At 61.1% G+C, this 54,674-nt stretch carries 57 protein-coding genes (1 of these 57 only partly in view); 21 read left to right on the forward strand and 36 right to left on the reverse strand.

The window, feature by feature from the left end:
• From ACT5M9_RS15490 to purH, 5 genes are all read right to left on the reverse strand, one after another.
• Positions 1-654, reverse strand: partial view of an alpha amylase C-terminal domain-containing protein gene (locus ACT5M9_RS15490; protein WP_457982364.1) — the 5' portion only. Its footprint begins 1,923 nt before the window's first position; the window shows 654 of its 2,577 coding nt (coding positions 1-654); the start codon lies at positions 652-654; its stop codon lies beyond the left edge, outside the window.
• A 271-nt stretch (positions 655-925) separates the two neighbouring features.
• Complete coding sequence (locus tag ACT5M9_RS15495) at positions 926-1,477, reverse strand: cytochrome b/b6 domain-containing protein (protein WP_457982366.1); 552 nt, start codon at positions 1,475-1,477, stop codon at positions 926-928.
• Positions 1,458-1,832 carry a cytochrome b562 gene (locus tag ACT5M9_RS15500; protein WP_438549191.1) on the reverse strand — a complete coding sequence of 125 codons (375 nt, stop codon included), beginning with the start codon at positions 1,830-1,832 and terminating at the stop codon, positions 1,458-1,460. The genes ACT5M9_RS15495 and ACT5M9_RS15500 overlap by 20 nt, the downstream gene beginning before the upstream one ends.
• Before the next feature lie 262 nt (positions 1,833-2,094).
• Positions 2,095-3,384: a phosphoribosylamine--glycine ligase gene (purD, locus tag ACT5M9_RS15505; protein ID WP_457982368.1), complete on the reverse strand. Its 1,290-nt coding sequence runs from the start codon at positions 3,382-3,384 to the stop codon at positions 2,095-2,097.
• Between the two features lie 100 nt (positions 3,385-3,484).
• Positions 3,485-5,077: a bifunctional phosphoribosylaminoimidazolecarboxamide formyltransferase/IMP cyclohydrolase gene (purH, locus tag ACT5M9_RS15510; RefSeq protein ID WP_457982370.1), complete on the reverse strand. Its 1,593-nt coding sequence runs from the start codon at positions 5,075-5,077 to the stop codon at positions 3,485-3,487.
• A gap of 418 nt (positions 5,078-5,495) precedes the next feature.
• Between purH and zntR the strand changes: the two genes are divergently transcribed.
• The 3 genes from zntR to ACT5M9_RS15525 all read left to right on the forward strand — a co-directional run bounded on the left by zntR (position 5,496) and on the right by ACT5M9_RS15525 (position 6,799).
• Positions 5,496-5,933, forward strand: coding sequence for a Zn(2+)-responsive transcriptional regulator (gene zntR, locus ACT5M9_RS15515; protein ID WP_438549446.1), 438 nt, complete (start codon positions 5,496-5,498; stop codon positions 5,931-5,933).
• Complete coding sequence (locus ACT5M9_RS15520) at positions 5,923-6,465, forward strand: dihydrofolate reductase family protein (RefSeq protein ID WP_457982372.1); 543 nt, start codon at positions 5,923-5,925, stop codon at positions 6,463-6,465. The genes zntR and ACT5M9_RS15520 overlap by 11 nt, the downstream gene beginning before the upstream one ends.
• Before the next feature lie 118 nt (positions 6,466-6,583).
• A complete protein-coding gene (locus tag ACT5M9_RS15525) occupies positions 6,584-6,799 on the forward strand; it encodes an alternative ribosome-rescue factor A (protein ID WP_457982373.1) in 216 nt (71 codons plus the stop codon).
• A 121-nt stretch (positions 6,800-6,920) separates the two neighbouring features.
• Here ACT5M9_RS15525 and hemW read toward each other — a convergent pair whose 3' ends face one another.
• Together hemW and rdgB are read right to left on the reverse strand one after the other, a co-directional pair.
• Positions 6,921-8,066 (reverse strand): radical SAM family heme chaperone HemW, encoded by a 1,146-nt coding sequence (gene hemW, locus ACT5M9_RS15530; RefSeq protein ID WP_457982374.1) that lies wholly within the window; start codon positions 8,064-8,066, stop codon positions 6,921-6,923.
• 159 nt (positions 8,067-8,225) lie between these two features.
• Positions 8,226-8,822, reverse strand: a complete 597-nt coding sequence (gene rdgB, locus ACT5M9_RS15535; protein WP_457982375.1) for an RdgB/HAM1 family non-canonical purine NTP pyrophosphatase — start codon at positions 8,820-8,822, stop codon at positions 8,226-8,228.
• A 234-nt stretch (positions 8,823-9,056) separates the two neighbouring features.
• On the opposite strand from rdgB, the gene ACT5M9_RS15540 reads away from it, so the two are divergent.
• The 3 genes from ACT5M9_RS15540 to ACT5M9_RS15550 all read left to right on the forward strand — a co-directional run bounded on the left by ACT5M9_RS15540 (position 9,057) and on the right by ACT5M9_RS15550 (position 11,984).
• Positions 9,057-10,223 (forward strand): multidrug effflux MFS transporter, encoded by a 1,167-nt coding sequence (locus tag ACT5M9_RS15540; RefSeq protein WP_457982376.1) that lies wholly within the window; start codon positions 9,057-9,059, stop codon positions 10,221-10,223.
• A gap of 157 nt (positions 10,224-10,380) precedes the next feature.
• Positions 10,381-11,430: an oxidoreductase gene (locus tag ACT5M9_RS15545; protein WP_457982378.1), complete on the forward strand. Its 1,050-nt coding sequence runs from the start codon at positions 10,381-10,383 to the stop codon at positions 11,428-11,430.
• Between the two features lie 308 nt (positions 11,431-11,738).
• The gene (locus ACT5M9_RS15550; protein ID WP_050719122.1) at positions 11,739-11,984 is read left to right on the forward strand and encodes a hypothetical protein; all 246 of its coding nucleotides are present in this window, start codon (positions 11,739-11,741) and stop codon (positions 11,982-11,984) included.
• A gap of 104 nt (positions 11,985-12,088) precedes the next feature.
• Here the strand turns inward: ACT5M9_RS15550 and ACT5M9_RS15555 are convergent, their stop codons facing one another.
• Together ACT5M9_RS15555 and ACT5M9_RS15560 are read right to left on the reverse strand one after the other, a co-directional pair.
• Positions 12,089-12,544 carry an NfeD family protein gene (locus ACT5M9_RS15555; protein ID WP_457982379.1) on the reverse strand — a complete coding sequence of 152 codons (456 nt, stop codon included), beginning with the start codon at positions 12,542-12,544 and terminating at the stop codon, positions 12,089-12,091.
• Complete coding sequence (locus ACT5M9_RS15560) at positions 12,541-13,461, reverse strand: SPFH domain-containing protein (protein ID WP_457982380.1); 921 nt, start codon at positions 13,459-13,461, stop codon at positions 12,541-12,543. The genes ACT5M9_RS15555 and ACT5M9_RS15560 overlap by 4 nt, the downstream gene beginning before the upstream one ends.
• Before the next feature lie 198 nt (positions 13,462-13,659).
• On the opposite strand from ACT5M9_RS15560, the gene cysG reads away from it, so the two are divergent.
• From cysG to cysC, 5 genes are all read left to right on the forward strand, one after another.
• A complete protein-coding gene (cysG, locus tag ACT5M9_RS15565; RefSeq protein WP_457982381.1) occupies positions 13,660-15,087 on the forward strand; it encodes a siroheme synthase CysG in 1,428 nt (475 codons plus the stop codon).
• A 99-nt stretch (positions 15,088-15,186) separates the two neighbouring features.
• Positions 15,187-16,095, forward strand: coding sequence for a sulfate adenylyltransferase subunit CysD (gene cysD, locus ACT5M9_RS15570; protein ID WP_100859182.1), 909 nt, complete (start codon positions 15,187-15,189; stop codon positions 16,093-16,095).
• A gap of 11 nt (positions 16,096-16,106) precedes the next feature.
• Positions 16,107-17,534 (forward strand): sulfate adenylyltransferase subunit CysN, encoded by a 1,428-nt coding sequence (cysN, locus tag ACT5M9_RS15575; protein WP_457982383.1) that lies wholly within the window; start codon positions 16,107-16,109, stop codon positions 17,532-17,534.
• A 4-nt stretch (positions 17,535-17,538) separates the two neighbouring features.
• Positions 17,539-19,263, forward strand: a complete 1,725-nt coding sequence (locus tag ACT5M9_RS15580; RefSeq protein WP_457982384.1) for an SLC13 family permease — start codon at positions 17,539-17,541, stop codon at positions 19,261-19,263.
• A 145-nt stretch (positions 19,264-19,408) separates the two neighbouring features.
• Positions 19,409-19,999 carry an adenylyl-sulfate kinase gene (gene cysC, locus ACT5M9_RS15585; RefSeq protein WP_457982385.1) on the forward strand — a complete coding sequence of 197 codons (591 nt, stop codon included), beginning with the start codon at positions 19,409-19,411 and terminating at the stop codon, positions 19,997-19,999.
• 347 nt (positions 20,000-20,346) lie between these two features.
• Here the strand turns inward: cysC and ACT5M9_RS15590 are convergent, their stop codons facing one another.
• From ACT5M9_RS15590 to ACT5M9_RS15650, 13 genes are all read right to left on the reverse strand, one after another.
• Positions 20,347-21,687 carry a tetratricopeptide repeat protein gene (locus ACT5M9_RS15590; RefSeq protein WP_457982387.1) on the reverse strand — a complete coding sequence of 447 codons (1,341 nt, stop codon included), beginning with the start codon at positions 21,685-21,687 and terminating at the stop codon, positions 20,347-20,349.
• 138 nt (positions 21,688-21,825) lie between these two features.
• Positions 21,826-22,731: a hypothetical protein gene (locus ACT5M9_RS15595; RefSeq protein ID WP_457982389.1), complete on the reverse strand. Its 906-nt coding sequence runs from the start codon at positions 22,729-22,731 to the stop codon at positions 21,826-21,828.
• Between the two features lie 237 nt (positions 22,732-22,968).
• Positions 22,969-23,328, reverse strand: a complete 360-nt coding sequence (locus ACT5M9_RS15600) for a hypothetical protein (RefSeq protein ID WP_457982390.1) — start codon at positions 23,326-23,328, stop codon at positions 22,969-22,971.
• A 215-nt stretch (positions 23,329-23,543) separates the two neighbouring features.
• Positions 23,544-24,500 (reverse strand): alpha/beta hydrolase family protein, encoded by a 957-nt coding sequence (locus ACT5M9_RS15605; protein ID WP_457982391.1) that lies wholly within the window; start codon positions 24,498-24,500, stop codon positions 23,544-23,546.
• 645 nt (positions 24,501-25,145) lie between these two features.
• Positions 25,146-26,774 (reverse strand): methyl-accepting chemotaxis protein, encoded by a 1,629-nt coding sequence (locus ACT5M9_RS15610; protein WP_457982392.1) that lies wholly within the window; start codon positions 26,772-26,774, stop codon positions 25,146-25,148.
• Between the two features lie 271 nt (positions 26,775-27,045).
• Positions 27,046-27,897 carry a TIGR03899 family protein gene (locus tag ACT5M9_RS15615; protein WP_457982393.1) on the reverse strand — a complete coding sequence of 284 codons (852 nt, stop codon included), beginning with the start codon at positions 27,895-27,897 and terminating at the stop codon, positions 27,046-27,048.
• A gap of 170 nt (positions 27,898-28,067) precedes the next feature.
• Positions 28,068-28,538 carry a DUF3299 domain-containing protein gene (locus tag ACT5M9_RS15620; protein WP_457982448.1) on the reverse strand — a complete coding sequence of 157 codons (471 nt, stop codon included), beginning with the start codon at positions 28,536-28,538 and terminating at the stop codon, positions 28,068-28,070.
• Between the two features lie 23 nt (positions 28,539-28,561).
• Positions 28,562-29,809, reverse strand: coding sequence for an ABC transporter permease (locus ACT5M9_RS15625; protein WP_457982394.1), 1,248 nt, complete (start codon positions 29,807-29,809; stop codon positions 28,562-28,564).
• Positions 29,810-29,888: 79 nt separating this feature from the next.
• A complete protein-coding gene (locus ACT5M9_RS15630) occupies positions 29,889-30,575 on the reverse strand; it encodes an ABC transporter ATP-binding protein (protein ID WP_457982395.1) in 687 nt (228 codons plus the stop codon).
• A gap of 4 nt (positions 30,576-30,579) precedes the next feature.
• A complete protein-coding gene (locus tag ACT5M9_RS15635; RefSeq protein WP_457982396.1) occupies positions 30,580-31,149 on the reverse strand; it encodes a DUF2796 domain-containing protein in 570 nt (189 codons plus the stop codon).
• A gap of 40 nt (positions 31,150-31,189) precedes the next feature.
• The gene (locus tag ACT5M9_RS15640) at positions 31,190-31,480 is read right to left on the reverse strand and encodes a hypothetical protein (RefSeq protein WP_457982397.1); all 291 of its coding nucleotides are present in this window, start codon (positions 31,478-31,480) and stop codon (positions 31,190-31,192) included.
• A gap of 43 nt (positions 31,481-31,523) precedes the next feature.
• Positions 31,524-32,066: a YtfJ family protein gene (locus ACT5M9_RS15645; RefSeq protein ID WP_457982398.1), complete on the reverse strand. Its 543-nt coding sequence runs from the start codon at positions 32,064-32,066 to the stop codon at positions 31,524-31,526.
• Positions 32,067-32,287: 221 nt separating this feature from the next.
• Positions 32,288-33,163, reverse strand: a complete 876-nt coding sequence (locus ACT5M9_RS15650) for a hypothetical protein (RefSeq protein WP_438549165.1) — start codon at positions 33,161-33,163, stop codon at positions 32,288-32,290.
• Positions 33,164-33,303: 140 nt separating this feature from the next.
• On the opposite strand from ACT5M9_RS15650, the gene ACT5M9_RS15655 reads away from it, so the two are divergent.
• Positions 33,304-33,636, forward strand: a complete 333-nt coding sequence (locus ACT5M9_RS15655; RefSeq protein ID WP_438549164.1) for a hypothetical protein — start codon at positions 33,304-33,306, stop codon at positions 33,634-33,636.
• A 26-nt stretch (positions 33,637-33,662) separates the two neighbouring features.
• Here the strand turns inward: ACT5M9_RS15655 and ppa are convergent, their stop codons facing one another.
• Positions 33,663-34,193: an inorganic diphosphatase gene (gene ppa, locus ACT5M9_RS15660; protein ID WP_349921090.1), complete on the reverse strand. Its 531-nt coding sequence runs from the start codon at positions 34,191-34,193 to the stop codon at positions 33,663-33,665.
• A 179-nt stretch (positions 34,194-34,372) separates the two neighbouring features.
• Here ppa and mpl point away from each other — a divergent pair, with 179 nt between their 5' ends.
• Complete coding sequence (gene mpl, locus ACT5M9_RS15665) at positions 34,373-35,740, forward strand: UDP-N-acetylmuramate:L-alanyl-gamma-D-glutamyl-meso-diaminopimelate ligase (RefSeq protein ID WP_457982399.1); 1,368 nt, start codon at positions 34,373-34,375, stop codon at positions 35,738-35,740.
• 1 nt (position 35,741) lies between these two features.
• The gene (locus ACT5M9_RS15670; protein ID WP_457982400.1) at positions 35,742-36,353 is read left to right on the forward strand and encodes a flavin prenyltransferase UbiX; all 612 of its coding nucleotides are present in this window, start codon (positions 35,742-35,744) and stop codon (positions 36,351-36,353) included.
• Between the two features lie 72 nt (positions 36,354-36,425).
• On the opposite strand, the gene ACT5M9_RS15675 is transcribed toward ACT5M9_RS15670, so the two are convergent.
• A complete protein-coding gene (locus tag ACT5M9_RS15675) occupies positions 36,426-37,040 on the reverse strand; it encodes a TetR/AcrR family transcriptional regulator (RefSeq protein WP_457982401.1) in 615 nt (204 codons plus the stop codon).
• Between the two features lie 201 nt (positions 37,041-37,241).
• Between ACT5M9_RS15675 and hpt the strand changes: the two genes are divergently transcribed.
• From hpt to ACT5M9_RS15690, 3 genes are all read left to right on the forward strand, one after another.
• Entirely contained in the window at positions 37,242-37,772 is a 531-nt protein-coding gene (gene hpt / locus ACT5M9_RS15680) for a hypoxanthine phosphoribosyltransferase (RefSeq protein ID WP_457982402.1), read from the forward strand.
• A gap of 108 nt (positions 37,773-37,880) precedes the next feature.
• The gene (locus ACT5M9_RS15685) at positions 37,881-38,798 is read left to right on the forward strand and encodes an ABC transporter ATP-binding protein (protein ID WP_438550774.1); all 918 of its coding nucleotides are present in this window, start codon (positions 37,881-37,883) and stop codon (positions 38,796-38,798) included.
• On the forward strand, positions 38,795-39,568 hold the full coding sequence (locus ACT5M9_RS15690) for an ABC transporter permease (RefSeq protein ID WP_438550775.1): 774 nt from the start codon (positions 38,795-38,797) through the stop codon (positions 39,566-39,568). Before ACT5M9_RS15685 ends, ACT5M9_RS15690 begins: the two co-directional genes overlap by 4 nt.
• 61 nt (positions 39,569-39,629) lie before the next feature.
• On the opposite strand, the gene ACT5M9_RS15695 is transcribed toward ACT5M9_RS15690, so the two are convergent.
• From ACT5M9_RS15695 to thpR, 9 genes are all read right to left on the reverse strand, one after another.
• Positions 39,630-39,977 (reverse strand): putative quinol monooxygenase, encoded by a 348-nt coding sequence (locus tag ACT5M9_RS15695; RefSeq protein WP_457982403.1) that lies wholly within the window; start codon positions 39,975-39,977, stop codon positions 39,630-39,632.
• 15 nt (positions 39,978-39,992) lie between these two features.
• A complete protein-coding gene (gene panC, locus ACT5M9_RS15700) occupies positions 39,993-40,847 on the reverse strand; it encodes a pantoate--beta-alanine ligase (protein WP_457982405.1) in 855 nt (284 codons plus the stop codon).
• Between the two features lie 103 nt (positions 40,848-40,950).
• Positions 40,951-41,745: a 3-methyl-2-oxobutanoate hydroxymethyltransferase gene (panB, locus tag ACT5M9_RS15705; protein ID WP_438550778.1), complete on the reverse strand. Its 795-nt coding sequence runs from the start codon at positions 41,743-41,745 to the stop codon at positions 40,951-40,953.
• Between the two features lie 18 nt (positions 41,746-41,763).
• Positions 41,764-42,261: a 2-amino-4-hydroxy-6-hydroxymethyldihydropteridine diphosphokinase gene (folK, locus tag ACT5M9_RS15710; protein WP_457982407.1), complete on the reverse strand. Its 498-nt coding sequence runs from the start codon at positions 42,259-42,261 to the stop codon at positions 41,764-41,766.
• A gap of 9 nt (positions 42,262-42,270) precedes the next feature.
• The gene (pcnB, locus tag ACT5M9_RS15715; RefSeq protein ID WP_457982409.1) at positions 42,271-43,725 is read right to left on the reverse strand and encodes a polynucleotide adenylyltransferase PcnB; all 1,455 of its coding nucleotides are present in this window, start codon (positions 43,723-43,725) and stop codon (positions 42,271-42,273) included.
• A gap of 103 nt (positions 43,726-43,828) precedes the next feature.
• Positions 43,829-44,767: a tRNA glutamyl-Q(34) synthetase GluQRS gene (gene gluQRS / locus ACT5M9_RS15720; protein WP_457982411.1), complete on the reverse strand. Its 939-nt coding sequence runs from the start codon at positions 44,765-44,767 to the stop codon at positions 43,829-43,831.
• A gap of 113 nt (positions 44,768-44,880) precedes the next feature.
• Positions 44,881-45,330, reverse strand: a complete 450-nt coding sequence (gene dksA / locus ACT5M9_RS15725) for an RNA polymerase-binding protein DksA (protein ID WP_349921104.1) — start codon at positions 45,328-45,330, stop codon at positions 44,881-44,883.
• Between the two features lie 119 nt (positions 45,331-45,449).
• Positions 45,450-46,193, reverse strand: a complete 744-nt coding sequence (sfsA, locus tag ACT5M9_RS15730) for a DNA/RNA nuclease SfsA (protein ID WP_457982413.1) — start codon at positions 46,191-46,193, stop codon at positions 45,450-45,452.
• On the reverse strand, positions 46,190-46,735 hold the full coding sequence (thpR, locus tag ACT5M9_RS15735) for an RNA 2',3'-cyclic phosphodiesterase (protein WP_457982415.1): 546 nt from the start codon (positions 46,733-46,735) through the stop codon (positions 46,190-46,192). The genes sfsA and thpR overlap by 4 nt, the downstream gene beginning before the upstream one ends.
• Positions 46,736-46,937: 202 nt before the next feature.
• Between thpR and hrpB the strand changes: the two genes are divergently transcribed.
• The 3 genes from hrpB (at position 46,938) to gloA2 (ending at position 52,242) form a co-directional block, all read left to right on the forward strand.
• The gene (hrpB, locus tag ACT5M9_RS15740) at positions 46,938-49,385 is read left to right on the forward strand and encodes an ATP-dependent helicase HrpB (protein ID WP_457982416.1); all 2,448 of its coding nucleotides are present in this window, start codon (positions 46,938-46,940) and stop codon (positions 49,383-49,385) included.
• A 73-nt stretch (positions 49,386-49,458) separates the two neighbouring features.
• Entirely contained in the window at positions 49,459-51,786 is a 2,328-nt protein-coding gene (gene mrcB, locus ACT5M9_RS15745; RefSeq protein ID WP_438550785.1) for a penicillin-binding protein 1B, read from the forward strand.
• 54 nt (positions 51,787-51,840) lie between these two features.
• Positions 51,841-52,242, forward strand: coding sequence for an SMU1112c/YaeR family gloxylase I-like metalloprotein (gene gloA2, locus ACT5M9_RS15750; RefSeq protein WP_457982417.1), 402 nt, complete (start codon positions 51,841-51,843; stop codon positions 52,240-52,242).
• 89 nt (positions 52,243-52,331) lie between these two features.
• Here the strand turns inward: gloA2 and ACT5M9_RS15755 are convergent, their stop codons facing one another.
• Positions 52,332-52,652 carry an SMR family transporter gene (locus ACT5M9_RS15755; protein ID WP_457982419.1) on the reverse strand — a complete coding sequence of 107 codons (321 nt, stop codon included), beginning with the start codon at positions 52,650-52,652 and terminating at the stop codon, positions 52,332-52,334.
• Positions 52,640-53,035: an SMR family transporter gene (locus ACT5M9_RS15760; RefSeq protein WP_457982420.1), complete on the reverse strand. Its 396-nt coding sequence runs from the start codon at positions 53,033-53,035 to the stop codon at positions 52,640-52,642. The genes ACT5M9_RS15755 and ACT5M9_RS15760 overlap by 13 nt, the downstream gene beginning before the upstream one ends.
• A gap of 155 nt (positions 53,036-53,190) precedes the next feature.
• Here ACT5M9_RS15760 and ACT5M9_RS15765 point away from each other — a divergent pair, with 155 nt between their 5' ends.
• Positions 53,191-54,072: a LysR family transcriptional regulator gene (locus ACT5M9_RS15765; RefSeq protein WP_457982421.1), complete on the forward strand. Its 882-nt coding sequence runs from the start codon at positions 53,191-53,193 to the stop codon at positions 54,070-54,072.
• A 17-nt stretch (positions 54,073-54,089) separates the two neighbouring features.
• Here the strand turns inward: ACT5M9_RS15765 and ACT5M9_RS15770 are convergent, their stop codons facing one another.
• Positions 54,090-54,599, reverse strand: a complete 510-nt coding sequence (locus ACT5M9_RS15770; RefSeq protein ID WP_457982422.1) for a DUF2937 family protein — start codon at positions 54,597-54,599, stop codon at positions 54,090-54,092.
• Positions 54,600-54,674: the final 75 nt, after the last annotated feature.

The following is a 54,674-nucleotide window of genomic DNA, read 5'->3' on the forward strand; positions in this document are numbered from 1 at the left end:
GGGGCTGCCGGCCTTGTCGAGGATTGCCTTCACCTCGCTCGGGGCCATGTGCTTGGCCGCATCGATGCGAAAACCGGCGACGCCCCAGCCGAGCAGGGTCTTCATGTAGGTGGCTATCTGATCCTGCACATAGGCGGAGCCGGTGTTCAGATCCGGCATGCCGTAGAGGGCGCCGTTCCAGACGTTGTTGCTGTCGCCGTAGTTGGTGATGTCGCCGCTGTGGTGGAAGTCGTTGTAGCCGAACTGGGGATACTGGAACTGGCCCGAGTTGTAGCTGCCACCGCCGGTGGCGCTGCCGGAGCCTGAGGCGAGCTGGTTGAAGACGGCGTCGGCGTAGATCTTGACCCCGGCGGCGTTGCAGCGGGCGATCATGCTCCTGAGCTCCGCCTCGCTACCGCCGAAACTGTTGAAGTTCTTGAAGCTGACCGGTTGGTAGACGGTCCACCAGTACTCGCTCCCCTGCTTGTGCTCGGCTGGCGGGGTGATCTGGACACCCCCGAACCCCTTGGGGCCGAGCACTGTCTCGCACTCGTTGGCGACGTCGTTGAACTTCCATTGGAACAGGTGAACCATGACTCCTTCGGCGCTGGCGCTCTGACTGAATGGGCCGAGTGCCGCGGCGAGCAGGGCGGTTCGAAACAGTGTGCTGTGCATGACGATTTTCCCTTCGATGTTGTTATTGGTTATCACTGCCTGCATATCGAACGGACGACGAACAACCTCGTTCGGCCAGTAGCATTGATGAAATCCAGATGGTTGAAAATCGAGCAGGCGGATTTAATTAAAAATTGTGAATGAAAATGTTTTCATATAAGGCCGTCTAATCAGCCGGCTCGAGGGCGGGTTGCGAGGGAGGTGAGAGACAGGGGCAGAGGGAATGGGCGGGCCATGAAAAGCAAGGCGGGCACCCTGGGTGCCCGTCTGCTCAGAGGTTTGGCTCCTGCCGCACCGGGTTGCCGCCGCGGCGCAGTGGCAACATGCGCGCCACCAGATTGCTGCGCTGGCGCCAGGAGGTGAGGACGATGGCGCACAGGTGCAGGGCTATCATGGCCTGCAGCGCCCAGGTGCACCACTCGTGCCAGTCATCGGCGCCGAGTTCGAACCCCATCTCGGTGTTCTGGAACCAGCCGGTGCCGGCGGTGGCGAGTATGATGAGCCAGAGCGCCCAGACCGCCAGCTTGCCGCTGCCGTGGTGGCCGGGGGCGGCGGGGGCACGCGTCCGCAGGGCCTGGCTCTGCCGGGAGAATTCGTTTCGCGTCGGGATGAGGGCACTCAGGCGGGCATAACCCTTCGCAAAGGAGAGGCCCCAGCCGAGGCGGACGCTGATCAGTATGATGGCCAGGTAACCGAGTCGCTCATGCCAGGTCTCCCCCGCCTCGCTGAACCAGAGGTTGGCGACACAGGCGGCCGCCACACCCCAGTGGGTGAGGCGGACCAGGTTATCCCAGCGAAAGGGTTCAGCCTTTCTGCTTGGCATAGGTGTGATACTCCTTCTTCAGGTCATTGACCTTGGCCAGGTGGGCGCGGGCCTTCTCCTGATCGCCGGCCTGCAGGGCCGCCAGGCTGGCGTCCAGCTCACCTTGCACCTCGTTCATGCCTTCCAGGAACTTCGCCTTCTTGGCTTCCGGCATCTTCTTCTCTTTGGCGACGTCGAGCTGGGCCTTCATCTCCTTGATGTGCTTCTCCATGGTGGCGGCATCGTCAGCCTTGAGGGCCTGCTTGTAGTTGAAGCCGATCTTCTTCATGGGCTGCTCCAGCTCACCGGCCAGGGCGGGCAGAGTCAGCAGGCCGAACATCAGGGGCAACAGCAGGGGGCGCACGGTTTTCAACATGGGATTTCCTTATGAAACGACGACATTGTGGGTTCTTATGGCACTCATTTGAGTGCGTTATCATACAGCATGATGCCACGAAAGCAGGGCAATTGTATGAATAAAGTGCGACCAATTGTGACGAAATGTGCCCATTGTGCTGACGATTTGTAGCCAGCCAGTGAGGATGTGCTGGTGGATGGGGAGCGGGATCCCCGGAGAATGGACAGCAAAAAGGGCCCGCAGGCCCTGATGGTAAAGATGCTGGCGACGAGCCCGGTTTTTAGTGGGCTTGCTCGCGCAGGATGGCACGCCAGCCGATGTCCTTGCGATAGAAGACCCCATCCCACTGGATGCGGGCCGCGAGCTGGTAGGCCCGTTTCTGCGCCTCGGCGACGGTATGACCCAGGGCGGTGGCACAGAGCACCCGGCCACCGGCGGTGACTACGGTATCTCCCACCAGGCGGGAGCCGGCGTGGAACACCTTTTCGCCGCTCGCCTCTTCCACCGGCAGGCCGCTGATGGCCTTGCCCTGCTGGTAGTCACCGGGGTAGCCGCCGGCCGCCAGCACCACGCCGATGGCGACGCGGGGATCGTAGATGGCTTCCACCTGATCCAGCTTGCCGGCGCAGGCGGCGAGGCAGAGCTCCACCAGATCGGAGCGCATGCGCAGCATGATGGGCTGGGTCTCGGGATCGCCGAAGCGGCAGTTGAACTCGATCACCTTGGGGTTGCCCTGCTCGTCGATCATCAGACCGGCGTAGAGGAAACCGGTGTAGACGTTGCCCTCGGCGGCCATGCCGCGCACGGTGGGCATGATCACCTGCTCCATCACCTTTTTGTGCACTTCATCGGTCACCACGGGGGCAGGGGAGTAGGCCCCCATGCCGCCGGTGTTGAGGCCGGTATCGCCGTCGCCGACCCGCTTGTGATCCTGGCTGGTGGCCATGGGCAGCACGTGCTCGCCGTCCACCATGACGATGAAGCTCGCCTCTTCCCCGCCGAGGAACTCCTCGATCACCACCCGGGCGCCGGCATCGCCGAACGCATTGCCGGACAGCATGTCCTGCACCGCTTCCTCGGCTTCTGCCAGGGTCATGGCGACGATGACCCCCTTGCCGGCGGCCAGGCCATCGGCCTTGATGACGATGGGAGCACCCTTCTCACGCAGGTAGGCCAGGGCCGGCGCTACCTCGGTGAAGTTCTGATACTCGGCGGTGGGGATGGCGTGGCGGGCCAGGAAGTCCTTCGCGAACGCCTTGGAGCCTTCCAGTTGGGCGGCCTTGGCGGTCGGGCCGAAGATGGCCAGCCCCTCGGCACGGAACGCATCCACCACCCCTTTCACCAGGGGCGCTTCCGGCCCGACTATGGTGAGGCCGATGCGCTGCTCCTTGGCAAAGGCGAGCAGGGCCTGGATATCGGTGGGCTCGATGGCGACGTTCTCTATGCTGCCTTCGTGAGCCGTGCCCGCATTGCCGGGGGCGACGAACACCCGGGTCACCAGGGGGGATTGCTTGGCCTTCCAGGCCAGGGCGTGTTCACGGCCGCCGTTGCCGATGATCAGTACTTTCATCCTGTTCCTCGCTGCTGTTCGTGCTGACCGGCCGCCTTTGCTGTGCGGCCGGTTGAAAAGAATCCGTCGAAAGAGGGGCCGCCGAGACGGCCCTGACCCATCAGTGACGGAAGTGGCGCATGTTGGTGAACAGCATGCACATGCCGTGCTCGTCGGCGGCGTCGATCACTTCCTGATCCCGCATGGAGCCACCCGGCTGGATGACGCAGGCGATGCCGGCGGCAGCGGCGGCATCGATGCCGTCGCGGAACGGGAAGAAGGCATCGGAGGCCATGACGGAGCCCGCCACCACCAGCCCTTCATCCTCGGCCTTGATGCCGGCTATCTTGGCGGAGTAGACCCGGCTCATCTGGCCGGCGCCGACGCCGATAGTCTGGCCCTCTTTGGCGTAGACGATGGCGTTGGATTTGACGAACTTGGCGACCTTCCAGCAGAACAGCAGGTCTTTCAGTTCCGCCTCGGTGGGCTGGCGCTTGCTGACCACGCGGAGATCCCCGAGGGAAACCATGCCGAGATCACGTTCCTGCACCAGCAGGCCGCCGTTGACGCGTTTGAAATCAAAGCCTTGCGCCGGGACCGTCCACTGACCGCACTCCAGCAGACGCACGTTCTGCTTGGCGGCGACGGCGGCGCGAGCCTCTTCGCTGACGCTCGGGGCGATGATCACCTCCACGAACTGGCGATCGACGATGGCCTTGGCGGTGGCGCCGTCCAGTTCACGGTTGAAGGCGATGATGCCACCGAAGGCAGAGGTAGGATCGGTCTGCCAGGCGCGCTCGTAAGCGGCCAGCAGATCTGCGCCTATGGCCACGCCGCAGGGGTTGGCGTGCTTGACGATGACGCAGGCGGGTTCATCGAACTCCTTCACGCACTCGAGCGCCGCGTCGGTATCGGCGATGTTGTTGTAGGAGAGGGCCTTGCCCTGCAGCTGGGTGGCGCTGGCCACCGAGCCAGGGGCCGCCTGCTCCTCGGCGTAGAAGGCGGCGGCCTGATGGCTGTTCTCGCCGTAGCGCATGTCCTGCTTCTTGATGAACTGGCTGTTGAAGGTACGCGGGAAGCGGGACTCGGCGTCGCCCTCCTTGTTGTCACCGTAAGAGGGGACCAGGGTACCGAAGTAGTTCGCGATCATGCCGTCGTAGGCGGCGGTGTGCTCGAAGGCTGCGATGGCGAGATCGAAGCGGGTAGCGAGGGTCAGGCTGTTGCCGTTGCCATCCATCTCGGCGATCACCCGGCCGTAGTCGGCGGCCTTGACGACGATGGTCACGTCTTTGTGGTTCTTGGCGGCGGAGCGCACCATGGTCGGGCCACCGATGTCGATGTTTTCGACCGCATCGGCCAGGGTGCAGCCCGGCTTGGCGACGGTGGCGGCGAAGGGATAGAGGTTGACGACGACCATGTCGATGGGGGAGATAGCGTGCTGGGCCATGATGGCGTCATCCAGATCGCGACGGCCGAGGATGCCGCCGTGCACCTTGGGATGCAGGGTCTTGACGCGACCATCCATCATCTCGGGGAATCCGGTGTAATCGGAGACCTCGGTCACCGGCAGACCCGCCTCGGCGAGCAGCTTGGCGGTGCCGCCCGTGGAGAGCAGGGCGACGCCACGTTCGTTGAGGGCCTTGGCAAATTCCAGGATGCCAGTCTTGTCAGACACACTCAGCAGTGCACGGCGAATGGGTCGAGCTTGTTCCATCACACTATCGTCCTCAGCATAACGGGGACAGGTCCATGAGAGGCGAGGCTCACCACAGAGAGTCCCCAAATAAATGGAAGTGGGGGATTTCACAAACCACTCTCGCCAGGCCCCGGGCCGGCAACAGCATTTTAGGAAATGCCCGTTTGATGTGACGCTCTCTTGTGGGCGCGTATTCTACACAAAAAATGTGAGCCGTGGTGGATTTTTTAAGATGACAAAGCCTTGTCTGACGCGGTGTTAAACGTTTTCTGGCCAAATATTGTGAAACGTTTGTCTTTTCAGTGTTTTGGCAGGGAAAACCGCTCCGGCCTCCCCTTGTCTGCCCCTTTTCTGCCTTTGGCTGGCAATCGGCGGGCAAAGGGGTGATAGTGGAGGCCGGTTTATTTTGAGTACCAACTCCAGCAGGAGAGTGATGATGTATCGCATCGGAGAACTGGCCAAGGTGTGCGGGGTGAAGGCGGATACCCTGCGTTTTTACGAGAAGAACGGGCTGCTCTCGCCGGGCCTGCGCAATGACTCCGGCTATCGCGTCTACGGCGAGCAGGACAGGCGGCGGTTGGAGTTCATCATCCGTGCCAAGTCGGTGGGTTTCTCCCTGGCCGACATCGGCGAGCTGCTGGATCTCGACACCAACAAGGCCAGGGTCACCTGCCAGGAGGTCAAGGCGGTGGCCGATGCCAAGCTCAGCCAGGTGGAACAGAAGATCCTCGAGCTGACACGCTTTCGCGAGAACCTGAAGGAGCTCTCCAACATCTGTTGCGGCGGCCCGCGCTCGGCGGAGCACTGCGCCATCCTGGAGACCCTGGAGTCCGGCGCCCCCTCCCGTCATGAGCACCACGACCATGAGCACTGAGCTGCGCCGGCCCCGGGTATCCGTCTTTCTGGCCCTCTCCCTCGACGGCTTTATCGCTGGGGAGGGCGGCGATCTTGGGTGGCTCGAGCCCTATGGCGGCGATTCTCAGGAGGAGACGGGGTACAGCGCCCTGATGGCGAGCGCGGATGCGCTGCTGATGGGTCGCAACAGCTATGAGACGGTACGCGCCTTCCCGGACTGGCCCTACGGCGACAAGCCTGTGGTGGTGTTGACCCATAGATCGGCCGAGCCGGATGCCAGGGTCTCCTTCCGGCAGGGGGAACTGGGGCAGGTGCTAGAGGCGCTGTGGCAGGAGGGGGCACGGCATATCTATCTGGACGGTGGCATCATGGTGCGTCAGGGGCTGCAGGCCGGGCTGGTGGATGAGCTGATCCTGTTCTGGGTGCCCGTGGTGCTGGGCAAGGGGGTCTCGCTGTTTGGTGGCGAGCCCCTGCCCGGGCGGCTTGTCCCGGTTTCCAGTGCCGTGCTGGCGAGCGGCCTGGTGCGGGTGATCTACCGGCCCGTCCCCTGAGTCTGGGTAACCCACTGCCGGCCTCTTGCACTCGGGGGACGGGAGGCGCACAATCGGCGCGTTTTTAATTATCCTGGCGTATTTTTAGCCAGCCATGACAACACAGACAGGAGCCAATATGGCCAAGAAGAAGTCGGTCGACATCGTCGACCAGGCCCACGATCATGGTCGGGGCATCATTCAGGACAATCATCTGAAGGCGCTGGTCACCTCCACCCTGTTCCAGGCCAGGGTCGAGCCGAGCAAGAAGGGCAAGGGCAGCTATCAGCGCAAGGCCAAGCATGGCAAGCGGTGGGAACCCGGCCAACAGTGGATGCAAGGCGTCTGCTGCTGAGCGGGTTTCTACCCCTTTGCACGAAAACAATCAGGGCGCCCATGGGCGCCCTGATTGTTTGATGGAGAATGTGGCTGAGCCGACTTGCTCACGGCTTCGCAGCAAGATCGTGAACAAGTTCTCACTCGTCCATAAAGAGTTCGAGCAGGACGTTGAGGTAACGATGGCCGAGGGAGGTGAGCTGCCAGCTGTCACCGAGATCCTCGATCAGCTCCTTGGTCTCGGCGATGGCCAGCATGGTCTCCACCCGCTCAAGGGGCAGGCCGGTATAGGCCTCGAACTCCGCCTTGGGGGCCGGCTCGAACAGCCGGAACCGGTTCATGAAGTATTCGAGCGGCAGATCGTCCTCTGTCACCGTCCACTGGCTGTCCAGATAGGGGCGGGCGGGATCCAGGTAGCCTTTCGGGTGCTTCACCTTGGCGGTGCGCAGGATCTGCTGCCGGGCAAGGTCCGTCACCTTGCCGTGGGCCCCGCAGCCGATGCCGAGGTAGTCACCGAAGCGCCAGTAGTTGAGGTTGTGGCGGCACTGATAGCCCGGCTTGGCGTAGGCGGAGATCTCGTACTGCTGGTAACCCCGGGCGGTGAGCATGGCGTGGCCCTGCTCGTAGATGTCCCACAGGGTGTCATCCTCTGGCAGCTTGGGGGGCTTGGAGGCGAACGCCGTGTTCGGCTCTATGGTGAGCTGATACCAGGAGAGATGCGGCGGCGCGCAGTCGATGGCCTGCTGCAGGTCGTAGAGCGCATCCTCCAGGCTCTGATCCGGCAGGCCGTGCATCAGATCCAGGTTGAAGGTGGGCAGCGCTATGGCGTGAGCGAGCTCGGCGGCCTTGCGTGCCTCCTCCGGTCCGTGGATGCGGCCGAGGCGGGTCAATTTTTCCTGCTGGAAGCTCTGCACCCCGATGGAGATGCGGTTGATGCCCGCCCGTTGGAAACCGGCGAACTTGTCCGCCTCCACCGTGCCCGGGTTCGCCTCCATGGTGATCTCGCAATCCGGGGTCAGGGGGATGCGTGCGCGCACCCCGTCCAGCAGCGCTTGCATGGCTGCCACGCTCAGCAGGCTGGGGGTACCACCGCCGATAAAGATGGAGGAGAGGGGGCGCCCCTGGGCCCAGTGCAGATCCTGCTCCAGATCCTCCAGCAGGGCCGCCACATACTCGAGGTGCGGCAGCTCCCCCTTCTGGGCGTGGGAGTTGAAGTCGCAGTAGGGGCACTTCTGGACGCACCAGGGCACATGGATATAGAGGGAGAGAGGCGGCAGTTGCAGCATGGGGCTTCCAGTAATCAAAGCGGGGGCGATGGGGCTGACCCCGTTATAAATGACAATGCGTATCTGTTGGCCAACGGTGCATTAAGCACAATGGGGGCCGACGGCCCCCATTGTAAATGAAATACGCGCCGGCGTATGCCGGCGATCAGCGCTGCAGACTCAGTGGGCTGCGGCCAGGGCGGCCTTCAGCTTGGCCAGGGCCTGACCCCGGTGGCTGAGCTGGTTCTTCAGCTCCGCTGGCATCTGGGCCGAGGTGCAGTCCTGATCCGGTACGAAGAACACGGGATCGTAGCCAAAGCCGTGCTGACCGCGGGGCTCGTCCAGGATCATCCCCTCCCAGCTCGCCTGGCAGATGATGGGGGTGGGATCGTCGGCGTGACGCATGTAGACCAGCACGCACCAGAAGCGGGCGCTCTTGAGGTAGTCGGGGGCGCCCTTGAGCTCCGCCAGCAGCTTGTCGATGTTGTCCTTGTCGCTGGCACCGATCCCGGCGAAACGGGCGGAGTAGACGCCGGGGCGGCCGTGCAGCAGGTCCACTTCCAGGCCGGAGTCGTCGGCGACGGCGGGCAGGCCGGTGATGCGGGCGGCGTGGCGGGCCTTGATGATGGCATTCTCGACGAAGGTGGTGCCGGTCTCCTCGGCATCGGTGACGGCGAACTCGCTCTGGGGGATCACCTGGATCTTCATATCGGCCAGCATGGCGGCCAATTCCTTCACCTTCTTCTGGTTACCTGTTGCCAGGACAAGCTTGCTCATCACGCACCTCCGCAAAATTAATCTGCGCATTCTATGCGGGGCAGGCGTTTAGGCAAAGCGCTGATTACCCCTCGTCGGGGCTGGCGCGGCGAGAGGGCGGGCTGCTCGGAGCTGTGGGAAAGATACATCTTTCCTCACAGGAATAACCAAAGTGATTAAATGCCATTTCAATTCATTACTCTGAGTCAGTAGACTCGCGCACCAATCAAATTCCCCCTGGCCTTGAGGTGACTGATGCCATTGATCCTTCTGCTCGTACTCCTGGTGTTGTTCAGCCCGCTGGCCATCGACATCTATCTGCCCGCCATCCCGCAGATGGCCGAACAACTCGGTGCCGAGGTGACCCTGATGCAGGGTACCATCACCTGGTTCCTGTTCAGCATGGGGCTGGGTCAGCTGCTGGTGGGGCCGCTGGCCGATCGCTACGGCCGCAAGCCCATCGCGCTTGGCGGCGTGCTGCTCTACGGCCTGAGCGCTTTGGCCGCGGGCTTTGCCGCCAGCCTGGGCGAGCTGATGCTGGCGCGGGTGCTGCAGGGCTTTGGCGCCTGCGCCACCTCGGTGGCCGCCTTCTCCGTGGTGCGTGACAGCTATGGCCCCAAGAAGAGCGGCCAGATGATCTCCTACCTGAACGGTGCCATCTGTTTCATCCCCGCCCTGGCACCTCTGCTCGGTGGCTGGCTCACCGCCAAGGCGGGCTGGTCGGCGAACTTCTGGTTTATGGCGGGTTACGCCCTGATCGTCGGTAGCTGGTTGCTGTGGCGTATGCCGGAGACCCGCCCTGAGGAGACCAGCAGCGCCGGTCCGCTCATCAGCTGGTCCCGTTACAGCCCTGTGCTGCGCTCCCCGAGCTTCCTGTTCAACGCCAGCCTCTGCATGCTGTCGATGGCGGTGATCCTGGCCTATGTCACCGCAGCACCCGTGCAGCTGATGGTCAAGCTGGGTCTGGACATGAGCGGCTTCAGCTACTGGTTCACCGCCAACGCGGCCCTGAATATCCTGGCCTGCTTCCTGGCGCCGCGCTTCATCGCCAGAGTGGGTCCGAGACGCACCCTGCGCATCGGCCTGCTGGTGATCTCGCTGTCGGCCATCGCCCTGACTCTGGTGCAACACATCGAACATCCGCTCGCCATGATGGGCCCCGTGTTCTTCTCCAGCATCGGCTTCGCCATGGTGCTGGGGGCGGCGGCCGGCATGGCGCTGGCGCCGTTCGGCCACTGCGCCGGCACCGCGGCGGCCCTGCTCGGCCTGTTCCAGATGAGCGGCGCCGGAGCCCTGGTAGGGCTTACCGGGGCCCTGGTCTCGGATCCCCTCAACCAGCTGGCGCTGCACATGTGGCTGCTGCTGCCACCCCTGCTGCTGTTGCTGACCCGTCACGGCCGCCGGCTCTGCCTGCAACCTTGATGCCTAGGGGCGTTATCCTTGATGGATAACGCCCCTTGTACTGACAATAAATCCTGTGCTCTGATGAGCACAATCAGGGGGCCTTGAGCCCCCTTTCTTCTTGGGGCAACACTCGCCTGTGCCCCTCTCTACGGACTATCTCAGCGGAGAACAGCGGATGAGCCACACAATCAACGCCGCCCTGGTGGGCTATGGCTTTGCGGGCCAAACCTTTCATGCCCCCTTCCTGGCAACGACCCCGGGATTGACCCTGCGCTGGGTGGTGAGTCGGGATGCCGCCAAGGTACAAGCCGAGCTGCCCGGTTGCCTGGTCGGCTCGCTGGAGCAGGTGCTGGCGGACGAGAGCGTGGATCTGGTGGTCATCGCCACCCCGAACGATACCCATGCCCCCATCGCCCGTCAGGCCCTGCTGGCCGGCAAGCACGTGGTGATCGACAAGCCGTTTGCGCTGGACCTGGCAGAAGCCAAGGCCCTGGTGGAGCTGGCCGAGAAGCAGCAACGGCTGCTCAGCATCTTCCACAACCGGCGCTGGGACGGGGACTTCCTCACGGTGCGCCGGCTGCTGGCCGAGGGTGCCCTTGGGGAAGTGGCACAGTTCGAGTCTCATTTTGACCGTTATCGTCCCGAGGTGCGCCAGCGCTGGCGGGAGGCGGGGGGCCCGGGTTCCGGCCTCTGGTTCGATCTCGGCCCTCACATTCTCGACCAGTCGCTGCAGCTGTTCGGCCAGCCGGACTGGATCCAGGCCGATCTCGCCCAGCAGCGCCACGGCGCCCTGAGCGATGACTATTTCCACGTGGTGCTGGGCTATGGGCCGCTTAGGGTGATACTGCACGGCAGCTGCCTCGTGTCCGCCACCATGCCTCGCTTCGTCATCCACGGCAGCACTGGCTCCTTCATCAAGTTCGGCATGGATGTGCAGGAAGAGCAGCTCAAGGCCGGTCTGCGGCCGCCGGTGGCGGGTTGGGGTCGGGATCCGGATCTGGGTCAGCTCAGCCGTGTGGTGGATTGCCAGTCGCAATCCCAGCCGGTGAACGGCGAGGCGGGAGATTATGGCGCCTACTATCGCGGGGTCTGCGCCGCCATCAAGGGGGAGGGGGCCAATCCGGTGCCGGCCCAGGAGGCGCTGGCGGTGATGGCGCTGCTGGATCTCGCCCGCGAGAGCCACAGCCAGGGTAAACGGCTGAGCTGTCAGAAGCTGTCTGACTGATCCCGAACTTTCAGGCAGAGTCAGGCGGTATTCAATAGCAACCAATGACTGATAATTATCGCTTTTATGGATGATTATTGTGCCATTGTGCGCACCGAGTTGGGTTTTGTATTATTTTTTGTCGCTATAGCAGTTATTTTTATCCAGCCAACGAGAAAATATCATTGTGATACGCGTTTTCATTGGCTGGGTATGGCGTTATATTTCGCGCGTCTCTTGGCTCCCGCTCTGATGGATTTTCCACGGGAACAAGATGCTCAGTGATGGCCCTGACGGCCGTCTCTCCATCTTTATTTGAGGATATGTACATGAACAAAGTACTGGTAGCCGGTATCCTGGGTCTGATGTTGACCGCTTGTGGTCAGAAAGAAGAAGCCGCCGCTCCGGCCGCTACTCCGGCCGCCGACGTTGCTGCAACCGTTGAGAAGGCTGCTTCCGACGCTTCCGCAACCGTAGAGAAGGCTGCTTCCGAAGCGTCTGCTACCGTTGAGAAAGCTGCCGAAGATGTGGCCACCAAGGTCGACGCTGCAGTGAGCGATGCCAAGGCCAACTAAGCCTGCACCTCATCTGAAAACGGGCCCGGCATTGATGCCGGGCCCGTTTTTTTATGGCCATTCTTGAGGGCCCTGAGTGGCCCTGAACCGTTGTATGAGTCAGCTCAGGCCAGCGGCTCCACCAGCAGGATATGGGAGTCGGCGCCGACCACTTTCACCTTGCTGCCCGCCGGCAGGGCGACCTCACAGCGTACCGTCCAGACGGAGTCGTCGAGACGCACCCGGCTCATGCCCTGGTTCACCTCGTCCAGCAGGGTCAGCTCCCGCCCCAGATAGCTCTGCATCCGCTCGTTGATGGGGGCTGCGGCGTCCTGCTGCGAGCGATCCCGCCTGTGCTGCCAGCGCCACCAGGCCCAGGTGGTGAGCAGGGACTGCACCGCAAACAGCAGCAGTTGCACCTGCCAGCCGAAGGGCCAGAGCAGCAGCAAGATCCCGACTTCCAGGGCGGCGATGCCGGTCCAGAGCAGGAAGCCCACCGACCCCAGCACCTCGATGGCCAGCAGGGCGAAGCCCAGCCCCAGCCAGTGCCAGTGGGTCAGCCCCTCCAGCAGCTCTGTCATGATTTGCCGCCCTTGCCATCCTTGAACAGCTCGGCCACACCGGCGACAGACCCGATCAGGCTGCCCGCTTCCAGCGGCATCATGATGATCTTGCTGTTCGGGCCTTCCCCGATGCGGGCCAGCGCTTCGGTGTATTTCTGTGCCACGAAGTAGTTGATGGCCTGCATATCCCCGGCGGCGATGGCCTGGGAGACCATATGGGTTGCCTTGGCTTCCGCCTCGGCGGCCCGCTCCCGCGCCTCGGCGGCGAGGAAGGCGGCCTGACGCTCACCCTCGGCCTTGAGGATCTGGGACTGCTTCTCCCCCTCGGCTTTCAGGATCTTGGACTGGCGTACCCCTTCGGCCTCCAGCACCTCGGCCCGTTTCTGGCGCTCGGCCTTCATCTGGGCATTCATGGCGTCGATCAGCGCCATGGGCGGGCGCACATCCTTGATCTCGATCCGGGTCACCTTGATGCCCCAGGGGGCGGTGGCGGCGTCCATGGTGCGCAGCAGCTTCTCGTTGATGGTGTCGCGCTGGGAGAGCATCTCGTCCAGCTCCATGGCGCCGAGCACGGTCCGCATATTGGTCATGGTCAGGTTGCGGATGGCGCTGGTGAGATCGTTGACCTCGTAGCCTGCCTTGCGCGCGTCCACCACCTGCACGAAGCTGATGGCGTCTATGGTGACGTTGGCGTTGTCCCGGGAGATCACTTCCTGGGCGGGGATGTCCAGTACCTGCTCCATCATGATGATCTTGTGGCCGACCCTGTCCACGTAGGGAATGAGCAGGTTGAGGCCGGGGGAGAGGGTGCGGGTATAGCGGCCGAAGCGCTCCACCGTCCAGTTGTAGCCCTGGGGCACTATCTTGATGCCGGCACTCAGGGTGGCGAGCACCAGGAACACGAAGATCCCCAATACAATCAATGACTCATTCATTATTAAGCTCCTTATGAAACACCTTCACTAGCCTAGAGTCTGGGCTGGGACACCACAAGCACATTCACTCCCCTTTGCCATTGTGCAGGTTTACTAATTACCAAAACGCATTAAAGAGCATTTTTTATTATTTTGAAGGAATAAGCAGCCTGCCTATAGTCGCCCCAGATGTCGTCGTATGCCGAGGAATGGGCCGAAATGGATTATTTACCTATGTTTGCCAAGTTGGAAGGCCGCCCGGTACTGCTGGTAGGCGGGGGCGAGGTGGCCCTGCGCAAGGCACGCCTGCTGCTGGCCGCCGGTGCCCGCCTGACCCTGGTTTCCCCGACCATCGACGCCGCCTTCAACGAATTTCATGGCCGCTTCACCCATCTGGCGGAGCGTTTCACCCCCGATCATCTGGTCGGTCATATCCTGGTGGTCGCCGCCACCGACGATCTCGAGGCCAACGCCCTGGTCTATCAGAGCGCCAACCAGTGTGGACTCTTCGTCAACGTGGTGGACGATCCGGTGCGCTCCAGCTTTATCTTCCCCTCCATCATAGATCGCAGCCCTGTCATGGTGGCCGTCTCCAGCGGCGGCAAGGCGCCCGTGCTGGTGCGCCTGTTGCGTGAGCGGCTGGAAAGCCTGCTGCCCCGCCACCTCGGCGGCCTGGCCGAACTCTCCGGCCGGGTGCGCGGCAAGGCCAAGCAGGTGCTGGTGTCGCTGTCCGATCGTCGCCGCTTCTGGGAACGAGCCTTCGCCTCCAACACCCTCGGTAGCCTGGTCGAGAAGCAGGATTGGCAGGGAGCCGAGCATTGGCTGAACGAGGGGCTGGACAAGGCCCAGACCGAAGTGGGCGAGGTGGTGCTGGTCGGCGCCGGCCCCGGCGATCCTGGCCTATTGACCCTCAAGGCGCTGCAACAGATCCAGCAGGCGGAAGTGGTGCTCTACGATCAGCTGGTCTCCCCCGAGATCCTGGGCCTGGTGCGCCGTGATGCAACCCTGGTATCGGTCGGCAAGAAGGCCGGCGCCCACAGCGTGCCGCAGGACGAGACCAACCGCCTGCTGGTGGAATACGCCAGGGCGGGCAATCGGGTGGTGCGCCTCAAGGGGGGTGATCCCTTCATGTTCGGCCGCGGTGGCGAGGAGCTGGAAGTGCTGGCCGCCGAGGGCATTCCCTTCTCCGTGGTGCCGGGCATCACGGCCGCCGCGGGTGCCACCGCCTACGCCGGCATCCCGCTCACTCACCGTGACTATGCGCAAAGTGCGGTCTTTATCACGGGTCACTGCCAGAGCGATGGCAAGGAGCCGGACTGGCAGCAGCTCGCCGCCACTGATCAGACCCTGGTCATCTACATGGGGCTGATGCGCTCCGAGCATATACAGCAGCAGCTGGTGAGCCATGGCCGCAGCAGTTCAACCCCTCTCGCCATCATAGAGAGAGGCACTCAGGCCAGTCAGCGAGTGCTGACCGGCACCTTGAATGAGCTGGCCACCCTGGCGGCGCAAGCGCAGAGCCCGTCCCTCATCGTCATCGGCGAGGTGGTTTCCTTGCGCGAGCGGCTCGCCTGGTTTGGTGAGCAGGGGAGTGCGCTGAGCGATGAGTTCGTCAGCACGGATCTGAAACTGGTCAGCCTGGCCTGAGCCCGTTCACCACGAATCGATTTTTTGGCGCTGCCAAGGCGGCGCCGCACTGAACCCAAGGCGCGCCGAGGCGTGCTGGTAATGACCGAGGACCAAGACATGGATCGTGAAAGATTGACCCACCTGCAGCAGTTGGAAGCCGAGAGCATCCACATCATCCGCGAGGTGGCTGCCGAATTTGAAAACCCGGTGATGATGTACTCCATCGGCAAGGACTCCTCCGTCATGCTGCACCTGGCCCGCAAGGCCTTCTACCCGGGCAAGATCCCCTTCCCCTTGCTGCATGTGGACACCAACTGGAAGTTCAAGGAGATGATCAAGTTCCGCGACGAGACCGCCGCCAAGTACGGGCTGGATCTCATCGTTCACAAGAACCCGGACGGCCTGGCCATGAACATCAACCCCTTCGTGCACGGCAGTGGCAAGCACACCGACATCATGAAGACCGAGGGGCTCAAGCAGGCGCTGAACAAGTACGGCTTCGACGCCGCCTTCGGTGGCGCCCGTCGGGACGAGGAGAAGTCCCGGGCCAAGGAGCGGGTCTACTCCTTCCGTGACAAGTCCCACCGCTGGGATCCGAAGAACCAGAGACCCGAGCTGTGGCGGGTCTACAACGGTCAGGTCAACAAGGGGGAGAGCATACGGGTGTTCCCGCTCTCCAACTGGACCGAACTCGACATCTGGCAATACATCTACCTGGAAAACATCGACATCGTGCCGCTCTACTTCGCGGCCATGCGCCCAGTAGTGGAGCGGGGCGGCATCAAGATCATGGTGGATGACGAGCGCATGCCCATTGGCCCGGAAGATGAAGTGAAGCAGGAGCTGGTGCGCTTCCGTACCCTCGGCTGCTACCCGCTGACCGGTGCCATCGAATCCAATGCCACCACCCTGACCGAGATCATCGAGGAGATGCTGGTGACCACCTCCAGCGAGCGGCAAGGGCGATTGATCGACCACGATCAGGCGGGCTCCATGGAGCAGAAGAAGCGTCAGGGATATTTCTAAGGAATCGACACATGAACAACCATATTCAAACCGCCATCACGGAACAGGGCATCGAAGCCTACCTGCACGCCCAGCAGCACAAGAGCCTGCTGCGTTTTCTCACTTGCGGCAGCGTGGATGACGGCAAGAGCACCCTGATCGGCCGCCTGCTGCACGACTCCCAGCAGATCTATGAAGATCAGCTCAAGGCCCTGGAGTCCGATAGCCAGAAGCTCGGTACTGCGGGTGAGAAGCTGGATCTGGCGCTCTTGGTAGACGGCCTGCAGGCCGAGCGCGAGCAAGGCATCACCATAGACGTGGCCTACCGTTATTTCTCCACGGCCAAGCGCAAATTTATCATCTCGGACACCCCGGGCCACGAGCAGTACACCCGCAACATGGCCACCGGTGCCTCCACCTGCGATCTCGCCATCATCCTCATCGATGCCCGCAAGGGGGTGCTGGATCAGACCCGTCGCCACAGCTTTATCGCCAGTTTGCTGGGGATAAAACAGTTTGTGGTGGCGGTCAACAAGATGGATCTGGTGGAGTTCAGCCAGGCCGTGTTCGAGCGCATCAGCGCCGAATATCGCGAATTCGCCAAGAAGCTCAGCGTCGACACCATCCACATCGTGCCTGTCTCGGCGCTGGATGGGGACAACGTGGTCAACCAGAGCGACAAGCTGGCCTGGTACCAGGGGGAGACCCTGCTCTCCCTGCTGGAAACCGCCGAGGTGGAGCGTGAGCTGGAGCGCCATCCGGTGCGCCTGCCGGTGCAGTATGTGAACCGCCCGAACCTGGATTTTCGCGGCTTCGCGGGCACCCTGGCCTCCGGTGTGCTGCGGGTGGGTGACAGCCTGGCGGTGCTGCCGTCCGGCAAGCAGAGCAAGGTGACGCGCATCGTCACCTTCGACGGGGATCTGGAGTACGCCCTGCCGGGTCAGGCCATCACCGTGACCTTCGCGGACGAGATCGATATCAGCCGAGGCGATCTGCTGGTGGATGCCGCTCGCCAGCCCCAGGTGACCCAGAACGTGCTGGCTCACATCGTCTGGATGGGGGAAGAATCCCTGCAGCCGGGTCGGGTCTATGACGTCAAGCTGGCCACCAAGAAGACTCGCGGCCAGGTGGAAGCCATCCGCCACCGCGTCGAGATCAACAAGCTGGACGAGCTTGCGGCCGCCGAGCTCAAGCTCAACGAGATCGGCCTGTGCGAGCTGAGCCTGACCGACCCCGTGGCCTTCGACCCCTATCAGGAGATCCGCGACACCGGCAGCTTCATCCTGATCGACCGCCTCTCCAACGTCACCGTCGGTGCCGGCATGATAGTGCAAGGCTTGGCCGCCAAGGTGGTGGCGGGGCAGTACAGCGAGTTCGAAATAGAGCTCAACGCCCTGGTGCGCAAGCACTTCCCCCACTGGCAGGCGCTTAGCCTAGGTAACGGCGCAGACAAGGAATAAGCCCATGACCTGGCAACAATCCCTGGTGCTGGGTCTGCTGGCTGCTCTCGTGGCCCTGCTGATCCAGGGCAAACTCCGTCCGGCGCTGCTATTCTCGGGCGCCGTGCTCATCACCTACCTGAGCGGCATGGCGGACATCAACGCCGTGGTAGCGGGCTACACCAACAGCGCCCTGCTGACCCTGGTGCTGTTGCTGCTAGTGTCGCTCGCGGTGGAGAAGACCCGGATCATGAGCTGGTTCGCCAACCTGGTGGGCACGGGATCCTTCAACAAGGTGCTGGTGAAGGTGTGGTTCTCCACCGCCTTTCTGTCGGCCTTCGTCAACAACACGGCCGTGGTGGCCTCCATGCTGGGGGCGGTCAAACGCAACCCCAACCATGCCCCCTCCCGGCTGTTGCTGCCCATGTGCTTCGCGGCGACCTTTGGCGGCGTGCTGACTCTGATCGGCACCTCCACCAACCTCATCGTCAACAGCTTCCTCATCAAGATGGGGGCCGAGCCCCTCGGTATGTTCGACTTCTTCATGGTGGGGGCGGGGACCTTGTTGACTGGGCTGGTGGCCGTGCTGCTGTTTGCCCGCCACCTGCCGGAGCAGGATACCGAGATGAGCCGGGAATCCGGCTATTTTCTCGAGGCCAAGGTGGGCCCCGGCTCGCCCCTGGCCGGGCGCAGCGTCAAGGAGAACGGCCTGCGCAGCCTTAAAAGCCTCTATCTCGCCGAGATCATCCGCGGCAACCAGGTGATCTGCCCGGTGCAGCCGGAGCACGAGCTGCACGAGGGGGACATGCTGCTGTTTTGCGGCGATGTGGAGAGTGTCGGCGTGCTGCAGGAGCTCAAGGGGCTGGATCTCTATGGTCAGCATCGTCTCAACGGCCAGCATCTGGTGGAGGTGATCGTCAGCCACAGCTCGCGGCTGGTGGGGCAATCCATCAAGGATGCGGAGTTTCGCACCCACTTCGATGCCGTGGTGCTGGCGGTGCGCCGGGGCGAGACCCAGCTCACCGGCGGCCTCGGCCAGATTGAACTGCATGCGGGGGATACCCTGCTGCTGGCACCTGGCCCCAAGTTTGCCGGCAACAAGTCCCTCGCCCGGGAGTTCGTGGTGGTGAGCGGGCTGGAGGCCTCTACCCGTCTCGATGGCAACCGCAGCGCCGCCGTGATCCTGGGCTTTCTCGGGGTGTTGGCCCTGTCGGTATTCGGTCTGGTGCCGCTATTCAAGGGCTTGCTGGTGATGCTGGTGGTGCTGCTGTTCTCCCGCATCCTGACCCTGGACGAGATCCGCCGCCGCTTTCCGCTCGATATCTGGCTGGTGGTGGGCGGGGCGCTTGCCATCGCCGATCAGCTGGAGCGAAGTGGCTTGGCCCGCCTCATCGCCGACTGGTTGATGGGGGAGTTCGACGGTGCCAGCCCCTTCATCGCCTTCCTCGGCATCTATCTGTTCACCCTGGTGCTGACCGAGCTGATGAGCAACAACGCGGCGGCGGCCCTGGCCTTCCCCATGGGTTATCAGCTGGCGCTCAGCATGGACGTATCGACCATGCCGTTCATTCTGGCGGTGCTGTTCGGGGCCAGCTCCAGTTTCATACTGCCCTATGGTTATCAGACCAATCTCATGGTCTATGCGGCGGGCAACTACAGGATGCCGGACTACCTCAGGCTGGCCCTGCCGGTGTCCCTGGCCTACAGCCTGGGGGTGATCTGCATGGTGCCCCTGCTGTTCCCGTTTTAAGGCGGTGCAACCCTGGTGCTTGGGTGTCTCGCAGGGAATATAAATACACGACGACCATGGCACCCGTCATTGACGGGTGGAGGCTGAGCTCCTGGGAGCCAGACCCTTTCAGCATTGAGGCGCGAGCGCCAAGCAAGGAGTGTGAATGAGCAATATCGTGTGGCATGCCCATGCCGTCGACAAACAGAGCCGGGCCGCGCAGAAGGGACAGAAGCCGCTGGTGATCTGGTTCACCGGCCTCTCCGGGGCGGGCAAGTCCACCCTGGCGGGGGCCTTGGAGCAGGCGCTGGCTATGGATGGCAAGCACACCTATCTGCTGGATGGGGACAATGTGCGCCACGGTCTGTGCGGCGATCTCGGCTTCGACGACGCGGCCCGTCAGGAGAATATCCGCCGGGTCGGCGAAGTGGCAAAACTGATGGTGGATGCGGGCCTGATCGTGCTCACCGCCTTTATCTCACCGTTCCGTGTCGAACGGGAGCTGGTGCGCAATCTGCTGGGGGCGGACGAGTTTGTCGAGGTGTTTGTCGATGCGCCGCTCTCAGTGTGCGAGGAGCGCGATCCCAAGGGGCTCTACAAGAAGGCGCGGGCCGGAGAGATCCGCAACTTCACCGGTATCGACTCTGCCTACGAGGCACCCGAGCAGCCGGAGATCCATCTACTCAACGCCGGCAAGCCGGTAGAGGTGCTGGTGGATGAGCTACTGACCGCCCTGCGGCAGGGGAACTACCTGTAATTGTTGAGTGGCGCCGTCTTAGGCGCTGAATTGTTATCTCGGCGCGGTTATTCGCGATTGTCCGTATACGCTGCGCTATTCGAACCTACGGGCTTTCTGTGTGCAAAAACCTGTTATAAACGCCACGGCATTGGTGACGATTGGTAAAAATAGAAAACCGGAAATCGACTTTAGCCTGACGATAAAATTACCGGCTTAAAATGCTCGGTTAAAATTCACGATGCGAATTTAACGCAAAAACTTGTTAAACCTGACGCATAACGCCGCATTAAGTAGTGAGCAACGCTAGCCACCTAACTTAAACCCTTACACCGTAAACACTAAACCTAACTTTGGATACAGAGTACTTAGCGTTGGGAATCTGCCTTAAACGCTTTGTTATATGCATCCAACCAGTCGTCCATTATAATTTTGAGTTCATCATTAACATTCATATAGTATTTATCTATATGCTTAGGAATCTCATGATATCTACCTTGTAAATTATAAAGGCTAAACAACATTTTATGTGCCCCTCTATCCACTGGATTGATATCTAATACCATTAAGCACAACTTAACAGCATTATCGTAATCCTTTATATTATTTTTTTTAAAATGAGCATAGTTATACAAATAGTCAACAGACTCTTTGTTTTCATTAACAAAATCAAAGCCAGCTTGGAATATCGACTCTGTAATTTCGTGATCTTCAAGCTCGGAAAGATAATAACCCGCATTCCCAAAGAACCGAATGTATTTGTTATTGACAGCGTATTCAAAATACTCAGATATGAGTTCCACAACTAAATTGTGATCAGACAAATCTGGAGCGCAGGCAGCTATTACATTGGAAACTTGCGCAATATCAGGGTTTAAAGAAATTGATTTTTTAAATGCTTTTATGGAATCAGAAATATCACCGTTTTTCGCTCGAATACAACCAAGGTTTAAGTATAACTCTGCCAAATAGTAAGGATTAACTCGTTGATAAGACCCAGATTCATAATCGGACTCTAAATCCAAACATTTTTTTTCAGTATAGTCAAACAATGCAATGAACTTTCTTAACTCATCCTCTTCATTTGAAATGTTAGGGTCATAGAGAATACCACCATCATTTTTTTGTTTACTTGCAGGATCGGCAATAATATGAATGGAGAATATCAATCGCCAAAAACATCCAAGTAGATATTCACCATATTCTTTAAGTGCAACAAGATTTCTTTCGTCATTATTATAATGGACAAATGGCACTTTAGAATGATTACCGTCTACAAAGTGAAAATAGTTAAAGTATAGAGAGTCTCCTTTTACGACAAAAACAGGTTCGATCATATCATGTGCTATTTTATTCCTTACATTTCTAACTGATTCAAACCAGAAAAAATCACTGAGGTTTTTTATATTTTCCTTTCTATTCGAATCAATCCAACGGTTGCCATTTATTTTTTTATTTAAATACAATGACATTAGTTCAAAATACTTATCTTTAATAACACTACAAGACATATAAATTTGATTTATTTCACTGCCATCATGAAGTTTAATAACATCACTATTAATAACTCCTTTAATACCATTAAGCTTACTTATTATTACTTTCTTTACCTCTAAGTATTTTCTTTTCTCTTCTATAGAGCGTTGCTTGCTAAAGATATCATCTAAATGTGCAAAAGCATGCTCAATCTCTTCAAATCTATACTTCATACTAAGTTCCTTTTTTGCATATAACGCCCGCTTAAGGGGCAGCCAACGCTACGACCAACTTTCCGCATAACATCATAATCACCAAAACCAACGCATAATAAAAATGCCGCGCGTTGGTTGTCCCTCTTGAACCGTTTGTTATACGCGTTCTAAAAGGTGCTCATATTTTTTAGGTAGTAAAGCGAACTCTCCCCAACCAACATGCTCTATGCAAAGACCAGAACCATTCTCTGTAACCTTACCGTACATTAATACGATTCTATCCTGACTGTTATCATAAATTCCCTTTTCGCGTTGCTTTTCATCCTGAAGTTTAAAGTAGAAGTCGTTAAACTCTTTCGTATTATAGCTAAGCTTAGTCATGCGGATGTTTTTAGGTGTCTTACCAGCGTTGAATGATTTAACAATTTTCCCATAATAAAGTTTGGGCTTGTTATCTGGACCAGTAATAGTTTTTATACTTCGAATATAATCTTGAAGTTGGACTGCATACTGACTATTTGGAAAGAAGAAGTGACGATGCAGATTTTCGTCAAAATTCTTTACTATACCTTTAACTGTTTTAAATTTACTTGGAAGGTTGAATGTTTCACCTCGATGCCTACCTATCGGCACAGAAGTTACAGGACCGTCAAGTTCCTCAACTTCCGTCTGGTCATACTCCTTTGCCTTTTTGTTCGGCACAATAGGCTTGTCTTGGATAAAACCCTCAACAATAACAAGTTCTTCATCTTGTATTGCTTTTTTGGCTTCTTCTTCATTTAAGTATTTTTTACCCTCAGCTTTCTTTGTGCGCAAACCACAATCTGTTTTTATGCTTCTTTTGTGAGCAAAATATGCAGCCCTACCATTGTCTGAATAATCTTTATCTCTTGGTGAACGGAACAAAGGAGCACAACATTCTGGGCAATAAATATTGTCGTGCATTTCCTCTTCGAACTCTGTTGTTAGAGCCTTTTCAGCATTTGCTTTAAGGTAAGCTTTATCACCACCATCAAAGCTCCAGCTCTTTAAAAAAAGTGCAAACTTAATTCTGTTTTCCATAGACACTCCAAACTTACACTCATAGCGTATAACGCCCGTCTTAAGCGGTGATCTCGTATGTTGGGCTAAAAATCGTAGGTTGGTGCTGAACGAAGTGAAGCCCAACGTTTACCGTGAAACGTATCTAAAAATTTGTGTTCTCGATAGGCCCAATCCATCTTTATCCCGCTCTGGTTGAGGTGATAATGCTCGTCTGTTGGGCTTCGCTACGCTCTGCGCCAACCTACAAAAGCGAGGCTACCGAGTATAAATATCGGAACGCTCATTTATTTTACCTAAACGAACTAACCTGGATGCAATGGAACCTTTTGTTCTTTTATGGATTCTTGATAATTCATCAATGCCTAAGCCCGAATCAAAGCTATTTGCCAATAGCTCATCTTCGTCTGGCTTCCACGGCTTCCCAGCATTTTCTGGTAAATCAGATTTACGCTTTTCAGAAATGATTGATGCTTCGAGGCTCTGTTTTGCAATAAATAATGCTCGAATGACTTTCGGCTGGTTGAAACAGCTTTCTTCAGATAACTCTTCACCGGTTTCAGGATTAATCCCCTCTGACAATGCTGAGATGATTTCTAAAGCCTTAATGACATCCATATTTTCCCCTTTAACGCTGAAGAACTTGTCTGTTGGGCTTCGCTACGCTCTGCGCCAACCAGCAAAACCACGCTACCGCCCCTGAATTTCAGCCTCCAGTTTGCTACATTTTCTCTGTGGTGTGACTCTGGTATGACTCATAGCTGACTCCGGCGAGAGTGAAATAATAAACTGTTATCACGGTATAAATAGGACATTTACCAGCATGCCCAGCTTCAATCAGTTGATGCTGGGTTATTGGTTGGGTCGCCTAACTTTGACTTTAACCATATATTCATATCTCTTGCTGTTTCTTTGCGCTGACTTCTCCCATCACGGTTTTTCAGCCCATGATCGAGCTCTTTATAACGCCGATACTCAATATTGCTCTTTCCGAGTTCTGTAAGACGCTGCATCAACTCATCTGTTTTTTGAGGTGATACCGACGTGTCTCTCCCTCCCTGAATGATCAGCAAAGGAGATTTTATGTTTTGCAGGGTATCAAGCTGATCGATGGAGAGCATCTGCTGCCACCAATGATAACCGTGTCCACTCACTTCAAGCTTAAATGGTTTACTGTTAAGAACATGTTCGGAAAACCCTTTAAAACCGTCGATCTCTTTTCTCGCCGCTTCGGGGTTTTTATGCTTTACCGCGATGCTGTGTGAGACGTCATCGATAAACCAGCGGCCACCGCCATTAAAGGCGATGGTGGCATCGATATAGTCAACATCTGCGGTCACCAGGTTGACGATAACTGCCCCTTCACTGCCGCCCAAGAGGATAAATGTCTCGTATTGCCCATTTTTTCGAACGGTATCGAGTACAGCCTTGATATCCGCTACCCGCTGCGCAGGGTTGTCCTTTTCAAGATACTGAGCAGGACAATCCTTGCGTGCCGGATCGGTACTGTATTTTAATTTGCGATTGATGCCGTACTTTTCGACCAGCAGAACATCAGCTTCTGGCCAAACATTTTTATAGTCAGTAAATATCGAGTCGATGTTCAGTATGCTGTTGCAATCAGAGCCTTGCAGAATCAACAGCAGTGTATCTGCATCATGGGAATGTTGGATCAAATAATAGGAGATAGGCGAACCATCATCCCTGCTGGCTGTGCGAGTAGTGATATCTTCAGCGTTACTAGTGAATGTCAAAAAGAGCAAAAGTAAAAATATCGCTCGGAGTTTCATTTTGGCCCCTGACAGTGATGAATATAAGGGTGCTACTTATCCGATAATCCGACCGTTTAAATGATTTTTATCACTTTTATGGCGGTGGTCTGAGAACTCACGATCTCTGGTATCAGAATATATTTGTGTTGCCACTCGTTATTTATTTCATCGGGCAAGGCTACCGCTCCTGAATTTCAGCCTCCAGCCTGCTGCTTGTTACCTGTGGTGTTGCTCTGGTCTGGCTCATGGCTAACTCCGACAAGAGGTGGTTCAGGTGGACATGTTACCGAACGGAGCCGGTTAGGGAAGGGTGAGATGGTCGTTTCTCGGGCAAGATCAATAAATTGAGCGGTCAGCGGGTTGTGTTCGAAGAGGGGGATGGGTGTCCTAACTCTCTCAAGGCTCGACGGTATCGGGGCGGGGCAGTGAAATAGGGACAGCCACTCTGTTGAGCGCAGTGTCGTGCAGCAGACATTTAGAGAACCGCAAAGGCAAGCTGTGGTGCGGGTGGATAAGCGGCTGGCTGCCTTGTGGGTTCGGGGTCTGATATAGAGATCTCTGCCATAGCCTCATAATGTCGATGGGCCCCGTCTCGTGAGAGACGGGGCCCATGCTTTTTTGTATTAGCGCACGGTCTTTAGGTCTGGTTTCCTCCATGAAGGCTTAGCGGGCGAGCAGGGCTCGACCACTGGGCTGAGGTTCATTGGCTGCATGGGGGGAGGGGCGTTGCTGGAACTGGCGCACCAGTCGCTCCAGTTCCCCGAGTTGTCGCACCAGCGCCACGACTCCCTGCACCGCGTGCTGGCTGCCCTGGCTGGAGTCGTCGGCGAGGCGCTTGATGCTGAGGACACTGCGGTCTATGTCGGCCGTGACCTCGGATTGCTCCTGCACCGCCTGGGCTATCTGGTTGCTGCCGGCAGTCACCTGCAGCAGGCGATCGCTGATCTGTTGCAGCACGTCGCCGGTGGCGGAGGCCTTGAGGCGACAACTGGCGGAGAGCCGCTCCCCCTGCGCCATCGCCTGCTCCGCATCTCCGGCACTGCCCTGCAAGAGGCTGATCATCTTCTGGATCTCTCCGGTGGAGGACTGGGTCTTGATGGCCAAGGATCTGATCTCGTCCGCCACCACGGAGAAGCCGCGCCCCGCCTCACCGGCGCGGGCGGCCTCAATGGCGGCGTTGAGGGCCAGCAGGTTGGTTTGATTCGCGATGCTGTTGATCACATCCAGGATGCCGTCGATGGCCCGGCACTGGGTGGCGAGCGTGTTGATCACCCCCTTGGAGGTGACCAGCTCGCTGTGCATCCCCTCCACCTCTTCGATGGTTTCCTGCACGCGGAGGTTGCCCTCTTTGAAGAGGTCTGCGGTCTCGTCCAGCCGATCGGAGGAGGCGGTGGAGCTTTGGGAGACCTCGCGGATGGACTGGGCCATCTGGGTGATGGCGGTGGCGACCTGATTGGTCTGGGCCTGCTGTTGCTGCAGGTTGTCCGTGATGGTCTCGGCGTTGTGCAGGTCCGTCTGGGCGGATGTCAGGATCTGCTGGCAGGTCTGCTGGGTGCGGGCCAGCACGGCGTTGAACTCCGCCTGGTTCATCTTCATGGCGAGCTCGACGGCGGCGAGCCGATCGACCCGGCCCGTGTAGAGCAGCTGCATCAGCGGGTTGTCGAAGCGGTTGCGGGCAAGCTCGCCCAGCTTGCCAAGACGCCGGGAGAGGGCGTTCACCACCAGTAGGCCGCCGATGAGAGGCAGGGCCGCGAGCCCGGCCAGCCAACCGGACTCATGGCCATAGCCGAGGCCAAACAGGGCGGCGAGGGCGAGCAGCAGGCAGCCATTGAGCACCAGCGTGTGGGAGAAGGCTGGCAGGCGCAGGGCCAGAGGTTCTTGCCCCTCTCTTAGGCCTGCGTAGACTTTCTCGGCTCGCCGCTTGAGCGCCTCGTCCGGCGCGGTGCGCACCGACTGATACTCCACCACCTTGCCGCTCGCATCCTGAATGGGGGTGACGAAGGCGTTGACCCAATAGTGATCCCCGTTCTTGCAGCGATTCTTGACCGGCCCCATCCAGCTCTTGCCCTCCCGGATATGACCCCACATATCGGTGAAGGCCAGGGCCGGCATGTCGGGGTGGCGCACCAGGTTGTGGGGGGCGCCCTGCAACTCTGCCAGGGTGAAGCCGGCAATCTGGCAGAACTCCTCGTTGGCAAAGGTGATGCGACTCTCCAGGTCCGTGGTGGAGATGAGATTCTGATGCGCCGGGTAGAGGCGCTCACGCTGGGTAACGGGCTGGTTGACTCTCATGGGGGCGTCCGACAATGGGAATGATGAGTCCTGACAATTCGGGACCAGTAGTCCCATCTGCAAACCGCGCACCAGAGTGTCGAGAGGCACTTAAAATGCGTGCGCAATGCATGTTTTCTGGCCAAAGTACGTGGATTGACGAAAACGGCCAAGGCCAGCGCGGCGACTAGCTGAATCGATTCGCTTTTTGGGAGCCGTTTTGGCAATGGCTGTGTCGGTTTCGCAATTTGGAAAGCAACAAAGCGGGAGCCCGTGTGGGCTCCCGGCTGATTCAGGCGGGGATGTCCGGTGCGCTGGCGGGGGGCTGCATCAGGGTTTCGATCTGCAGGTTGGTGGAGAGCAGGGTCTTGAGATCCTGCAGGTACTCCTCCAGCGGCGGCTCCTCCAGCAACTGGGCGAGCTCGTTGCCCACCGGGGTGAGGCGGTAGTAGAGCAGGGTGAGGTGACTCTGGCGCTGGCGCAAGCGCCAGTGTTGGTTACCAAACGCAAGCTCCACCCCGTCGGCGGGCAGGGGGCCGGATTCGAGCTCCCCTCGGTGCAGCAGGCCGAGATCGAACAGCAGCAGCAGGGCGCTGTAGGGCACCCGGTATTTGCCGAGCCCCATGCGGGTGACTCTGGCGCGGCTCAGCAGGCTGGCCCCCTTGTGCATGCCGAGCAGCAGGCGCTGCTCGTCGCTGCCCTCGTAGTGGCAGCAGAGGGCGCAGATGCGCTGGAACAGCTGGGCCTCGCGCTGGGTCATCTCCTTGAGGGTGCTGAGGGCGCGGATGGAGAAGCGGCCCGGGGTCGCCACTTCCAGGGCGAAGATCCGCCCCCATAGCTGCTGCATGGGCACCATGCTGATCTCTTCGGCCAGCTGCAGGAAGCGGGTCAGCCAGTCGCTGTCCATCTCGCCGCCGGCGGCCGTCTCCTCGCAGTGGCGGGAGGCCATCACCATGATGGATTCCAGATTGCGCTGGCGTGCTGCCTGTTCAGCCAGTTGGCGGAAGGTGGCGCGCTGCTCGAAGGTGCTGTCGCTGTTGCGGGTCAGCATGCCGTCGATGCCGCGGCTGCGGGCCAGGCGCAGGGTCTGCTCCTGGCTGCTCAGGATGGAACTCTCTTTCTTGGGGGGCGGCAGATCGGCCATGCTGGCTCCGTGCTGGCTGAGGGGATTCAGGCTGGTATTGAATGTTACCCCAAGCAGCCAAACGAGCAATCCCTCAGGCGGGGCTCGGCCCAGATGTGCAGGCGGGATAACAAAAAGGCCTCCTGGGGGAGGCCATTTTGATTGCGTATCAAGGCAATAGACGCGGCGGCTTACTCCTCGTAGACGCTGACGTCGGTCGCCTCCATGGAGTAGGAGGCGGTGGCCATCTCGTGGCTGGAACTGACCGTGCGCATCTTGCCCTTCACCCAGATGGCATCCCAGAGATCATCCACAGGCGCGCCCTTGGGGTAGCTCACGTAGATCACCTGATTGGTGGGGGGCGGCGGCACGTGGATGCAGGCGCCGAAGTAGGGCACCAGCAGGAAGGCGGTGACCTTCTTGGCATCCCCCTCCAGCGGCACTACGAAGCCCGGGATGCGCAGATCCTGGTTGTCCAGCTTCTTGTTGACTCCGCCGACCGGCTGCGGCACCGAGGCCAGGTTGCCGTCGTGGCTGACCTGGGGCGGTGGCAGCAGTTTTTCACCCTCTGGAATGAGCACATCCCAGTCGATTGTCTTGTAATCCACGGCATGGGCAGGCAATGCCAACACACCCAACAGCACGGTCAGCACTCGCCACATCGTCATCTTTCCTCTTGTCATCGTCATATCCGGATACTCATGCCATCGCTCAGGCTGTAGCGATACGCGCGGGCGGCGGGCAGCAGGCCTATCACCATGCCCGCCAGCCACACCAGCCCCAGCAGTTGCCATTCGTAGGCGCTCGGCAGGCCCAGGCCAAGTTGCAGGCCATAGTGGCTGAGCAGCCAGGGGGTGGCAAGCAGTTGTCCGAGATAGAGGGCCCCGACCCCGAGGGCGATACCGAGGGTGGTGAGGGCCATGGCCTCCAGCGCCAGCAGCAGGAACAGGTGGGAGGGGCCGGCGCCGAGGGAGCGCAGGATGGCGAGCTCGCGGCGCCGCTCGTTGAGCCCCGCCAGCAATGTGGTCAGCATGCCGATGAGGCCCGCCACCACCACGAAGCCCGCGATGACGGTGAGCGCCGTCTCCATCACGCTCATCATGCCCCACAGCTCCTGCAAGGCGGCCCCCGGCAAGATGGCCATCAGGGGTTCGCCCGTGTAGGTGTTGATGCCGCGCTGCAGTTGGAACGCCAATATGCGGTTGCTCAGGCCCACCATAAAGGCGGTGATGGTCTTGGGGGTGAGATCCTGCGCCAGCGCCTGCTCGGCGGTGACGTTCTTGCTGTGACGACCCGTGTCCCAGCCGAGGTGGATGGCTTCGATGCCCGCCAGCGGCACGTGCACGGTGCGATCGACAGGGGTGCCGGTCGGCGCCAATATCCCTACCACCTTGAACGGCAGGTTGTCGTGCTGACTGAAAGAGGTGTTGCCGGCGCCGTGGGCGATGATGATGGACTGATCCAGCTTGTAGCCGAGCTTCTCGGCTACCTGGGCGCCGAGCACCGCCTCGAACGGCGTCTCGAACGGACGTCCCTCCCGCAGTTGCAACGACTGTTGCTGGCCGTATTTCAGATGAGTGAAGTAGTCGCCGGTGGTGCCGAGCACCCTGAAGCCCTTGTGGGAGTCTCCGAGGGAGAGGGGAATGGTCCAGGCGATGCCGGGACGCTGCTTGATGGCCTGATAGGCGTCCCAGCCGACGTTGTTGGTGGGGTTGCCGATGCGAAACACGGAGTAGAGTAAGAGGTTCACCTGGCCGGAGCGGGCGCCGACGATGAGATCCGTGCCGGAGACCGTATTGGCGAAGCTCTCGCGCGCCTCGGTGCGCACCCGCTCCACCCCGAGCAGCAGGGTGACACTGATGGCCACGGCCAGCAGGGTGAGCCCGGCGGTGAGGCGACGGGCCCAGAGACTTTGCAGGGCGAGTTTCAGCATGGCGACCTCCGCGTTTTGAATGGCTGGCAGCCTGCCTGCGCGGATGCGCGTGGGTAGAGGTTCTGGTTGTCCGATCTCATCATGCAGCCCTCCGGTTGAGCCGTTGCAGGTTCTCCACCCGGGGGAAGAGGGGCTCGAGATAGGGGTCGTGGCTGACGAAGATAAGAGTCGAGCCCTGCTTGTCGCACTCCTCGAACAGCAGCTTGATGAAGGCGGCCCTGTTGTCGGTATCGAGCGCCGAGGTAGGCTCGTCGGCGATCACCAGGGGCGGTGAGCCGATCAGTGCCCGGGCGGCGGCGACCCTCTGCTGCTGGCCAATGCTCAAGGCATGGACCGGCCTGTGCAACGCCTCGTCCGGCAACTGCAATTCCCCCAACAGGCGGCGAGCCTCCTGTTCTGGACTGCCATGCAGGCGGGATCGCTTCTGTGGGGAGAAGGTGAGGGCCGTAGTGACGTTGTCCAGTACGGATAAAAAGGGCAGCAGATTGAACTGCTGGAAGATGTAACCCAGATTGGCCGCCCGGAAGTGGTCACGGGCGCGGCCGGAGAGCTGGGCCAAGGGCTGGCCCAGCACCTCCAGGGTGCCGTGGTTGGCGGTCTGGATCCCGGCGAGCAGCCCGAGCAGGGTCGACTTGCCGGAACCCGATGGGCCCTTGATGAATACCCGCTCCCCCTGCGTGATGCGCAGGGAGGGCAGATCGAGTACAGCCTCACCACCTGGCCAGGCGAAGGCCAGATCGCGGATCTCAACCACGGCGTTTGTCATGGGATCACCAGTTCAGTTTGTAGGCGGACGGGGTCAGCTCGGCCGCGGTCTGGCCGGCGGGCAGGATGCCCTGCACGCTCAGCTTCTCCAGGCTCGGGTAGACACTGAACAGGGTGGCTTCCAGCCCGGTCAGCTTGGCCGGTGTCTGGCAGTTGTAGGTGTACATGGCGCCCATGTCGGCGTGACCGTCTTCGTGGTGATGTTCGTCGTGATCGGCGTCAGCCTTGTCATGGTCATGGTCGTGATCATGCTCTTCCTTGGGGGCATTGATCTCCTGCTGGGCCAGGGTGCAACCGGCGGCGGGGTCGAGGCGGAACAGGGCATCCGGTTGCTTGAGCTGGGCCATGGCCTTGGCGAATTGCGCCTTCTCGGCATCCGTCTTGGCGGCGTGCTCGAAGCCCACCAGATCGGCGGCGGGAGCCTGCAGCTCGATCATCAGCTGGTTGCCATCGAGCACCAGGTTGAGGTGGCCGTGGCCATGCTCGTGAGCGCCGTGGCCGTGGCTCTCGTGTTCATCGTGGTTGGCTTGCACGCCAAAGGCGGCAACCGCCAGTAACAGGGTGGCAGCTTTCATCGTTAATCCTTTCAAAATTATTGATAAATAATGGAAATATTTAAACGAACAGACGATGAATGGCGGGCGGTGCACGGATGCTGTAGTGGGGGCTGTACAGACGCGAGACGCGGGTGATCTCGGTGGAGAGGGGCGGGTAGGCGACAAAGGGCTGGGCTGGAGCCAGGGCGCCGGGGGTCAGGGCCAGCTTGCCATCCAGGTGGAGGGCGCAGATCAGGCAATGGTGGCTATGGCCGGGCAGGTCCGCTTCCAGCGGATGCTGCGCTAGCGCCGGTTGCAACCACAACCAGCCCAGCAGCAACAACCCGATTTTCAGCTTGGAACGAACCATAAGCCCCTGTGGAAAGGGCGCCATCAGCGCCCTTCTCTCTGATTCAGAGATGGGACTTGATGAGCCCCATCACCTTGGTGATATCGGTGGCATCGAGCTGGCCATCTTTGGCGAACAGCACCTTGCCTTCTTTATCCAGCAATATGATGGCCGAACTCTCCGGGGTCAGATCCCAGGCGTTGCGGGCCATGCCCTTGGCATCCAGTATCATGGCGGACCAGGGGAACTCCTTCTTGCTGTCTTCGGCGCTGCTCTTCACAAAGCCGGAGGTGCCCCAGATGGCGTCATTGCTGTTGATGATGGTGACCGTCTGGTACTGATCATGGGGCAGCTTGGCGGCCTTGATCGCCTCGATCATGGGGCCGTTGAGCTCCTTGGCGCTGGAGCGACCCGCGATGTGCTGGATCAAGAATACCTTGCCGGTCAGCACCTTGCTCTGCCAGGGCTGGTAGCTTATCTCCTTGTCCTTCAACACCAGTTCGCCCTTGTCGGCGATATTGACCAGGGGAACCTGGGCGGATTGCTTGATGTTGTGGGCCATGACCAAGCTCGGCAGCAGCGCCAGAGTAAGTACGAGATGTTTCATCCGTATGACACTCCTTTGTTATGTTATAACGACTTGTGGTTGAGGGAAAGAGGCACCCTACATCCTAAACTGATCGGATCTGTTTAAAAAGTGTTAAATGTTATCACCTTGTGGATCCTGCCGGCGCGGCCATCTGTAACACGGCCCCCTGGCAAGGGCCGCTAGAATCGCATGCAGTCGATAAAGATCAACCGCTTATCAACTGGTTTGAGGAGTGGATTCTAGTAAAGGGGTTCACTGATCAGCGGGATCTGGGCCATGGTCATCTGCTGGGCCAGCAGGGGAGAGCCGGTCAGCAGCACGTGGCGCTGATTGCCGATCACTACCGTATCCCCCTCGAGGCCGCTGTCCGCCGTGATGGCGAGCCAGGCGGGGGAGACGCTGCCGATGCTGATGTTGGGGTAGATGATGCTGAGCATGTACTGGGGGGCCAGCTCCGCCAGCAGGCTGGCCATCAGGAGTGCCTTCTCGTCGCTGTCGGCCTTGTTGTCCTGCAGGGCCTGGAGGGGGGGCGAGAAGTGATCCATCTGCTCGGGGGGAGTGGGGATGGCGTTCAGCCACTCCTGCAGCAGATGCACGCTGGTGGCCAGATCCTTGGCGGAAAACTGCTGGGCCAGGGGCTTGAGATCCCCCTTGAACTGGTAGAACAGCTGGGAGTAGTTGGGCCTCACGCAGGGCAGCTTGATGTTGGCCGGGTGCACACAGGGGGAGACCCGCATCTGGTAGAAGGCATCCTCCTGGTATTGCCGGTAGGCCTGCCAGAACTGGGTCGACTCCAGGCTGTTGTCGTGCAGGGTAAAGGCCTGCTCCAGATTGCGAAACTTGGTGGCGGTCTCCGGGCTGCTCTGGTTGATCTGGTTGATGCTGCTGTAGAGGCGCGGGCTGATGTAGGAGTAGAGCGTCTCGAGAGGATAGTTGAGGGAGGCATCGAGTTGGGTCATCTCGTGGCGACTGGCGGAGAGAATGCGCTCGTCCGTGCTCAGTTGCAGGTGCTTCTGCTGACCATCGGCGGAGAGCCACTGCCAGCTGAAACTGACCTCCTGAGCGCAAGAGGTGCCAACCATCAGACTCCACAGCAGAGCTTGTGCCAGTTTCATGGGGATGCTTCCTGCGCCGGTTGATATTAAACAACTAGGTGAGGGAGCGGGATTTGGATTGCTCCAATGAGGCTTTAGTTGGTAATTACTTGATAAAGCTTTAAATTTAATTTTGAAAATATTCGATTTGGAGGACGACCATGAAAGCTGGTGCCATGTTCCTGCTGCTCTTGACCACCCTGCCGGCGGCGGCGGGCCAGGTGATCGTCAATCAGGGGCTCTCCCCGGCGGATACCTTTGCCCTGCGGGACAGGTTGGCGCGCGAACACGAGTGGCAGGAGTGGCTGCGCTTCCAGCAGGCGGTGAAGTGGCTGGAGGTGTTGCCGGTGAACTGCGATCTGGTGGGCAGTGCGGGCGGGGAGTACCGCTGCGGTGATGACTACTATCGCCCCTATCGCGACAACGGCCGCGACATCTATATCCAGGGGGATCCCCCGGATCGTCAGCCACGGACAAACAAAAAGGCGCCATAAGGCGCCTTTTTATCGCGAGCAGACGCTTACTTGGCAGCGTAACGCTCGGCGGAAGTCAGGATCTCGGCTTCGGCGGCGGCCTTGTCGCCCCAGCCTTCCACCTTGACCCACTTGCCTGCTTCCAGCTCTTTGTAACGCTCGAAGAAGTGCTGGATCTGGGCCTTCAGCAGTTCGGGCAGATCGTTCACATCCTTGATGTGGTCGTATTGCTTGGTCAGCTTGGAGTGCGGCACGGCCACGATCTTGGCATCTTCGCCAGACTCGTCGGTCATCTTCAGCACGCCGACCGGGCGGCAGCGAATGACGGAGCCGGCCAGCAGGGGATAGGGAGTCGGAACCAGCACGTCGACGGGATCCCCATCCAGGGACAGGGTGGCGTTCACGTAGCCGTAGTTGCACGGGTAGAACATCGGAGTGGACATGAAGCGATCAACGAAGATGGCACCGCTGTCCTTGTCGACTTCGTATTTGATCGGGTCGGCGTTCTGCGGGATTTCGATGATGACGTAGATGTCGTCGGGCAGGCTCTTGCCAGCCGGTACCAGGTTCAGGCTCATGACATTTCCTTTAGCATGTTGGAGTCGAGTTTGCAGGCCGACATTATAGCGATGTCCCGTCAAATGACCATATTTCACGGCCACTGCGACAGCCTTGGTACCACAGTGGCAGCTTGGGTCTGCCAAATTCCGGTGACCTTGGTAGAATGCCCACTCCCTTCATTGGACAAGGCAGTGGTATGCACATTCATATTCTCGGGATCTGCGGCACCTTCATGGGTGGTCTGGCGGTGTTGGCGAAGCAGCTCGGCTATCGGGTGACCGGCTCGGATGCCAATGTCTACCCCCCCATGAGCACCCAGCTCGAGCAGCAGGGCATCGAATTGACCGAGGGTTATGATCCGTCCCAGCTCGATCCCGCGCCGGATCTGGTGGTGGTCGGCAACGCCATGAGCCGTGGCAACCCCTGCGTGGAGTATGTGCTGGATCGCAACCTGCCTTATATCTCGGGCCCCCAGTGGCTGCTCGAGCACGTGTTGAAAGATCGCTGGGTGCTGGCCGTGGCGGGCACCCATGGCAAGACCACCACCGCCAGCATGCTGGGCTGGGTGCTGGAATACGCCAAGCTGGAACCCGGCTTCCTCATCGGTGGCGTACCGGGCAACTTCCCTGTCTCGGCACGCCTCGGCTCTGCCCCCTTCTTCGTCATCGAGGCGGACGAGTATGACTGCGCCTTCTTCGACAAGCGCTCCAAGTTCGTCCATTACCATCCCCGCACCCTGATCATGAACAACCTGGAGTTCGACCACGCGGACATCTTCCCGGATCTCGCCGCCATCCAGCGCCAGTTCCACCACCTGATGCGCACCGTGCCGAGCAATGGCCGGGTGCTGTTCCCGCAGGCCGATCACAACCTCAGTGCCGTGCGCGAGATGGGCTGCTGGAGCGAGGTTGAGCTGGTGGGCCAGGACGATGCCAAGTGGAAGGCGGTCAGGCTGGCGGATGACGGCTCGGTGTTCGAGGTGTGGCTGGACGGTGTCAAGCAGGGGGAGGTGCACTGGGAGTGCATCGGCGAGCACAACGTCAACAACGGCCTGATGGCCATCGCCGCCGCCCGCCACGCCGGCGTCATGGTGGAGCACTGCATTGCCGCACTGTGCCAGTTCAAGTCCCCGAAGCGGCGGATGGAGCTGAAAGGAGAAGTGGCCGGCATCAGCGTCTATGACGACTTCGCCCACCACCCCACCGCCATCGAGACCACCCTCGGCGGCCTGCGCGCCAAGGTAGGCAAGGCCCGCATCCTGGCGGTGCTGGAGCCCCGCTCCAACACCATGAAACTCGGGGTGCACAAGGAGGAGCTGGCCGGCTGCTTCGACGGTGCGGACGAGGTGTTCTTCTTCCAGCCGCCGAACATCGGCTGGGATCTCGGCGAGGTGACCGCTCACATGCGCCGTCCGGCCCAGGTGTTCGGGGAGCTAGACGCCCTGATCGACGCCCTGGTGGCCGAGAGCCGCCCGGGGGATCATATTCTGATCATGAGCAACGGCGGCTTCGGCGGCATCCATGACAAGCTGCTCGCCCGCCTCCAGCAGAAGAACGCGAGTTAACATGGATAAACAGATCACCTTGGCGCTGACGGGGGCCTCCGGCGCCCCTTACGCACTGCGTTTGCTCGAGTGCCTGGTACAAGCCGATTACAGGGTCTATCTGCTGGCCTCCTCGGCCGCCCGGGTGGTGCTCAAGACCGAGCAGCAGGTGGATTGGCCGGGCAGCCCCAAGGAGCTGTCTGCCTACCTCTGCCGCCAATACGGCGTGAGGGAGGGGCAGATAGTGGCCTGTGGCAAGGAGGAGTGGTTCTCGCCGGTGGCCTCCGGCTCGGCGGCCCCCAGGCAGATGGTGGTCTGCCCCTGCTCCATGGGTACAGTCTCGGCCATCGCCAACGGCACTTCGGACAACCTGCTGGAGCGGGCGGCTGACGTGGTGATCAAGGAGCGGGGCCAGCTCATCCTGGTGCCCCGCGAGAGCCCGTTTTCCGCCATCCATCTGGAGAACATGCTGAAACTGGCGCGGCTCGGGGTGACCATCATGCCGGCGGCGCCCGGTTTCTACCATGAGCCCAAGAGCATCGAGGATCTGGTGGACTTCATGGTGGCGCGGATCCTGGACCACCTGGGCATCGAGCAGGCGCTGACTCAGCGCTGGGGTTATGCCAAGCCCTGAATCCTCACAGCCAGGCAAACAAAAGCGGCGCCGGACTCATCGTCCAGCGCCGCTTTTCATTGGCGAGGCGGCTTAGGCGACCTGAAGGGGGGCCGTCACATATTTGAACAGGAAATCAGTCACCTCTTCCCGGGACGGGCGCTGGGGCTGATTGATCATCTGCATCATGACGTAGCCAAACCCGGTCAGGGAGCGGGCCAGATCCTGCGCCGACAGCACGCTCTGGATCTCGCCATCGTCCATGGCTGTCTGCAGGTGGGGCGCGATGCGCTCCAGTGCCTTGTCCAGCAGACGGGTGTAGCGGGGCCAGACCTCTTCACGGACCGACGAGCTCCATTCCAGCCAGATACTGGCATGGTCCGGGCTGTCATAGGCGGCATCGACAAAGAGTTTGACGTGGCGGTGGATACTCTCCTTGACCGGCCCCTGACCGGTATAGGCCTGCTCGAGGATCTGTTGCACAAAACGCTCGATCTCTGCCAGGACTTCATCGACCAGATCTTCACGGGTGTTGAAGTAGTTGAACACGGTCGCGACCGATACCTTGGCCTGTTCCGCGATCTCGGCATGCCCCGCACGGCCGATGCCGCGACGGGAAAATACCTCGATGGCACATTCCATCAATTGATCACGACGAGCCTCCGGCGAGAGCCGGGTTCGACGTCTTATTTCTGCGCGTGGTTCCATAGTTTTTTCATCTAATAGTTATTGATTATGGTGTTTATAGTATTGTCACCGATAATGCCGAAAGGCTTGCTAACTCTATCAATTAAAATAAGCCGATAAAAGCATCACGTATGCCTGACGCCTCGGGGCTGGAATGGTAGAATCCTCGGCTTTGATGTACATGAACGGCCAATAACCCTTTGGCCATTATTGGAGTATGTGATGAAACATATCGTCGAGGTGATGATCTCCGAGGCCGAGGTTGCCGCCCGGATCGCCAAGCTGGGTGAAGAGATCACCGCGCGCTATCAGGGGTCCGATGAGGTGGTCATGATTGGCCTGCTGCGCGGTTCCTGCGTCTTCCTGGCCGACCTGTGCCGTCAGACCCAACTGCCCATCACTCTGGATTTTATGACCGCCTCCAGCTATGGCTCCGGCATGCACAGCACCCGTGACGTGCGCATCCTCAAAGATCTGGATGACGACATCAAGGGCAAGGATGTGGTGATCGTCGAGGACATCATCGACACCGGCTACACCCTCAACAAGGTGCGCGAGATCCTCTCCCTGCGTGAACCCAAGTCCCTGGCCATCTGCACCCTGCTGGACAAACCGTCCCGTCGGGAAGTGCAGGTACCGGTGGACTGGATCGGTTTCTCCATCCCGGACGAATTCGTGGTGGGCTGTGGTATCGATTACGCCCAGAAGTATCGTAATCTGCCGTTCATCGGCAAGGTAGTTCCGCAAGAATAAGCAAGGCTCAACAGTGGCGACGGCAGGGTGACTTTATCACCCCTGCCTGCAGGCGGCCTTGGCCGCCTTTTCTGTCTCGAGATGGGCCCATCCATCACAGGGGTTGCAATGAACGCATTGGAAATCAGCGGTCTGAAGAAGACCTATCAGGGGGGCGTCGAGGCCCTCAAGGGCATAGATCTCTGCGTCAAGCAGGGGGATTTCTTCGCCCTGCTCGGCCCGAACGGGGCGGGCAAGTCCACCACCATCGGCATCATCAGCTCCCTGGTGAACAAGAGCGCCGGCAAGGTCAAGGTGTTCGGCCACGATATCGATGGGGAGCTGGAACTGGCCAAGGCCCAGCTCGGTCTGGTGCCCCAGGAGTTCAACTTCAGCCAGTTCGAGAAGGTGAGCCAGATAGTCATTCATCAGGCCGGCTTCTACGGCGTCCCCAGTGCCGAGGCCAAGGTGCGTGCCGAGAAGTACCTGCGTCAGCTCGATCTCTGGGACAAGCGGGACATGGCGGCCCGTACCCTGTCCGGCGGCATGAAACGCCGCCTGATGATAGCCCGCGCCCTGATGCACGAACCCAAGCTGCTGATCCTGGATGAGCCGACCGCCGGGGTGGACATAGAAATCCGCCGATCCATGTGGAACTTCCTCAAGGATCTCAACGAGCAAGGGGTCACCATAATCCTCACCACCCACTACCTGGAAGAGGCGGAGATGCTGTGCCGCAACATCGGCATCATCGACAAGGGTCGGCTTATCGAGAACACCAGCATGAAGAACCTGCTCGGCAAGCTGGGACGGGAGACCTTCATGCTGGATCTGGCGCCGGGCTCCGCCTTGCCCAATGTGCCCGAGTTCCAGGGCCGCATGCAGGATGAGCGCACCCTGGAGGTGGAGCTGGACAAGAGCCAGTCCCTCAACAGCCTGTTCGAGCAGCTCTCCGCCCAGGGGGTGCAGGTGCAGAGCATGCGCAACAAGGCCAACCGGCTGGAAGAGTTGTTCGTCAACCTGGTGGAAGAGGGGCGTAAAGCATGAATACCAACACCTATTACATCGCCTTCAAGAGCATCCTGACCAAGGAAGTGGTGCGCTTCACCCGGATCTGGTTGCAGACGCTGGTGCCGCCGGCCATCACCATGAGCCTCTACTTCGTCATCTTCGGCAACCTCATCGGTAGCCGCATCGGGGAGATGGGGGGCTTCAGCTACATGGAGTTCATCGTGCCCGGCCTCATCATGATGTCGGTCATCACCAACGCCTACTCCAACGTCGCCTCGTCCTTCTTCAGCGCCAAGTTCCAGCGCAACGTGGAGGAGCTGCTGGTGGCACCGGTGCCGAACTACATCATCATCGCCGGCTACGTGGGGGGCGGGGTGGCCCGTGGCCTCTGCGTCGGCCTCATCGTCACCCTGGTGTCCCTGTTCTTCGTGCCGCTGCAGATCCACCATCTGTTCAGCGTCTTCATCACAGTGCTGCTGACCGCCATCCTCTTCTCCCTGGGGGGCCTCATCAACGCCGTGTTCGCCAAGACCTTCGACGACATCAGCATCATACCGACCTTCGTGCTGACGCCGCTCACCTACCTCGGCGGGGTCTTCTACTCCATCAGCCTGCTGCCGCCCTTCTGGCAGGGGGTCTCCCAGGTGAACCCCATCATCTACATGGTGAACGCGTTCCGTTACGGCTTCCTCGGGATCTCCGACGTGCCGCTCGGCACCGCTTACCTCATCATCATCGGCTTCATCGTGGCCCTCTACGGCCTGGCTTGGTGGCTCATCTCCCGCGGCACCGGCCTGCGGCACTGAGTGTTTGAACCATGAAAAAAGGCGCCTGCGGGCGCCTTTTGTTTCTTCGGATGTGACGGCTTCAGAGCACGGGGGCGTCGTAGCCCTCCGGCTCATCGCTGTAGACGCAGACGTTCCACTTGGCCGCCAGGCCATCGTCGGCGAGGCAGTAGCGCTCGAAGAAGGCCTTGATCTCGGCCCGCTGGCAGTGCGCCTCGAAGCTCGCCATGTCGCGCCAGATCTCGTTGAAGACGATGGGGAAGCTCTCCCCCTCGGCGAAGGGGCTGGGAATGTGACGAGTCACTATGTACTGCTGGCAGCCATCTTCCCGCAGGGTGTTGGGCTCCAGGCTCTGCAACACCTGGAACAGGGCCTGCTCCTTGCCCGGCTTGGGCTGGAACTGGGCGATGCAATAAACCTTCTTGGACATGGTCTCTCCTTGGGATCAGGCGCTAAGCGTGACGACGCGGTTGTCGATGAGGCGGGCCTTGCCGAGGTAAGCGGCCATCAGGATCACCAGTTGCTCGCTGTCGGCGGTGGCCGCTTCCAGGGTCGCCGCATCGACGATGTCGATGGCATCGGTCCGGAACCCGGCCTTGTCCAGACGCTGACTCGCCTGGGCCACTAGGGAGGGCAGGTGATGATCCCCTCCCTCGATCTGCTCGGCGATCCAGTTCATGGTGCGGGCGAGTTCCGGGGCCAGGGCACGTTCGGCGGCACTGAGATAGCCGTTGCGCGATGAGAGCGCCAGACCATCGTCGGCGCGCACGGTCGGCACGCCGACGATCTCGATGGGCATGGCCATGTCGTCCACCATCTTGCGAATGAGCGCCAGCTGCTGATAGTCCTTCTGGCCGAAGCAGGCCACATCCGGCTGCACCAGGTTGAACAGCTTGGTGACGACGGTACTCACCCCGCGGAAGTGGCCGGGGCGCAGCGCCCCTTCCAGCAGGCTGGAGAGGCCGGGCACCTCGACGAAGGTCTGGCTGGCCAGGCCATGGGGATACATGAGCTCCGGGGTCGGGGTGAACACCAGATCCACGCCGGCGGCCTGCAGGGCGGCACAGTCCTGTTCCAGGGTGCGGGGATAGTTGGCGAGATCTTCGGCCTTGTCGAACTGCAAGGGATTCACGAAGATGCTGACCACCACCTTCTCGCCGTGGCTGCGAGCCTCGTTGACCAGGGTCAGGTGGCCCTGATGCAGATTGCCCATGGTGGGCACGAATGCGATGGCGCGACCTTCACGGCGCCATTGACCGATCTGTTCGCGCAGGGCGGCGGGATTATTAACGACGAGCATCGATAGTTACCTTCGGGTACATCCAAGTGAGATGGGGGAGTGGGTCATCGGCAGATGGCGAAACGGGGGCTCAGGCCCCCGCTCGCATCCCTGAGGCCGGCAGTCAGTTGAAGCAGTGCTCCGGGCCCGGGAAGGTACCCTCACTGACCTCTTTCACATAGAGACGGATGGCGGCATGCATGTCGCCGGTCTCGGCCAGGAAGTTCTTGGTGAACTTGGGCACATAGCCCGAGGTGATGCCGAAGGCGTCGTGCATCACCAGGATCTGGCCGTCGGTGGCGGGCCCCGCCCCTATGCCGATCACCGGGATGCGCAGCGCCTTGGTGATGCGCTCGGCCAGGGCGACCGGCACGCATTCGAGCACCAGCAGCTGGATGCCGGCTGCTTGCAGCTCCAGGGCCTGGCGGTACATCTCCTGGGCATGGAACTCGTCGCGCCCCTGTACCTTGAAGCCGCCAAACACGTGTACGGATTGCGGGGTCAGCCCCAGGTGGCCGCACACCGGCACGCCGTTGCGGGTCAGGTGGCGGATGCTGTCACACAGCCAGTCGCCCCCTTCCATCTTCACCATGCGAGCGCCGGCGGCCATCAGGCGGGCGGCGTTCTGGTAGGTCTGCTCCGGGGTGGCATAGCTCATGAACGGCATGTCGCTCACCACCAGCGCCTTGCTGGTGCCGCGCACCACGCAGCGGGTGTGGTAGACCATCTCGTCCATGTTGACGCCCAGGGTGTCTTCTCCCCCCTGCAGCACCATGCCGAGGGAGTCGCCGATGAGCAGCACCTGGGCCCCTTCATCGTCGAACAACTTGGCGAAGCTGGCATCATAGGCGGTGATGGCGGTGATCTTCTGCCCGTCTTGCTTCATCTTCAACAGGCTGCTGGTGGTTATCTTGCTCATAACGTTGCTCCTACTTCTCTACTCGTCCGTGGCTTCGGCAAGGATCGACAGACCATTGCGCGGGCAGCGGGCAACCAGTTCGGCGAGCGGGGTGCCGCAGGGCAGCACCAGGTCGGGCGCCAGTTCGGCAAGGGGCAGCAGGACGAACTCCCGCTCCTTCATGCCGTAGTGGGGGACGGTCAGGCGTTCATGCTGGATGATCTGCTCCCCATAGAGCAGCAGATCCAGATCCAGGGTCCGCGGACCCCAACGCTCGTCCTTGCGCACACGTCCTTGTTCCAGCTCGATCTTCTGTAATTGGTCCAGCAAGGCCAGGGGGCCGAGCCGGGTCTGGAGTCGCACCACGGCATTGACGTAGTCCGGCTGATCCGCCGGTCCCATGGGGCGACTGCCGTAGAGGTGCGAGGCCTGTACCAGGTTAGACTCCGGCAACGCCATCAGTGCCATGATGGCGCGTCTGGCCTGGGCGAGGGGATCCCCCAGGTTGGAGCCGATGGCGACGAAGACCTCGATCATGGGATGGGCTTACTCGGCGGCTTTCGGCTTGCGGCGACGGGGGCGGCGGCGATTGCGGCTGTTGCTGCTGCGTTTCTCACCGCTGCGCTCCCCGGTCGGCGCGCGTTCACCACGGCCCGCTTCCCGTTGCAGCTGCGGGCGCACGTCCGGGTTGGAGGCCACGTAGCGCTCCCACCAGCTGGCGAGCTCGCCGAGGCCCCGCTCGACCCGGTTGCGCAGCAACAGGAAGTCGAAGGCCGCGCGGAACTTGGGATGCTCCATGGCGCGCTCGGGGTGACGGCCTTGACGCCGGGTCAGTCGCTGCTGCAGCGCCCAGATGTCGCGCACATCCGTGGTGAAGCGGCGCGGCACGGCGATGATCCGCACCTGGGCGTCCAGCACCTCGTTGATGGCCAGCATGAAGGCATCGTACCAGGGCAGGCCACTCTCGTTTTCCAGCACTCGACCACGGGCCTCGACGGCGCCCCACAGCAGGGTGGCGTAGAGGAAGGCAGGGCTGACCCGCTTCTCCTCACGGACCCGGTTGTCTGTGTCTATCAAGGCCTGCTCGATGAACTGCTCGTAGGGAGAGTTGCCATGTGGGGTGAACAGGGCGGCAACCTGGGGGAACAGGGGCTGGAACAGACCGTATTCACGCAGCAGCTTGTAGGTGGCGAGGCCGTCGCCGGCGAGGAACAGCTTGAGGGTCTCCTCGAACAGGCGGGCCGCCGGGATATCCTGCAGCAGGGGCGCCAGCTCCTTGATGGGGGCGGCGGTGCGCGGGCTGATGTGCATGTCCAGCTTGGCGGCGAAGCGCACGGCGCGCAGCATGCGCACCGGATCTTCCCGGTAGCGGGTCTCGGGATCGCCGATCAGCTCCAGCTTGCGCTCGGCCAGATCCTCGATGCCCCCCTCGAAGTCGTGCAGGGTAAAGTCCCTGGCACTGTAGTAGAGGGCGTTGACGGTGAAGTCGCGACGCTCGGCATCCTCTTCGATGGTGCCGTAGACGTTGTCCCGCAGCAGCATGCCTTCATCAGACTGGGCCGACACGTGCTTGCTGGTATTGACCTGATGGTGGTGACCCCGGAAGGTGGCCACTTCGATCACGTCACGACCAAAGACGATGTGAGCCAGACGGAAGCGACGGCCGATGAGGCGGCAGTTGCTGAACAGCGCCTTGATCTGTTCCGGCGTCGCGTTGGTGGCGATGTCAAAATCCTTTGGCGTCTTCCCGAGCAGCAGGTCACGGACGCCGCCACCCACCAGGTAGGCGTCATAGCCCCCCTTGTTCAGGCGGTAGAGCACCTTGAGCGCATTCTCGCTGATCTCTTTGCGCGAGATGGGGTGCTGGTCACGGCTCAGAATGCGGCGCTGGCCGGCGACATGGGTCGGCAGGCTGGATTCCATCGACTGCTCGCCGTCTTCCTTGCCGAGCACCTTGCGGCAAAAGTTTGCGATCTGGGAAAAAATGGTACACCTCTTCATGACTTCAAATTGACGGGAGGCCAAAAAATAGCGGCCTATCATAGCTCAGGCCCGGCCAAATGAGAAACTGTGTGGTCTGCTCAGGTGGTGTTGGGCTGGCTAGTTATAAATGCGAGCGGGTTGTGCTCCCCGCACCGGGTTCCCCCAGCTCAATCTTCTGCTGATGGGGGACGAGTGCCAACTGCCAGTGGGCTATTCCCCAGGAGATCATCTGCGCAACGGTTCCCTCGATCAGCTCGGGGGGCGGGTTTTGGCCGAGAAACGCGAGGGCCCGCCAGAGGGCGGGTCTCACCTCATCGAGATCCAGGGCCGGGGCGTGATTCTGCTTGGATAGCTTGTGACCATCGGCCAGCACCGCCAGCGGCAGATGCACCCAGGCGGGAACCGGTGCCCCCAGCATCTGGTAGAGCGCTATCTGGCGCACCGTGGGCTCCAGCAGATCGGCGCCCCTGACGATCTCTGTGATGCCGCAGTCCATGTCATCCACCACCACCGCCAGGTTGTAGGCGTAGAGCCCGTCCCGGCGGCGGATGATAAAGTCCTCCTCCGCCAGGGCCGCCGGTACCGAGATCCGGCCCTGCAGCACATCCTCGAAGTGATAGACGGGCTGGCGCTGGCGCAGGCGGGCGGCGCAGCCGGAAGGTGGTAAGCCCAGCTCCCGGCAATGGCCGCCATAGAAGCCGCCGGCGGCCATGATCTCGCGCCGGGTACAGCGACACCAGTAGAGGTGACCGGCCCGATAGAGCCCCTCGATGACCTCGTCATAGCGGGCATGGCGCTGGCTCTGATAGATCACCTCCCCATCCCACTCGAGGCCATGGGCCTCCAGCGTCCGCAAAATGAGTGGGGCTGCCCCCTCCATCTCCCGCGGCGGATCTATGTCCTCGATGCGTACCAGCCATGTCCCTTGCCGGGATCTCGCCTGCAAAAAGCTGCCAAGGGCCGCCACCAGGGAGCCAAAGTGGAGCGGGCCGGACGGAGAAGGGGCGAAACGGCCTATATAAGGACGGGTCGGGGAGGCTGGGGTGGCTGTGATGGGCATGATCATCGGGGAAAACGGTGCATTGAGGCTGCATTCTGGGCCGCACCCGACAAAATCTCAATAAAAAAGGGAGCTCGCAAGCTCCCTTCCTTTGTTCACGTCGACGGTCGGCCTCAGCCAGCCATCTGTTTTTCCTTGATCTCGGCCAGCGTCTTGCAGTCGACACAGAGGTCGGCGGTGGGACGGGCTTCAAGGCGACGAATGCCGATCTCGATACCGCAATGCTCGCAGTATCCAAAGTCGTCGTCTTCGAGCAGCAGCAAGGTCTTCTCGATCTTCTTGATCAGTTTGCGTTCACGGTCGCGGGTACGCAGCTCGAGCGCGAACTCTTCTTCCTGCGCGGCGCGATCGACGGGATCCGGGAAATTGGCAGCCTCATCCTTCATATGGTCAACGGTGCGGTCAACTTCCTGCATCAGTTGGTTACGCCAGGCTCCCAGGATCTTGCGGAAATGAACCTTCTGTTGGTCATTCATGTACTCCTCGCCAGCTTTCATCTGGTAAGGCTCGACACCCGCAATGGCCAGGGGGCCCAGAGATTTCCTGTTTTCGCCTGTTGGCATGCCCTGTCTCCTAATTCAGCACGCGACTCGTGCCATCCATAAATTGAGGGCGGTATCTATAGCAGAAGGGTAACCTGTAGGCAAACAAGCCTTACCAATAATGTTACCCATTCCAGCATTTATTTGCTGCCCTCGGGTTGCAGGTGGTCAGATTCAAACGGAATAAAGCCTTGAGCCACCATGCCTCGCACCCCAACATGGGGGCGATAGCATAAAATTTCAACCCCCGCCGCCATCGCCTGTTCAATTAGCAGACTATAGTGCGGATCTATGTGCGTTGCCGGACGCATCCGATCTATCCCCGAATGCAACACCATGAATAACAATACGGCTCTGTGGCCAGCCGCCTTCATGGCCATCAACTCACGCAGGTGCTTGGCACCCCGGGCCGTCACCGCATCGGGGAAATAACCCATGCCGGCCCGCTCCCGCTCATCGAGCAGGGTCACCGACTTCACCTCTATGTAGCAGCTCGGCTTGTCATCGTCTTCCAGCAGCAGATCGATGCGGCTGTTCTCCTCCCCGTATTTTACCTCGGTGCGCAGCCTGGCATAGCCGCGCAGCGGGGCGATGGCATCCTGCTCGATCAGCTCGCGGGCTATCTGGTTGGCACGGGCGGTGTTGACGCAGATGAAGTGTCCCGCCGGGCTCTCGGCAATCTCCCAGCTGTGGGCCAGCTTGCGCTTGGGATTGTTTGAGGTGGAGTACCAGACCCGGGTGCCGGGATCGGCGCAGCCGGTCATGGCCCCGGTGTTGGCACAGTGGATGGTGATGGTCTCGCCACTCTCGAGTTGAACGTCGGTCAGGAAGCGTTTGTAGCGGCTGATGAGCTGCCCGCATTGCAGGGGGGGATCGAAGATCATCGGGCCGGTTCCTCACTCTTCTGTGTCTTGGCGCGCGCCCGCAGGGGCCAGCAGGCGATGGGTTCATAGCTGACCCCGTCCGGGGTGCTGACCGAGCGATAGAGGCAGAAGCGATCGGCCTGCACCGCGAAATCCGGAGCCGGCAGTTCGCTCGGTGCCTCCCCCGCCTTGCGGGACAGGGTGACGTGGGGGCGATAGCCCTGTTCCCCGTTGCCGAGCCCCAGCTTCTCGCCGTGACGGCGCAGGGCCCTGGCCAATACATTCAGCTCGTTCGGCCACTCCCTCGGCCCCACCCAGGCGGCCTTGGCGCGGGCGAACCAGCCCGTCTGATCCAGTCGAACGGTGAAGGGCGGGCAGTGTTGCAGCTCGGCGGCGGCGATCAGGCGCTCCTGGGTCGCCTCGTCGGTTTCCCCGAGAAAGGCCAGGGTGAGGTGCAGGTTTGCCTCCGGCACCGGCAGGCCGGGCCAGGGCTGCTCGGCGCGCCAGGCGACCAGCTCGGGGGCCAGGCCGGGCAGTGGCAGGGCGAAGAAGAGTTTGGGCATGGGGGGATCTGTCCTCTGGATGCGCATGGAAGGGGCCCATTCTATGGCAGCGGACGGGAGGATGTCTTGCCGGTGCCGATTGTCCTGGTCCGCCAGGAGGGGGAGTGGGCAGGGCCTCTGTGGCGTCTGCGCTTACAGCCGCCCCCTGGCTATGGCAGAATGGAGCCCGTTTTCAAGGTCGCCACAGAAGGTGCTTGCCGTTTTGTCCCAACTCCCCATCGTTTCGGTGCTCCCCGAGCTGTTTGATGCCATCGACACCCATGCCAGCGTGATCCTGCAGGCCCCTCCTGGCGCGGGCAAGTCGACCCTGCTGCCACTGGAGCTGGTACGCCAGCACCGGCTGCCCGGTCGCATCATCATGCTGGAACCCCGCCGGCTGGCGGCGCGCAATATCGCCGCCTTCCTGGCTCGCCAGCTGGGGGAGAAGGTGGGGGAGCGCATCGGCCTGCGGGTGCGCGGGGAGAGCCGCACCAGCGCCGCGACCCGGCTCGAGATAGTGACGGAAGGGGTGCTGACCCGGATGCTGCAGCAGGATCCGGAGCTCGCCGGGGTGTCGCTGGTCATCTTCGACGAGTTTCACGAGCGCAGCCTGCACGCGGACACGGCGCTCGCCTTCGCCATCGAGAGCCAGCAGGGGCTGCGAGAGGATCTCAAGCTGCTCATCATGTCCGCCACCCTGGAGGGCATGGCGCTGGAGGCCTTGTTGCCGGATGCCCCCGTCATTCGCTCCGAGGGGCGCGGCTTCCCTATCGACTACCACTATCGCCCGGCAAATCGCCAGCAGTGGCTGGAGCCGCAAGTGGGCGCCGTGGTGCTGGAGGCGCTGGTTACGCACCCCGGCAGCGCCCTGGTGTTCCTGCCGGGGCAGGGGGAGATAGAGCGGCTGGCGCAATGGCTCGACGGCAGGCTGCCGGACGATGTGCGCCTCGCCCCCCTCTACGGTCGCCTCGACATGGCTGCCCAGCAGGCCGCCATCGAGCCGGCGCCGGCGGGTCGCCGCAAGCTGGTGCTCACCACCAATGTGGCGGAGACCTCCCTCACCATCGAGGGGGTGTCGATGGTCATCGACAGCGGGCTGGAGCGGCGCGCCAGCTTCGATCTGAAGAGCGGCGTCACCCGGCTGGAGACCCGGCAGATCGCCAGGGCCTCCGCCACCCAGCGGGCGGGCCGCGCCGGTCGCCTCGGCCCTGGGGTCTGCTATCGGCTCTGGAGCGCGGAGGGGCAGGAGCGCCTCGCCGAGCAGAGCCCACCGGACATCCTGACCCAGGAGCTCACCGGCCTGCTGCTGGACGCAGCCCAGTGGGGCGCCAGGGTGGAGAGCCTGCCGCTGCTGGACAGGCCCCCCGCGGCGGCGGTGGCCAGCGCCCATCGGCTGCTGGTGGCCCTGGGGGCGATGAGGCCGGACGGGGATCAACTGCTGACCCCGGCCGGCCGGACCATGGCGGCGATCGGCACCCATCCCCGCCTGGCGCGTATGTTGCTGCGGGCTCGCGAGCTGGAGGCCGAGGGTCTGACAGGGATTGTCGCCGATGCCGCTTTCCTGGTGGCGTTGCTGGAAGAGGATCTGCGAGGATCCGAACGCCTGTCTGTGCTGTTCCATCGCCGGCAAGGGGCCTTGCGCCAGGGGGCGGCCCGCTGGTTCGAGCGCCTCGGCGTGCGCCCTGCCACGGCGAGAGGAGAGTGGCTCGGGCTGCTGTGCGCCCTCGCCTGGCCGGACAGGATCGGCAAGCTGCGCAGCGGCAGCCGCTATCAACTCAGTGGTGGGGTGAGCTGCGATCTGGTAGAAGGTCATCCCTGTCAGGGACAAGTCGCCCTGGTGGCCATCGAGATGGGTCAGAACGAGCGCGGCAGTCGCATCTTCATCGCAGAACCCGTGGAGCTGGACGAGTTGGTACGCCAGCTACCGGAGCTGGTGAGGGAGCGCCAGTGGTTCGACTGGGACGAACGGGAGGAGCGGGTGCGGGCCGAACGCCAGCAGGTGGTCGGCGAACTGGTGCTGAGTCAGCGACCCCTGACCGAGCTGTCGGACGAACAGAAGGGGCGCTGCCTGCTGCAGGGGATCCGGCGCAAGGGGTTGCACGTGCTGCCCTGGGATGAGGCGAGCGAGGGGCTGCTGGCCCGGCTGCGCTGCGCTGCCGACTGGCTGCCGGACGAGGGCTGGCCCGCGACGGACGAGGAGAGCCTGCTGGCCCGCCTGGAAGAGTGGCTGCTGCCGGCGGTGAGCGGCATGACGAGGCTGGAGCAGCTCAGGCGGCTCGACCTGGTGGATCTGCTGCGCCAGTCCCTGCCCTGGCCCCTGCCCAGGCGGCTGGACGAGGCGTTGCCGAGCCACTTCACCGCCCCCACCGGCAGTCGGGTGCGCATCCGCTATCAGCCGGGACAGGCGCCCGTGATCCCGGTGCGCATCCAGGAGATGTTCGGCCAGGCCAGCACCCCCTGCGTGGCCGATGGCCGGGTGGCCCTGGTGGTGGAGCTGCTCTCCCCGGCCCAGCGGCCGCTGCAGATCACCGCGGATCTCGCCGCCTTCTGGGTGGGCTCCTACGAGCAGGTGAAGAAAGAGATGAAGGGGCGTTACCCCCGTCACTACTGGCCGGACAACCCCCTCGAGGCGATGCCGACCCGAGTGACCAAGAAGAAGATGGGATTGTAGAGCCGATTGACCAGACGCAATCGGACGTTCGCGAAGGCGACCACATAAGCAGGAAGGAAAGCAAAGAGGATTTATGGCAACCCAAAAACGCAAGCGCGCGCCCAAGAAGGCGGCGCCCAACAACACCATCTGGCGCAGGCTGTTCTGGCTTGGCTTCAAACTTTCACTGGTGGTGGGCGCCTTCATGGTGGTGTTCGGTATCTATCTCGATACCAAGGTGCGCGAGCGCTTCGACGGTGAGAAATGGCAACTGCCGGTGATGGTCTACAGCCGCCCGCTGGAGCTCTACCCCAGCCAGCGACTCTCCCAGACCCAGATGCTGCGCGAGCTCAACATGTTGAGCTACAAGCAGGTGCGCCAGCCTCACACCCCGGGTGAGTATGCGGTCAACGGCAACAAGATCGATCTGATCCGCCGCCCGTTCGCCTTCCACGACGGCGCCGACGCCGCCCGCGGCCTGCGCCTCACCTTCAACGGCGCGCGGCTGGACGGGATCCAGTCTCTCGAGAACCAGCGCCAGCTCGGCTACGCCCAGATGGACCCCGTGCTGCTGGACAGACTCAACACCGAGGATCGGGAGGATCGCCTGCTGGTGCGCATCGCTGAGGTGCCGGACAGCCTGCTGGTCACCCTGTTGACGACCGAGGACAGAGATTTCTACCAGCACGGCGGTGTCTCCCCCGTGGCCATCATGCGCGCCATGGCGGCCAACGTGCTGGCGGGGCGCACCGTGCAGGGGGGCAGTACCCTCACCCAGCAGCTCGCCAAGAACTTCTTCCTGACCCGGGAACGCAGCCTGTGGCGCAAGGTACAGGAAGCCTATATGGCGGTGCTGATCGACTACCGCTACAGCAAGGACGAGATCCTGGAGGCCTACCTCAACGAGGTCTACCTGGGGCAGAACTTCTCCCAGGGGGTCTACGGCTTCGGGCTCGCCTCCTACTTCTACTTCGGCATCCCGGTCAACGAGCTGGACATCGATCAGGTGGCCCTGCTGGTGGGCATGGTGAAGGGCCCCTCCTATTACGATCCCTGGCGCTTCCCGGAGCGGGCCAAGGCGCGGCGGGATCTGGTGCTGAAACTCCTGATGGATCACGGCAGTCTGACCCAGGCTGAATATGAGCTGGCCAGCAAGCAGCCGCTCGGCATCATCACCCGCGGCCAGATGAGCTACGGCCGTACCCCGGCCTTCATGGGCCTGCTCAAGCGGGAGATCCAGAGTCGCTTCGGCCCGGATCTGCTCAAGCAGTCCGGCCTCAAGATCTTCACCAGCCTGGATCCCATCGCCCAGCACGCCGCCGAGCAGGCGGTGGAGTCGGGTCTGGCCACCATCGAGAAGCAACGGGGCAAGAAGAAGCTGGAGGCGGCCATGGTGGTCTCCGACTGGCACAAGGGGGAAGTGGTCGCCATGGTGGGGGGCCGGGATCCGCGCTACGCCGGCTTCAACCGTGCCCTGGATGCCCGTCGCCAGATAGGCTCCTTGGTGAAACCCGCCGTCTACCTGACCGGCCTCTCCAATGGCCTGACCCTGGGCACACCGCTCAAGGATCAGCCGATCCGCATCCGCGGCCAGGATGGCCAGATCTGGACGCCCCAGAACTACGATCGCAAGTTCCGTCAGAGCGTGCCCATGATGGAGGCGCTGGCGAGCTCCCTGAACGTGCCGACCGTCAACCTGGGCATGCAGGTGGGGCTCGACAAGGTGGTGGATACCCTGCACAAGCTCGGGGTCAGCCAGGAGATCCAGCCCTATCCGTCCCTGGTGCTGGGGGCCGTGGCACTGTCGCCGATGGAGGTGAACCAGATGTACCTGCCCATCGCCAACCAGGGGCTGACCCAGCCGCTGTCGGCCATTCGCGCCGTGGTAAACGGCGATGGCAGCCAGCTCTACCAGCATGACGAGGCGGCCAAGCGGGTCACGGATCCCCAGGCGAGCTGGCTGACCCTGTTCGCCATGACCAAGACGGTGAGCCAGGGCACGGCCCGTGCGCTCGGGGCCAAGTTCCCCGGCGCGACCATGGCCGCCAAGACGGGGACCACCAACGAGCTGCGCGACTCCTGGTTCACCGGGCTGGACAACAACGAGTTGGTGAGCATCTGGGTCGGTCGTGACGACAACACCCCGGCCGGGCTGACCGGCGCCAGCGGTGCCCTGCAGCTGTTCAGCGGCTACATGAGCCAGCGCGGGGTCAACAGCCTGAGCCTGAACATGCCGGAAGGGGTGAGCTGGGCCAGCTTCTCCCGCACCAGCGGCGCCCGGGTCACCACGGACTGCCCCGGCAGCCTGCAGGTGCCGGCCAAGCTGGCGGGACTGGGAGAGCCCATGAGCTGCGCCGCCCCGGTGGCGAACCCGAACCCGGTCAACGCCCTGGACAACTGGTTCAACGGCTTCTTCAACTGACCCTCTTTGCAACCGAGAGCGGGCGGTCTGGCCGCCCGTGCTCATGGAGTGGATATGACAGTACCCCTGCTCGGCGGCATCCACCATGTGGCCATCATCGCCAGCGACTATGCGCGCTCCCGCCACTTCTATCACGAGGTGCTGGGGCTGCCCATCATCGCTGAGACCCTGCGCGAGGCCCGCCAATCCTGGAAGCTGGATCTTGCGCTGCCTGACGGCAGTCAGCTCGAGCTGTTCAGCTTCCCCGCGCCGCCACCGCGTCCCTCGAGGCCGGAGGCCTGCGGCCTGCGCCACCTAGCGTTCAGGGTCGAGGATCTGGACAGGGTCATCGCCCATCTGCAACGGCATGGGATAGAGGTGGAGGAGATAAGGGTGGACGAGCTGACCGGTCGGCGCTTCACCTTCTTCGCAGACCCCGACGGCCTGCCGCTGGAGCTGTATGAGGCGGAGAGTTAGGCTGCCTGCTGCAATCTGACTGATCGTTTTGACTGTTAAAAAGCCGCCCGGCAAACCGGGCGGCTTTTTTCATGAGGTTTTAGCGTGGATCATGCGGTGGTCAGCAGGGCCACCGCCACCGCCATCACCAGGATCCCGACCCAGCCGATGGGCTTGAGGCGCTCGCCGAACAACAGCAAGCCGCCGAGTGCGGTGCCGAGTATGCCGATGGCCCCCCAGGTGGCGTAGGCGATGGCGAGATCTATCTTGCCCGTGTTCACCGCCTCCGACAGCAGGGTGAAGGCGCAGAGTACCAGCAGGATGCCGAGGAAGCCCCAGCCCTTGTAGCGAAACCCCACGGAGCGGTTGATGGCCATGTTGGCGCCTATGTCCAGCAGCGCCGCGCCCAGCACGATGATCAACGGGTGCATACGGCCTCCTTCATCGGACGGGAGGCGGGGGTCGGCTCATCATGGGTCTCACCCAGGGTCACCATAACAATCCCCACTATGGCCAGCGCCAGCCCGAACAGCTCCTGGGTGCTGATGCTGTAATCCAGGAACAGCACCGAGACCAGGGTGATCAAGGCGATCCCCAGGCCTTCCCAGAGGGCGAACGCGATACCAATGGAGATTGTTTTGGCGGCTTTGGCCAACATCAGGTAGGAGAGGGCGATGAGCACCCACATGGGCAGGTAGTTGAGCCAGCCCGCGCCATTGTCCGCGATGAGGGTCATGGAGGAGGTGCCGGCGACCTCGGTCAGGATGGCGCCTGTCAAAAACATCCGGGCCAATAACATGCGACTGATTAACATAAAACGTCCTTTGTGGCTTCGACCCGGCAAGGATAGCCGGGGCCCCGGCCTTGTCGGGAATCGCTCAGCGTCGATTAATCAGACGCCAAGGGTTTGCCTTGTGCGATGGGGGCGGGCTAAGGTAAAGCTCGGATCCTCTGCATGCCAGCGCCTTTATGAAGCTCAATCAGATAGAACTCTTTGTGGAATCTGCGGAAAGCGGCTCCATTGCCAATGCGGCCCGCCGTCTTGGCAAGAGTCGCAGTGCGGTCAGCACGGCGATCGCGGCACTGGAGTTGGAGCTTGGCGTCGACCTTTTTGAACGTGGTGCGAATCGGAGCCGGCTGACGGAGATCGGGGAGCTGGTGCTGGATGACTGCAAACGGCTGCTGCAGGCGGCCAACAGCCTGCAGCTCAAGTGCGAGCATCACGCCTCCGGCGCCGAGGTGGCGCTGCGGGTGGCGCGGGATGACGCCATCCCCGAATCTGTCTGGCGCGACCTGCTGGGGACCCTGCGTCGCCAGTTCCCCGGCACCAGCATCTCCCTGGTGCTGGCATCGCCCCCCGAGCTGCCTGCCCTGGTGGAGGAGGGGTTCGTGGACGCGGCCTTCGGCCTCATCACCGAGGAGCAGGAGCGCAGCGGCCTGTGCATAGATGTGCTGAACCCCATCCGCACCCTGATGGTGGTGGCGCCGAGCCACCCCCTGGCCGGCCTGAAACGGGTGCTGCAGCAGGATCTGAGCGGCCACACCCAGGTCACCCTCTCCTATGTCGACGAGTTCTCGGTCAAGAGCCTGCTGCCCATCGGCGGCCAGCACATCGGCCTGTCGAGTTTCGAGCTGATGCGGGACGCCGTGCTGGATGGGCTGGGGTGGGCCGTGCTCCCCTCGCCGCTGATCCAGAGCCAGCTGCGGCAGGGAGAGCTGCTGACCCTGAAGCACAAGTTCAGCCTGCAGTGGCGGGACTACGGGGTCTATCTGTCGGAAAACGCTCACCACGGCAAGGTGCTTGCCTGGCTGAAGAAGGCGATCCAGGCCTATCTCGAACCCTTCGAGTAGGCCAGGAGCCGAGGAAGTCAGCGGTAGCGGGGGGCCGGCTGACGCGAGCGAAACGGCAGCAACACCAATCCCAGCAGCAGATCCCCGATCAGGGCGGCGAGCAGGCCGACGCCGAGGCCACAGCCGATGGCGGCCTGCTTGAGGGGCACCACATAGCTGTAGTTGTGCAGGGTATCCTGCCAGAGCTGGGGATCCGGCTGCATCAGCAGGTGGGAGAGCTGCTGCAACCAGGGCTGGCGCTGGACGGCGAGCTCTTGCTGCAGGTGGCGCTGCTGATCAACCAGCAGCTTCAGGCTGTCGGCATCCCGGGTGAAGACGGGATCCTGGCTGGCGCCATAGTGGGCGATCAGGGCATCGAGATCCCCGCCGAAGTGCTGATCCGCCGTGCCCTGGAAGGGGGACAGGCTGAGGCTAGCCTGTTGCAGCCGGGCATCCAGCCGCTGGAAGTAGAGATCGACCAGCCCGGGGATCTGCACACCCGCCAATAATCCCAGTGCAAACAACATCATGCGAAGGTAGCTGCGCATCATCATCATCCTGAATGAAGGGACTCACATACTAGCCGCAAGCGGTTGGCGCGCCAAGTCGGCCTGCGCCTGCCC

The sequence above is a fragment of the Aeromonas sp. AE23HZ002T15 genome (assembly GCF_054165525.2).

Bases quoted from the DNA above. Each gene is read 5' to 3' on its own strand.
- ACT5M9_RS15525 (WP_457982373.1), top strand. From the start codon at position 6,584: ATGGCCAAGAAGAAGTCGGTCGACATCGTCGACCAGGCCCACGATCAT.
- cysD (WP_100859182.1), top strand. From the start codon at position 15,187: ATGGATCGTGAAAGATTGACCCACCTGCAGCAGTTGGAAGCCGAGAGC.
- ACT5M9_RS15545 (WP_457982378.1), top strand. From the start codon at position 10,381: ATGAGCCACACAATCAACGCCGCCCTGGTGGGCTATGGCTTTGCGGGC.
- ACT5M9_RS15645 (WP_457982398.1), bottom strand. From the start codon at position 32,066: ATGAAACATCTCGTACTTACTCTGGCGCTGCTGCCGAGCTTGGTCATG.
- mrcB (WP_438550785.1), top strand. From the start codon at position 49,459: ATGGCAACCCAAAAACGCAAGCGCGCGCCCAAGAAGGCGGCGCCCAAC.
- ACT5M9_RS15655 (WP_438549164.1), top strand. From the start codon at position 33,304: ATGAAAGCTGGTGCCATGTTCCTGCTGCTCTTGACCACCCTGCCGGCG.
- ACT5M9_RS15500 (WP_438549191.1), bottom strand. From the start codon at position 1,832: ATGTTGAAAACCGTGCGCCCCCTGCTGTTGCCCCTGATGTTCGGCCTG.
- ACT5M9_RS15595 (WP_457982389.1), bottom strand. From the start codon at position 22,731: ATGGAAAACAGAATTAAGTTTGCACTTTTTTTAAAGAGCTGGAGCTTT.
- cysC (WP_457982385.1), top strand. From the start codon at position 19,409: ATGAGCAATATCGTGTGGCATGCCCATGCCGTCGACAAACAGAGCCGG.
- ACT5M9_RS15555 (WP_457982379.1), bottom strand. From the start codon at position 12,544: ATGACAGAGCTGCTGGAGGGGCTGACCCACTGGCACTGGCTGGGGCTG.
- ACT5M9_RS15765 (WP_457982421.1), top strand. From the start codon at position 53,191: ATGAAGCTCAATCAGATAGAACTCTTTGTGGAATCTGCGGAAAGCGGC.
- panC (WP_457982405.1), bottom strand. From the start codon at position 40,847: ATGCTCGTCGTTAATAATCCCGCCGCCCTGCGCGAACAGATCGGTCAA.
- ACT5M9_RS15625 (WP_457982394.1), bottom strand. From the start codon at position 29,809: ATGCTGAAACTCGCCCTGCAAAGTCTCTGGGCCCGTCGCCTCACCGCC.
- gluQRS (WP_457982411.1), bottom strand. From the start codon at position 44,767: ATGCCCATCACAGCCACCCCAGCCTCCCCGACCCGTCCTTATATAGGC.
- ACT5M9_RS15690 (WP_438550775.1), top strand. From the start codon at position 38,795: ATGAATACCAACACCTATTACATCGCCTTCAAGAGCATCCTGACCAAG.
- ppa (WP_349921090.1), bottom strand. From the start codon at position 34,193: ATGAGCCTGAACCTGGTACCGGCTGGCAAGAGCCTGCCCGACGACATC.
- ACT5M9_RS15580 (WP_457982384.1), top strand. From the start codon at position 17,539: ATGACCTGGCAACAATCCCTGGTGCTGGGTCTGCTGGCTGCTCTCGTG.
- ACT5M9_RS15635 (WP_457982396.1), bottom strand. From the start codon at position 31,149: ATGAAAGCTGCCACCCTGTTACTGGCGGTTGCCGCCTTTGGCGTGCAA.
- ACT5M9_RS15590 (WP_457982387.1), bottom strand. From the start codon at position 21,687: ATGAAGTATAGATTTGAAGAGATTGAGCATGCTTTTGCACATTTAGAT.
- cysG (WP_457982381.1), top strand. From the start codon at position 13,660: ATGGATTATTTACCTATGTTTGCCAAGTTGGAAGGCCGCCCGGTACTG.
- hemW (WP_457982374.1), bottom strand. From the start codon at position 8,066: ATGCTGCAACTGCCGCCTCTCTCCCTCTATATCCATGTGCCCTGGTGC.
- sfsA (WP_457982413.1), bottom strand. From the start codon at position 46,193: ATGATCTTCGATCCCCCCCTGCAATGCGGGCAGCTCATCAGCCGCTAC.
- rdgB (WP_457982375.1), bottom strand. From the start codon at position 8,822: ATGAGCAAGCTTGTCCTGGCAACAGGTAACCAGAAGAAGGTGAAGGAA.
- panB (WP_438550778.1), bottom strand. From the start codon at position 41,745: ATGAGCAAGATAACCACCAGCAGCCTGTTGAAGATGAAGCAAGACGGG.
- cysN (WP_457982383.1), top strand. From the start codon at position 16,107: ATGAACAACCATATTCAAACCGCCATCACGGAACAGGGCATCGAAGCC.
- ACT5M9_RS15770 (WP_457982422.1), bottom strand. From the start codon at position 54,599: ATGCGCAGCTACCTTCGCATGATGTTGTTTGCACTGGGATTATTGGCG.
- ACT5M9_RS15615 (WP_457982393.1), bottom strand. From the start codon at position 27,897: ATGGCCGATCTGCCGCCCCCCAAGAAAGAGAGTTCCATCCTGAGCAGC.
- ACT5M9_RS15760 (WP_457982420.1), bottom strand. From the start codon at position 53,035: ATGTTAATCAGTCGCATGTTATTGGCCCGGATGTTTTTGACAGGCGCC.
- folK (WP_457982407.1), bottom strand. From the start codon at position 42,261: ATGATCGAGGTCTTCGTCGCCATCGGCTCCAACCTGGGGGATCCCCTC.
- ACT5M9_RS15610 (WP_457982392.1), bottom strand. From the start codon at position 26,774: ATGAGAGTCAACCAGCCCGTTACCCAGCGTGAGCGCCTCTACCCGGCG.
- ACT5M9_RS15650 (WP_438549165.1), bottom strand. From the start codon at position 33,163: ATGAAACTGGCACAAGCTCTGCTGTGGAGTCTGATGGTTGGCACCTCT.
- ACT5M9_RS15685 (WP_438550774.1), top strand. From the start codon at position 37,881: ATGAACGCATTGGAAATCAGCGGTCTGAAGAAGACCTATCAGGGGGGC.
- thpR (WP_457982415.1), bottom strand. From the start codon at position 46,735: ATGCCCAAACTCTTCTTCGCCCTGCCACTGCCCGGCCTGGCCCCCGAG.
- ACT5M9_RS15630 (WP_457982395.1), bottom strand. From the start codon at position 30,575: ATGACAAACGCCGTGGTTGAGATCCGCGATCTGGCCTTCGCCTGGCCA.
- ACT5M9_RS15755 (WP_457982419.1), bottom strand. From the start codon at position 52,652: ATGCACCCGTTGATCATCGTGCTGGGCGCGGCGCTGCTGGACATAGGC.
- ACT5M9_RS15540 (WP_457982376.1), top strand. From the start codon at position 9,057: ATGCCATTGATCCTTCTGCTCGTACTCCTGGTGTTGTTCAGCCCGCTG.
- mpl (WP_457982399.1), top strand. From the start codon at position 34,373: ATGCACATTCATATTCTCGGGATCTGCGGCACCTTCATGGGTGGTCTG.
- ACT5M9_RS15675 (WP_457982401.1), bottom strand. From the start codon at position 37,040: ATGGAACCACGCGCAGAAATAAGACGTCGAACCCGGCTCTCGCCGGAG.
- ACT5M9_RS15640 (WP_457982397.1), bottom strand. From the start codon at position 31,480: ATGGTTCGTTCCAAGCTGAAAATCGGGTTGTTGCTGCTGGGCTGGTTG.
- purH (WP_457982370.1), bottom strand. From the start codon at position 5,077: ATGGAACAAGCTCGACCCATTCGCCGTGCACTGCTGAGTGTGTCTGAC.
- hpt (WP_457982402.1), top strand. From the start codon at position 37,242: ATGAAACATATCGTCGAGGTGATGATCTCCGAGGCCGAGGTTGCCGCC.
- ACT5M9_RS15600 (WP_457982390.1), bottom strand. From the start codon at position 23,328: ATGGATGTCATTAAGGCTTTAGAAATCATCTCAGCATTGTCAGAGGGG.
- dksA (WP_349921104.1), bottom strand. From the start codon at position 45,330: ATGCCAACAGGCGAAAACAGGAAATCTCTGGGCCCCCTGGCCATTGCG.
- ACT5M9_RS15670 (WP_457982400.1), top strand. From the start codon at position 35,742: ATGGATAAACAGATCACCTTGGCGCTGACGGGGGCCTCCGGCGCCCCT.
- purD (WP_457982368.1), bottom strand. From the start codon at position 3,384: ATGAAAGTACTGATCATCGGCAACGGCGGCCGTGAACACGCCCTGGCC.
- ACT5M9_RS15520 (WP_457982372.1), top strand. From the start codon at position 5,923: ATGAGCACTGAGCTGCGCCGGCCCCGGGTATCCGTCTTTCTGGCCCTC.
- ACT5M9_RS15605 (WP_457982391.1), bottom strand. From the start codon at position 24,500: ATGAAACTCCGAGCGATATTTTTACTTTTGCTCTTTTTGACATTCACT.
- pcnB (WP_457982409.1), bottom strand. From the start codon at position 43,725: ATGAAGAGGTGTACCATTTTTTCCCAGATCGCAAACTTTTGCCGCAAG.
- gloA2 (WP_457982417.1), top strand. From the start codon at position 51,841: ATGACAGTACCCCTGCTCGGCGGCATCCACCATGTGGCCATCATCGCC.
- ACT5M9_RS15620 (WP_457982448.1), bottom strand. From the start codon at position 28,538: ATGTGGCGAGTGCTGACCGTGCTGTTGGGTGTGTTGGCATTGCCTGCC.
- ACT5M9_RS15560 (WP_457982380.1), bottom strand. From the start codon at position 13,461: ATGAATGAGTCATTGATTGTATTGGGGATCTTCGTGTTCCTGGTGCTC.
- ACT5M9_RS15550 (WP_050719122.1), top strand. From the start codon at position 11,739: ATGAACAAAGTACTGGTAGCCGGTATCCTGGGTCTGATGTTGACCGCT.
- ACT5M9_RS15695 (WP_457982403.1), bottom strand. From the start codon at position 39,977: ATGTCCAAGAAGGTTTATTGCATCGCCCAGTTCCAGCCCAAGCCGGGC.
- zntR (WP_438549446.1), top strand. From the start codon at position 5,496: ATGTATCGCATCGGAGAACTGGCCAAGGTGTGCGGGGTGAAGGCGGAT.
- ACT5M9_RS15495 (WP_457982366.1), bottom strand. From the start codon at position 1,477: ATGCCAAGCAGAAAGGCTGAACCCTTTCGCTGGGATAACCTGGTCCGC.